This window comes from Bacillus sp. AC266 (assembly GCF_979253805.1).
The window spans coordinates 230687-288357 of the sequence record NZ_CEEDEC010000001.1 but is presented as its reverse complement, the minus strand read 5'-3'; the positions used below and the strand labels follow the sequence as shown (position 1 = coordinate 288357).

Annotated in this window: 45 protein-coding genes and 3 pseudogenes (2 of these 48 running past the window's edge); 10 read left to right on the top strand and 38 right to left on the bottom strand. The window is 34.3% G+C overall.

The genetic code is table 11. From position 1 onward, the window contains the following. The 4 genes from serC to AC0IXC_RS01425 all read right to left on the bottom strand — a co-directional run. Positions 1–82, bottom strand: the beginning of a protein-coding gene (gene serC / locus AC0IXC_RS01440) for a 3-phosphoserine/phosphohydroxythreonine transaminase (RefSeq protein ID WP_471652481.1). The gene continues 1001 nt to the left of window position 1, outside the view; the window shows 82 of its 1083 coding nt (coding positions 1–82); it begins with the start codon at positions 80–82; its stop codon lies beyond the left edge, outside the window. A 209-nt stretch (positions 83–291) separates the two neighbouring features. Continuing rightward, positions 292–483, bottom strand: coding sequence for a DUF378 domain-containing protein (locus AC0IXC_RS01435; protein ID WP_002084566.1), 192 nt, complete (start codon positions 481–483; stop codon positions 292–294). Between the two features lie 88 nt (positions 484–571). Continuing rightward, complete coding sequence (locus AC0IXC_RS01430; protein WP_016120498.1) at positions 572–1639, bottom strand: glycoside hydrolase family 113; 1068 nt, start codon at positions 1637–1639, stop codon at positions 572–574. A 214-nt stretch (positions 1640–1853) separates the two neighbouring features. Beyond that, positions 1854–2099, bottom strand: a complete 246-nt coding sequence (locus AC0IXC_RS01425) for a hypothetical protein (protein ID WP_215591329.1) — start codon at positions 2097–2099, stop codon at positions 1854–1856. 491 nt (positions 2100–2590) lie between these two features. Here AC0IXC_RS01425 and AC0IXC_RS01420 point away from each other — a divergent pair, with 491 nt between their 5' ends. After that, positions 2591–3904 (top strand): condensation protein, encoded by a 1314-nt coding sequence (locus tag AC0IXC_RS01420; protein ID WP_098057105.1) that lies wholly within the window; start codon positions 2591–2593, stop codon positions 3902–3904. A 448-nt stretch (positions 3905–4352) separates the two neighbouring features. Here AC0IXC_RS01420 and AC0IXC_RS01415 read toward each other — a convergent pair whose 3' ends face one another. The 17 genes and pseudogenes from AC0IXC_RS01415 to AC0IXC_RS01335 form a co-directional block, all read right to left on the bottom strand. Then, the gene (locus AC0IXC_RS01415) at positions 4353–5672 is read right to left on the bottom strand and encodes an aromatic amino acid transport family protein (RefSeq protein WP_088063991.1); all 1320 of its coding nucleotides are present in this window, start codon (positions 5670–5672) and stop codon (positions 4353–4355) included. Between the two features lie 305 nt (positions 5673–5977). Next, positions 5978–6856, bottom strand: coding sequence for an L-serine ammonia-lyase, iron-sulfur-dependent, subunit alpha (sdaAA, locus tag AC0IXC_RS01410; RefSeq protein ID WP_088063992.1), 879 nt, complete (start codon positions 6854–6856; stop codon positions 5978–5980). 22 nt (positions 6857–6878) lie between these two features. Further along, the gene (gene sdaAB, locus AC0IXC_RS01405; RefSeq protein ID WP_033716175.1) at positions 6879–7577 is read right to left on the bottom strand and encodes an L-serine ammonia-lyase, iron-sulfur-dependent subunit beta; all 699 of its coding nucleotides are present in this window, start codon (positions 7575–7577) and stop codon (positions 6879–6881) included. Between the two features lie 1116 nt (positions 7578–8693). After that, positions 8694–9191, bottom strand: a complete 498-nt coding sequence (locus tag AC0IXC_RS01400) for a DM13 domain-containing protein (RefSeq protein WP_002017161.1) — start codon at positions 9189–9191, stop codon at positions 8694–8696. Positions 9192–9289: 98 nt separating this feature from the next. After that, a complete protein-coding gene (locus AC0IXC_RS01395) occupies positions 9290–10348 on the bottom strand; it encodes a sensor histidine kinase (RefSeq protein ID WP_048546744.1) in 1059 nt (352 codons plus the stop codon). Next, positions 10345–11058: a response regulator transcription factor gene (locus AC0IXC_RS01390; protein ID WP_193653167.1), complete on the bottom strand. Its 714-nt coding sequence runs from the start codon at positions 11056–11058 to the stop codon at positions 10345–10347. The genes AC0IXC_RS01395 and AC0IXC_RS01390 overlap by 4 nt, the downstream gene beginning before the upstream one ends. 371 nt (positions 11059–11429) lie before the next feature. Further along, positions 11430–13643: a binary toxin-like calcium binding domain-containing protein gene (locus AC0IXC_RS01385; protein ID WP_471652480.1), complete on the bottom strand. Its 2214-nt coding sequence runs from the start codon at positions 13641–13643 to the stop codon at positions 11430–11432. 275 nt (positions 13644–13918) lie between these two features. Continuing rightward, the gene (locus AC0IXC_RS01380) at positions 13919–16324 is read right to left on the bottom strand and encodes a PAS domain S-box protein (RefSeq protein ID WP_471652479.1); all 2406 of its coding nucleotides are present in this window, start codon (positions 16322–16324) and stop codon (positions 13919–13921) included. 600 nt (positions 16325–16924) lie between these two features. After that, a pseudogene (locus tag AC0IXC_RS01375) lies at positions 16925–17134 on the bottom strand (IS4 family transposase); the annotation flags it as partial. A 191-nt stretch (positions 17135–17325) separates the two neighbouring features. Further along, positions 17326–18429: a Ger(x)C family spore germination protein gene (locus AC0IXC_RS01370; protein ID WP_044444146.1), complete on the bottom strand. Its 1104-nt coding sequence runs from the start codon at positions 18427–18429 to the stop codon at positions 17326–17328. After that, positions 18426–19529, bottom strand: a complete 1104-nt coding sequence (locus AC0IXC_RS01365) for a GerAB/ArcD/ProY family transporter (protein ID WP_471652478.1) — start codon at positions 19527–19529, stop codon at positions 18426–18428. Before AC0IXC_RS01365 ends, AC0IXC_RS01370 begins: the two co-directional genes overlap by 4 nt. Positions 19530–19533: 4 nt before the next feature. Next, entirely contained in the window at positions 19534–21081 is a 1548-nt protein-coding gene (locus AC0IXC_RS01360; RefSeq protein WP_044444144.1) for a spore germination protein, read from the bottom strand. Positions 21082–21492: 411 nt separating this feature from the next. Continuing rightward, a complete protein-coding gene (gene hblB / locus AC0IXC_RS01355; RefSeq protein WP_193654368.1) occupies positions 21493–22890 on the bottom strand; it encodes a hemolysin BL regulatory component HblB in 1398 nt (465 codons plus the stop codon). A 325-nt stretch (positions 22891–23215) separates the two neighbouring features. Then, positions 23216–24343, bottom strand: a complete 1128-nt coding sequence (gene hblA / locus AC0IXC_RS01350; protein ID WP_000591974.1) for a hemolysin BL binding component B — start codon at positions 24341–24343, stop codon at positions 23216–23218. 36 nt (positions 24344–24379) lie between these two features. Then, on the bottom strand, positions 24380–25600 hold the full coding sequence (hblD, locus tag AC0IXC_RS01345) for a hemolytic enterotoxin HBL lytic component L1 (RefSeq protein ID WP_002128070.1): 1221 nt from the start codon (positions 25598–25600) through the stop codon (positions 24380–24382). 62 nt (positions 25601–25662) lie between these two features. Next, positions 25663–26982: a hemolytic enterotoxin HBL lytic component L2 gene (hblC, locus tag AC0IXC_RS01340; RefSeq protein ID WP_088064481.1), complete on the bottom strand. Its 1320-nt coding sequence runs from the start codon at positions 26980–26982 to the stop codon at positions 25663–25665. Between the two features lie 1349 nt (positions 26983–28331). Further along, positions 28332–29561 carry a helix-turn-helix domain-containing protein gene (locus AC0IXC_RS01335; protein WP_088063998.1) on the bottom strand — a complete coding sequence of 410 codons (1230 nt, stop codon included), beginning with the start codon at positions 29559–29561 and terminating at the stop codon, positions 28332–28334. Positions 29562–30313: 752 nt separating this feature from the next. Here AC0IXC_RS01335 and AC0IXC_RS01330 point away from each other — a divergent pair. After that, positions 30314–30490: a SpaA isopeptide-forming pilin-related protein gene (locus tag AC0IXC_RS01330; protein WP_157835323.1), complete on the top strand. Its 177-nt coding sequence runs from the start codon at positions 30314–30316 to the stop codon at positions 30488–30490. Between the two features lie 744 nt (positions 30491–31234). On the opposite strand, the gene AC0IXC_RS01325 is transcribed toward AC0IXC_RS01330, so the two are convergent. Further along, complete coding sequence (locus tag AC0IXC_RS01325; protein WP_193653686.1) at positions 31235–32116, bottom strand: CPBP family intramembrane glutamic endopeptidase; 882 nt, start codon at positions 32114–32116, stop codon at positions 31235–31237. Positions 32117–32475: 359 nt separating this feature from the next. Here AC0IXC_RS01325 and AC0IXC_RS01320 point away from each other — a divergent pair, with 359 nt between their 5' ends. From AC0IXC_RS01320 to AC0IXC_RS01310, 3 genes are all read left to right on the top strand, one after another. Further along, positions 32476–33813, top strand: a complete 1338-nt coding sequence (locus AC0IXC_RS01320) for an erythromycin esterase family protein (RefSeq protein ID WP_471652477.1) — start codon at positions 32476–32478, stop codon at positions 33811–33813. 203 nt (positions 33814–34016) lie between these two features. Then, positions 34017–34595: a sensor domain-containing protein gene (locus AC0IXC_RS01315; protein ID WP_471652476.1), complete on the top strand. Its 579-nt coding sequence runs from the start codon at positions 34017–34019 to the stop codon at positions 34593–34595. 113 nt (positions 34596–34708) lie between these two features. Further along, positions 34709–36496 (top strand): response regulator, encoded by a 1788-nt coding sequence (locus tag AC0IXC_RS01310; protein ID WP_471652475.1) that lies wholly within the window; start codon positions 34709–34711, stop codon positions 36494–36496. A gap of 259 nt (positions 36497–36755) precedes the next feature. Here AC0IXC_RS01310 and AC0IXC_RS01305 read toward each other — a convergent pair whose 3' ends face one another. From AC0IXC_RS01305 to AC0IXC_RS01290, 4 genes are all read right to left on the bottom strand, one after another. Beyond that, positions 36756–39146, bottom strand: coding sequence for a penicillin acylase family protein (locus AC0IXC_RS01305; RefSeq protein ID WP_215589914.1), 2391 nt, complete (start codon positions 39144–39146; stop codon positions 36756–36758). A 79-nt stretch (positions 39147–39225) separates the two neighbouring features. Beyond that, entirely contained in the window at positions 39226–39987 is a 762-nt protein-coding gene (locus AC0IXC_RS01300) for a DnaD domain-containing protein (RefSeq protein WP_471652474.1), read from the bottom strand. Positions 39988–40326: 339 nt separating this feature from the next. After that, positions 40327–42108 carry an S-layer homology domain-containing protein gene (locus AC0IXC_RS01295; protein ID WP_326996230.1) on the bottom strand — a complete coding sequence of 594 codons (1782 nt, stop codon included), beginning with the start codon at positions 42106–42108 and terminating at the stop codon, positions 40327–40329. 456 nt (positions 42109–42564) lie between these two features. After that, positions 42565–43146, bottom strand: coding sequence for a TetR/AcrR family transcriptional regulator (locus AC0IXC_RS01290; protein ID WP_002142459.1), 582 nt, complete (start codon positions 43144–43146; stop codon positions 42565–42567). A 221-nt stretch (positions 43147–43367) separates the two neighbouring features. Here AC0IXC_RS01290 and AC0IXC_RS01285 point away from each other — a divergent pair, with 221 nt between their 5' ends. After that, positions 43368–44600, top strand: coding sequence for an MFS transporter (locus AC0IXC_RS01285; RefSeq protein WP_131245476.1), 1233 nt, complete (start codon positions 43368–43370; stop codon positions 44598–44600). A 185-nt stretch (positions 44601–44785) separates the two neighbouring features. Here the strand turns inward: AC0IXC_RS01285 and AC0IXC_RS01280 are convergent, their stop codons facing one another. From AC0IXC_RS01280 to phaZ, 10 genes and pseudogenes are all read right to left on the bottom strand, one after another. Beyond that, on the bottom strand, positions 44786–45244 hold the full coding sequence (locus AC0IXC_RS01280; protein WP_002190150.1) for a hypothetical protein: 459 nt from the start codon (positions 45242–45244) through the stop codon (positions 44786–44788). 380 nt (positions 45245–45624) lie between these two features. Further along, entirely contained in the window at positions 45625–45936 is a 312-nt protein-coding gene (locus tag AC0IXC_RS01275; RefSeq protein WP_002190151.1) for a DUF3895 domain-containing protein, read from the bottom strand. A 246-nt stretch (positions 45937–46182) separates the two neighbouring features. Further along, a pseudogene (locus AC0IXC_RS01270) lies at positions 46183–46344 on the bottom strand (alpha/beta fold hydrolase); the annotation flags it as partial. 442 nt (positions 46345–46786) lie between these two features. Beyond that, entirely contained in the window at positions 46787–47518 is a 732-nt protein-coding gene (locus tag AC0IXC_RS01265) for a M15 family metallopeptidase (RefSeq protein ID WP_033709263.1), read from the bottom strand. Between the two features lie 48 nt (positions 47519–47566). Further along, positions 47567–48802: a CapA family protein gene (locus AC0IXC_RS01260; RefSeq protein WP_063218236.1), complete on the bottom strand. Its 1236-nt coding sequence runs from the start codon at positions 48800–48802 to the stop codon at positions 47567–47569. A 323-nt stretch (positions 48803–49125) separates the two neighbouring features. After that, a pseudogene (locus tag AC0IXC_RS01255) lies at positions 49126–49408 on the bottom strand (DUF817 family protein); the annotation flags it as partial. A gap of 194 nt (positions 49409–49602) precedes the next feature. Then, entirely contained in the window at positions 49603–49803 is a 201-nt protein-coding gene (locus AC0IXC_RS01250; protein WP_000166305.1) for an NETI motif-containing protein, read from the bottom strand. Further along, on the bottom strand, positions 49787–50983 hold the full coding sequence (locus AC0IXC_RS01245; protein WP_002142467.1) for an MFS transporter: 1197 nt from the start codon (positions 50981–50983) through the stop codon (positions 49787–49789). The genes AC0IXC_RS01250 and AC0IXC_RS01245 overlap by 17 nt, the downstream gene beginning before the upstream one ends. A 113-nt stretch (positions 50984–51096) precedes the next feature. After that, positions 51097–51321, bottom strand: a complete 225-nt coding sequence (locus AC0IXC_RS01240; RefSeq protein WP_193653694.1) for a hypothetical protein — start codon at positions 51319–51321, stop codon at positions 51097–51099. Between the two features lie 60 nt (positions 51322–51381). After that, positions 51382–52299 carry an intracellular short-chain-length polyhydroxyalkanoate depolymerase gene (gene phaZ / locus AC0IXC_RS01235; RefSeq protein WP_002013809.1) on the bottom strand — a complete coding sequence of 306 codons (918 nt, stop codon included), beginning with the start codon at positions 52297–52299 and terminating at the stop codon, positions 51382–51384. A gap of 174 nt (positions 52300–52473) precedes the next feature. On the opposite strand from phaZ, the gene AC0IXC_RS01230 reads away from it, so the two are divergent. The 4 genes from AC0IXC_RS01230 to AC0IXC_RS01215 all read left to right on the top strand — a co-directional run bounded on the left by AC0IXC_RS01230 (position 52474) and on the right by AC0IXC_RS01215 (position 55998). After that, positions 52474–52893, top strand: a complete 420-nt coding sequence (locus tag AC0IXC_RS01230) for a MarR family winged helix-turn-helix transcriptional regulator (RefSeq protein WP_002013810.1) — start codon at positions 52474–52476, stop codon at positions 52891–52893. A 15-nt stretch (positions 52894–52908) separates the two neighbouring features. Continuing rightward, positions 52909–54108, top strand: coding sequence for an MFS transporter (locus AC0IXC_RS01225; RefSeq protein ID WP_002128166.1), 1200 nt, complete (start codon positions 52909–52911; stop codon positions 54106–54108). A 99-nt stretch (positions 54109–54207) separates the two neighbouring features. After that, positions 54208–55467: a serine hydrolase domain-containing protein gene (locus AC0IXC_RS01220; protein WP_215589916.1), complete on the top strand. Its 1260-nt coding sequence runs from the start codon at positions 54208–54210 to the stop codon at positions 55465–55467. Between the two features lie 159 nt (positions 55468–55626). Beyond that, positions 55627–55998, top strand: a complete 372-nt coding sequence (locus AC0IXC_RS01215; RefSeq protein ID WP_341085566.1) for a cupredoxin domain-containing protein — start codon at positions 55627–55629, stop codon at positions 55996–55998. Positions 55999–56526: 528 nt separating this feature from the next. Here the strand turns inward: AC0IXC_RS01215 and AC0IXC_RS01210 are convergent. After that, entirely contained in the window at positions 56527–57360 is an 834-nt protein-coding gene (locus AC0IXC_RS01210) for a MerR family transcriptional regulator (RefSeq protein ID WP_471652473.1), read from the bottom strand. A gap of 308 nt (positions 57361–57668) precedes the next feature. Next, on the bottom strand, positions 57669–57671 hold the final stretch of the coding sequence (locus AC0IXC_RS01205; protein WP_471652472.1) for a serine hydrolase domain-containing protein. 2082 nt of this gene lie beyond the right edge of the window; 3 of the gene's 2085 nt are visible here — the last part of the coding sequence; the start codon falls outside the window, past its right edge; it ends in the stop codon at positions 57669–57671.

The window sequence follows — 57671 nt, the reverse complement described above, 5'->3', positions numbered from 1 at the left end:
TTACAAGCTCCTTTTGCACTTTCTCTAAAACTGGCAAAGGGAGTATAGATGGTCCTGCTGAAAAATTATACACTCTCTCCATCACCCAGATAACCTCCCTATTTCTCATTTTTATTTTTTTTTAAACTTTCTGAATTATAACCTATATACAATACACGGTCAATTTGTTTTCCGTTATTACGGTGCAAGACGCAATGGAATCGCTTGCATATGCACCCTGCTTTTTATAAACATACAAAAAAGTGTTAAGTACATAATCGTACTTAACACTCTAGTAATTAAGTATAATAGCTACTTACTCGTAAAGAACCGATCGAAAATTTGATAAATAGCTGAAAGACCAAAGAGCCAATAAATAGTATCCACAAGCGCCGGCATAGAACCAAACCATTTCTCAACTACATTATAATCTAACGCCACAAACAACCAATTCAAACCGCCAAGAATCACCAAAATTACTGTAAGGTATGACAAAAATTTCATTATGATTGCCCCCTAGGTGATAAGATGGTGAAAGGCCTTTCACTAAAATATATGTAATAGATTCTAAAACTTACCTATTTTATAAAATTTATTTTCGATACCAGCCATTAATAACTGTCTCTGCTTCTTTACTATGTATTTGATATGAATGATTACTATCATTAGATCCGATAAACCAAATTGAAAAACCTTTAAAATATGGCTTCGCTTCTAATACATCTCGGTAAGCACGCCACCCGTTAAGTTGTACATCTTTCGAAAACACATTCGTAACATCTGGGTTCCACGGGCTTTGTAGTCCAAGTTCACGTGCTGGCACATTAAATCCACCAAAATAAACTGGCTTTCCAGTTGTTTTATGTAATGTCTCAAGTTGCTGAACGACATTTTGGCCACGATTGTATACTGTCGTCGCAAATAAGCTTTGTTTTACTTCTTCGTATGATGGATTTCTTTTTCCTGAAACTTCAAACCAACTATCAATACTTACAATGTCCACCTTTTTTAAATACGGGCGATTTATTTTCTCTTTAAATTTCGCCTCATAAGAAGGATCAAAGCTTGCAGTTAACCACCAATTCATTTGATACAAAACATTTCCTTTATACTGCTGGCGAACAAAATTAATCGTATCATTCCAATATCCTTCTGCATATTCCATATTCACGAAATTAGAAGCGATTTTCAGCCCATAAATATTGTACTTACTTGTAATGGAATTAAAAATATCTTGTAAAACAACCGTTTTCCAATTCCAGAAGAAATCGTTAATATTACTAGGGTTCCACTCTGTTTCTCCAATATTTCCTTGCTGAATAAACGGAAACGGCTCCAATATAACTTGTATATTACGCTTTAATAATTCTTGAATTAAAATAATAGCTTGTTTCTTTTGCGCCTGATTAATTACCATATTAGCCGAATTCACATCCGAAATATCTACTTGAATAGGTACATTCACCGTATTTAAATTCAAGCGCTCTACATCTGCTAACACTTTCGCTACATTGCCTACTTCCCATACCGTTACGTTTCCTGATTTTATTTTTCCAGATTGAACAGTATTTACATCCGCCTGTATATTTCCCTGGAAACAAAAAGAAAACAACATGATACACACTCCTAAAATACTTATTAAACTCTTATTTTTTTTCACAACTTCCCCCCATAATTTTTTACTTTCTTGATTTTTTTATACAACATTTCACATATATTCCAGAAAAAAATTAAATACATTTCCATTAATAAAAGTGTTATCCATATAATTCCCCTAAAAATAGTAAGGTAAATAAAAAAGGAGCGTATTTCCGCTCCTTTTTTATCTTTTCACAATTGAAGTTATTGAATTTTCTCTGATAATCTAATCACATCTATTTTTTTCGTATAAATAAATTTTTATCTATATTCGCTTTTGTTTGTATTACTTTTATATTTACTTCATTAGATTGTTTAATATCATCTTTAAATTCTTGTTTGACTTTTTCTATATCAGCTGCAGTACCACTAACTAGAATCCCATCGACTGGTTGTCCTGGACCTTGCACATAACGTTTTACTCCTAATCCTACTCCTATAAAAATAGCAATAACCACCACATAACTTATAATTTTTTTCACTAGAATACTCCTTTAATTAATGATTTATATCTGGATTATAGATGTGATTTTTTCATAAGTTAATGACTTCTATCTAACTTCTAATCTTACAATATTGTAAGATTAGAAGTTACAACGTGTATATTTTATGTCAGAAGACCCTCTCCTTAATTTGTTTGATGTTGGGATAGCGTTAGTAAATAGATGGGAGATACTGTCGAAAAAAGATAAAAATGACTCGATTATTTTTTGTAGATTATACACAAACATTTATGTAAAATGTTTATATATAATCAAACGAAAATGCAATTCATCTACTTTTTATACAAAAACCAAACAAAATTGATGAATATTATTAATACCAATAACAACATGAATCAGTACAGAAAACATACTTTCATAAGTGAAATACTAAAAAATTGAAAAGAAAACATTATGGATCCTTGAAAAAATTACAACCCTATGAAAAACAAGATTGTAACCAAAAATAGCCTGAAAAGAGGGAGAAAATTATGGAACAAAGGAAATATTCAGTAACACCTCAAGATCGAATGAATTATATACTTGGTCTTTATTCCGCAAATCAACAAATTAATGCCGTTCTTTATTTTCCTATAGGTATATCAAAAAAAGTACTTGAACAATCAGTAAGAATAACGTTACAATTACAGCCCGTTTTAAACAGCCGTTTTGTAGAAAGTGATATGCCTTACTGGGAGGAACATTCATCTAGTACTAACTCACCAATTTGTTTTTTTGCAGAAGGAGATGATCAAAATCTTGAAGTGATGGCAATAGATTTTATAAAGGAATCTGGAGATCCTATTCAAGGGCCTATGGTTCAGACAAAATTATTACGAGGCACTTCAACAAATATATTAGTTGTTAAATTATCTCATCTTTGTTCAGATGGTGCTGGAGTCAAGGAATATATTAATTTGCTGGGAGCAATTTATACTCACCTTTCTCTGGGACAGTCTAAGGATGAAATTATAAAGAGATTTAATGCAAAAAATGAGGGCTTTCGCGATCAATCACCTGTATTCAAATATACTGGAATAACAGACATAAAAAGTGCGTATCGTCCCAGCCAAGAACAACAAGCAGCATTATGGTCTTTTCCATCTCAACCTAACAAAAATGCTTATCCAAAAATGGCCGTGCGACGGTTAAGCCGTGAGCAAACTCTACGTTTAACCCTATGGACTAAGGCACAACAAGCTACCTTAAATGATGCAATTCTGACTGCATACTTCCGCTCTTTATCACATTTCGCTGTGTATGCAGAACCTCGTACCGCAGAAAAAATGGTTGGTTTAACAATTGATTTACGCCGATATCTCCCTAATCATACAACTGGTTCAATTTGCAACTTATCCGGGATGGAAATGCCAGTGATTAAAATGGAAAATGATGACTCATTTAATCAAACTCTAGTTCGAGTCAAAGAATCAATGGATACAATAAAATCTCAAAATCCAGGTCTTTCTTCAGCCGCAGGAATGGAGTTACTGGCAAGTAAAAAGCTATCTGAAGTTAAGGAAATGTATAAACAGCAATATGAACGGGCTTTACAAATGGGAATGGCTTTACCGTTACTTACTAATTTCGGATCGATAGCTGATGAACCTATTAAGTTTGGTGAAGTTCAAGCTCAGGACGGGTATATAACATCACCAATTATGTATGCACCATTCTTTACAATGGGGGCAAGCTCTTATAATGGGAGACTTACATTTACAATTGGTTATCATTCGCCAGATACTACAAAAGAAAAGGTAGAGCAATTTTTAGAAAGTGTGGTCAATGAACTATCAAAATTGTAACGGGAGTATCACCCTAAGCTCAATAAGTTAAGTTTATAAATCTAGCCAAGAAGATTCCTTCCTCAAGGAACGCGAAGTGAGTATGTGAGAGATGAACTGGCTTCGGACATAGGATATAAGGAAGCCAGTTTAGTTGTTCGCCATACATGGGGTACCGGCCCATTCCCATTAACCTAAGAAAACAGATGTGAAATACTTTAAAATATTAGCTTGATGCACATGGTTAGGCGCCCTCAAATGCTTGGATTAAAAACATTACAAACAGCTTAAAAAAAATGCTGCAATAGAAGTTATGCATATAATCAAAAAAGGACAAACTATCCAAGGTGAATAGTTTGTCCAAAACCATAAACTCTAGGGTTTAACAATATATAATTCAGTTCCGCTAAAAGTCTTTTATTCTCTTTTCATATCCTACTATTTTTGCATCCGAACGAACAATAGAGAATTAGAATAATGACTTAATACTTGCTAGAACAGTAAGTATTCCTATAACAATTACAAATACATTACTCATTTTCCCTTTGTATTTAGCCAGTACTGGTACTTTATTGATTGCATACATCGGTAATAGACATAAGATAGCAGCAACTAACGGACCGCTAAGGGCATCAATGATTCCAAGAATACTTGGATTTGTATAAGCAACATACCAGCATGTTAATACGACAAAAGTAAGAATCATTGTCTTAACTGTTTTCTCTCCTAAATCTTTCCCACGTTTTTTACCGGACTTAATAATCATGTCACGCATTACCTCATACGCTCCTATATAATGGCCAAGGAAAGACTTTGTAATAGCCACAAACGCAATGATAGGAGCCGCAATAGTAATTACTGGCGAATTAAGCTCATTAGCAAGATATGATAGGATTGACAAGTTCTGTTCTTTTGCCACCTTAAGATCATCTGGAGTCAAACTTAAAGTACTGCTCCAAACAAAGAACATAACAACAACGAATGTCATGATATAACAAACTTTTTGTATTTGAGCACACTTGGCATCAGTAGCATCTATTCCATACGTAGCTCTCTGTTTCATAACGAATGACGAAATCATAGGAGAATGATTAAACGAGAATACGATGATTGGTAGTATCATCCATATTGTTCCAAAATATCCTGTTCCAGTTGAAGCAGTAGAAACACTTGAAAAACTTAGCATTGACGTATTCCACTGTGGAATTAAAGATATTGCGATAAAAAGTAGAGAAACAATGAAAGGATATACTAGCATGCTCATTATCTTTACAGTAATATCTTGACCAAAATTTAGTATAGTGATAAGACCGAGTACTAATACAAGCGATAAAATGGCCCTTGGAGGCTCCGGCATGTGCAATTGATGCACAATAAAACTACTTGCAGTATTTGTAAGTGCAACCGAATACATCAGCACGATCGTATAAATTGAAACGAAATATACAATGTTAAAAATGATACTTGCCTTATTTCCGAAATACTCTCTTATTGTACCTGTAATCCCCTCATCGGCAGAATTAGAAGCGTATATCATTTTAGCAAGTGCCCTATGTGAATAATACATAACAGGATATGCAAGTATGGTAATTAACAGCAATGATAATAAACCACCTGAACCTGCATTAATAGGTAAGAAGAGTACTCCTGCTCCAATTGCTGTTCCAAATAGACTCAATGCCCAGGTAGTATCCTGTTTATGCCACTTTTTAGGGTCTAGATATTTCTCATTTTTTACTGCAGTATTATCAACTTGAAATTCTATGTTTTTTGCAGTATTCCCATTCATATAATAATTCCTCCTAGTTTTCTATTCTTACTTCTCTATTTAAGGCATCGGAATATAGACCGTTCTTGAAAAATGAATTGCTTATAAAGTGCGCCACATCGTATATCCTTCTTCTAAGTTAATCAAAATCAAAAAATTGGCGAAGCATCAACCTGACGGGGGTGTTACAAATTATAAAATATCCCAATTATATAGTGGTATATTTTATTAGTAATTCCCCCAATATACAGACATCCTTAGGCGAACAATAGAGAATAGATTGTTAACTTTTTCACAATATATCCGGTAATTGTTCATTGATTTGATTATTTCTCTCCAAAGATTTTATTTTTAATGGCAATCCCTGTAGGTGTAGCTGCAATTCCACCTAAACCTGTCTCTCTTAATTCGCGAGGCATCTGTCTTCCAACTCTATACATCGCTTCAATAACTTCGTCAGCATTGATGATATTGTTTACGCCGGCTAATGCGATGTCCGCTGCTGCTAAAGCATTTGCCGTTCCAATGGCGTTTCTCTTTACACAAGGAATTTCTACTAAACCAGCGACCGGATCACAAACTAAACCGAGTAAATTTTGTAATGCAATCGAAAAAGCTACAGAAGATTGCTGTGGCGTTCCACCTGCAGCTTCAACCGCAGCTGCAGCCGCCATCGCTGAGGCACTGCCTACTTCAGCTTGACATCCTCCGTACGCTCCTGAAATACAAGCGTTGTTTGCGACTATCGTTCCAAATAACGCTGAAGTAAATAGAAAATGAATCATATCTTCATGACTTAACTGCAACGTATCTTTAATACTAAATAGGACTCCCGGAATCGTCCCACTCGCACCTGCTGTTGGAGTTGCACAAATAGCTCCTAATGCAGCATTTACTTCATTAACACCGATAGCACTTTGGATCCCTAACACCATCAAATCTCCAGAAAGGGTTTTCCTATTTTCTCGATAGTTTTTAATTTTAACAGCATCACCTCCGGTTAAACCAGTTGGAGAAAATACACCGTCGCCCTCGATACTTTTATTTATAGCATTTTGCATAGTCGCTAAATTCCGTTCCATTTTACTCCAAACTTCTTCATAAGTAGATTTAGTTTGTTCAATTTCCTGTTCAATTGCTAATTCATAAATTGTCTTTTGGCTTTTATTAGCTGCATCCACAATTTCTTTTATGGCCATATACATATTTTTTCACTCCTTAATGTAACTAAAGAATAATGAGCTTAGCTATATTGCTTAAATTTCCTAATTCCTCCTGGACATTACCAGGCAATAGCGTATCCAAAGCGAATGCATATAAATATTTCCTGTTTTCTTCTAAACTATGAAAGTTGTTTATTTCCACATCATATTGTTTAAAGATCCTGCGTAAGACAAATTCAAAGTCAGCTCTTTCAGAAATCGCAATAATAACTGGCAATGGCCCCTGCAGGTCTAAGCTAAATCCGTCGATTTCAACATGTTTGATTTCAATTAATCCACCGCCAACCGAAATCCCCATCGTTCTAATACTTCGATTTTCATCCTCTAAATATACATCTGCCGTATTTGGATGGCCAGCAGGACTATCACCTGCTTCTTCAATAAAGGTAATTTCAATTCCTTTAGATTCTGCTATTTCAATAGCATCTGGCACTTTGCTGTCATCGGCAGCAAATCCTAATATCCCAGCAATAATTGCAAAATCAGTTCCGTGACCTTTATGGGTTTCAGCAAATGATTCATAATACCTTACCACGACTTTTTTTGGAAGACCTTGAAATAATTTATTGGCTACTGTTCCAATAGCTAAAGCACCTGCAGTATGTGAACTTGAAGGACCTATCATTATGGGCCCAATCACATCAAAACAACTTTTGTATTTAACAACCTTTTTTTCTTTAATAGATGCTACATTCATGTTCATATAAGCACCCCCATAATTTATTATTTTTAATTGCAGTTGAATCTAAATTACTAAAATGACTGATTCAAAACAAGATCTAATTGAATACGCTTTCATTCTCGTGTCAAATACACTTTTCCTTTTGATCACATACCTTTCTTAGAGTAATCATGTCAGTATGTCCAAATTTAAAAGGTTACTTACAATGTCATTAGGATTTTTGCAAAAAAACTAGGTTTGATAATTTCTCTAGAGGTAATAAATTCTTTCTCGACGCCCTCATTATAGCTTGTATATTTATGAGTACAATATTTTTTTATTTTTAGAAAGATTGAATAAACAGAATCTTGAATGGGTAATAGATTACACTTAGCATGTAGCAATTGTGTCCTTTGTTTGAAGCTGTATTAGTTAGTAGAAAAGCAAAAATAACACAGAGTTCCTTTCATTAACACATTGATTATATTGGAAAATCATTATAATGATACTTATATTATCCTTTGTTGAAACATTTAATTTTGGACATGAAAGCTGTTGTAATAAATGATTAATATAGATAGCAAGTAATAAATTAATGAACTATAAAATATTTTTTGAATATTAATCATTAATTTTGTATTAATATTCATTTTTCAGAAAAAAGGAACTTCTTTTTTTATAATCTTAACTTAAATGGTAATATCCAACAGTTTACACCATACCCTTTACAGTTATGGAAACCCTAATTAGATTTAAAAAGAGAGAAGAGCTCATCAATGCTGCTCTCTCTTTTTTATTTACTTAAGATTACTATTCAAATTGCTTATTGCATCTTTAAGCTGACTTTTAAATTATAAACTTTAATTTCCATACTTCTTTACAAGCCGATAAATAAAAAAAGTATATGTTCCTTCAAAATTAAGTTATAAAAGAGTAATGTTTTCCTGTAACATATTATTCATCCTTCTATTCACAGACAGTACGCTTCCACACTAAATAAAATCTCTCCGTAAACGTCCAATAGCTCTAAAATATACAAAAATTGAAGAATATGAAAAAAACACTCTTATGAGTGCCCTTCTTAGCAACTAAGTCCACTGCAACTATTATCATTACCCCGATGAATTTTGCCTGTAAGAGGAAATTTTAAGTTCATATTTAATTATTAAAATAAACCGCACCAAAGTTTTCATTAAATCTTTTACACCAAACAGAAACCGAACCATATTCACTTACATCTATCCCTTCAGGAATTTCATAGTTTTGGTCTCCTTTATTTCCCTTTAATTTTCCTAATTCAATATACTGATAGTTTTTCACGTCTTCATTATTTTTTAAGCGATTTGTAGGAACTAATACAACTCGTACATCTGGCCCATTAGATGTTGCAAAATCAGAAAGTCGTAAAACACGTTTTCCATCCGCTAATTGGTAAATTTTTGCCGTTCCAGTTGTTTCATGGACACCGTTTTGAAACTGACCTTCCCTTATTACTCGATCACTTTGTTGCCTTACTTCAGTTGATTGTATCTCTGCTTGTGGCAATGATTCATTTACGTGCTTATCAATAAATAATTTCTCTGGTCGGAACAATGACCATAAAATCCCCAATACAATTATCAAACCACCTATAAGCCATACATATTTTCTTTTCATAAAGTAAAAAACCTCCTGTAACATACTGTGTAGTAGTATGTTAACAAGAAGGTCTTTCATTTTTCTAACGTAAATGTTACAAAAGTCTTTCAGCCGTCTTATTTTTTTACTGATGTGATGGGAAGAGTGAACCAAAATTCACTTCCCTGCTTACCATCTGCGCGATTCCTTACACCAATTTCCCCTTTGTGCATTTCAATCAATGATTTTGCAATAGCTAATCCAAGTCCGGAACCTCCAGATTGTGAACTTCTTGATCGATCTGTTCTAAAAAAACGTTCAAATACGCGTAATTGATCATTTGGAGAAATTCCCATTCCTTCATCCCGCAAAGTGAATTGGACCTGTTGAGTTGGTTTATTTTCCACTACAGTCAATTCAATTGTTCCAGAGATAGGAGAATATCGAATTGCATTATGTAATAAATTACCTATGACCCTTTCTATTTTACAAGGCATAATCAAAAGTCGAGGTAATGTATCAGGGACATCCAATTGCAAATGGATTTGTTTGTTTCCTAATAAGACAGAATGTGACTCTAATACATCTAATAGAACTTTATCTAAATGTGTGAAACTTGGGTGAAAATCTACTTGCTCAAACTCTAACTTTGAAAGATCAAATAAGTCGTTAATTAATCCATTTAATCTTTCTATTTCTTTTAAAACCGTTGCTAAGTATTGCTTTTTCATTTCAGGATCTTCAATCAGGTTATCTTGTAATGCTTCTATCATCATTTGCATGCTAGTCATAGGTGTTCGTAAGTCGTGTGAGATATTGGTAATTAGCTCCTTACGAGAGTTTTCCTGTTCCTCTAACTTAGTAAACCCTTCTTCTAATTTTTTTGCCATCTGTTGAAAGGCTGTTGCCAATTCTTTAAACTCACGTGGTTCTTGCCCAATTATATACATCGTTTCAAAGTGTCTATCACTAAATTGTTTCGTCAATTTTATTAAATTTTGTATAGATCTCATGATAGGACGTGTCATTAACCAATAAATAAACGTTGAAATAATGAATGCCACAAATGCAATTACTGTTAATAACCGCGTTTGTTCCGGTTCAAGTAACATTTTCGTATCACTATACCATATAGCAATTACCATAATACTAGTACTTAATAGATTCATGAGTAACAATTGAATACGTAATCTCATGTTTCATTTCCTGCATTTGGCTCAAAGCGATATCCTATACCCCAAACCGTATGAATCCAACGATTCTTTATCGTATGCTTCTCGAGCTTTTCACGTAAACGACTCACTAACACGGTAACTGTGTTTGATGCCCCTTCATGTCCAAAATCCCAAATTAATTCAAGAAGCTGCGAGCGAGAAAATACTTGTTTTGGATGCTTTGCCATGAGATAAAGTACCTCAAACTCTTTCACCGTTAACTCCACTTCCTTATTACAAACAAGTACATATCTTGTCTTTGGATATATTTTTAAATCTGGAAACTCTATCACTTCCAATAAGGATTCTTTCGCTTGTATTTGTACATGGCTTCCTCTTCTTAGTATAATTTGAACCCTTAATACTAATTCACGAGGGGAAAATGGCTTTGTTAAATAATCATCTGCCCCTATTGTTAAGCCTAAAATTCGATCCCTTTCCTCTCCCTTAGCAGTTAACATAATAATAGGGACATTTGATTGTTGACGAATTTCCTCGCATAATTCCCATCCATCTTTTTTTGGCATCATCAAATCTAATATAATTAAATCTGGTTGATGTGTAAGAAATAAATCCCAACCTTCTTTACCATTTACAGCGGTATAAACTTCATATTCTTCTCTTTCTAAATACCGTTTGCATACTTCTCGAATATTTTCTTCATCTTCTACGATTAAAATTCTTTTCTTCATATACTATCCTCACTTCTTTTTCACCAATAACAAAAAATTTTTTTCTATTATCCAATAAAAATATCTTTATAGGTAAAGATATAAAAACTAATCACATAAATAAATCAGAATTCCACATTTCACCCTCGAAACGAATGAAAATTCGGAAAATAAATCATGTAATACAGATAGTAATCTTAACATTTGATTACTTATATGACTAGATAAGTATTTAAAATAGTAGTTTCTAAATCATATATAAATTAAAAGGAATGAGTCCGATTCAACATCGAACTCATTCCTTAATAGTAACCTAAATTTTTGTATCTAACTTTTCAGATACAATTCATTTCCGGTTCTCTTTTCAAACTTAGCAACAGAACTGTTACCTATTACTGAACTCTTGATAGATTCCATGCTATAGTATCAGTCCCATTCTCTCCATTACCATATTTCATATAATCGATTAAATATCCTACCTTTAACTTATTACCATTAGATAGTATGTTCCATTGCTTATGGTGTCCAGTGAAATTCTTTGGATATGCATGATTAAATTTAAAAGTACTTGCGTTCTGTTTTTGATCTAAATGGATATAACTATCTTGAAGTTTTAAATATGCATAATCTGAATAAATAGGATTTTGAAATTTAATTAATACCTCTTCATCCTTTTTAATTGGTTTTCCAGGTTTAGGTTGACCTACTCTTTCAATAATTACATTCACTTTTTCATCGCTAGATTTTTCAGCCCAAAGATACTCCCATTTATTCCCTGCATGATGACTTCCCAAATAAGCTGTATTTCCATATGAAGCCACGGTATAAGGAACTCCTTCTGTAACAAATTCACCTGAATTATCTACTACATAATCTTCAAATTCTTTATTAGCTTTAATTTCAGTATCAATCTTTTGTGTAGGCGTTAGATTGTGTGCGTCATTGATTTCAAATGTAACTTTTCTGTGCGCAGCAATTTCAGATTTAATAGGGTGTATATTTTCTCTAGACTCATATGTAAATCCATTTTCACGTTTAACCAGTGTTACTGTTTGTGACGGAGCATTCCATTTCTTACTATAAGTAGTAGGAATATCTTTACTCCCTCCAAATAAACCAGGTAAAATTGTTGCCCTAATCTTTTGCGTCACAGAATCATAACTACCTTCTACTAATGTTGGTTGCTGTAGTTTTGCAAAAGCTCCGTGTACAGAGTCTTTATGTAAATAACCGCGATCTCCCTGTCCCGCTTTTAAATCGTTCAATGCATCAGTTCCATTAGCTGAAACCACTGATACGTTATTAGTACTTTTAGCCTTGTTTACAATATGATTTACTTTTTTCGTATCTATATTTACCTGTTGAAAAACTTCGTTATAGGATAAAACTGGCTTATCAGCAAGAGATTTGTCTTTAGGAGTATATACCCTAAACTTTGGTATATTTCCTATATCTGTTTCTAATTGTTCAGTAGCTGCATTTACTCTAGACTCATATCTCCCTGAATCCCCCAAATGCATAATTTCTTCACCTTTTTCAATAGATAAATCCATTGTACTTGTAGGTAAAACTTCAATCGAAAGAAGTTCCCCTTGTTCAACAGCTTTCAATTCATCCAAAGATAAGACAATATTCGCATCTGCTTGTCCTTCTAAACTGTCAATTACTACTTCTGTTTTATTCCGTCCACCTTTTTCTGTACTTAAATAGTTTGCTTTATAACGATCTTGTGTTGCCTTTACAGTATTAATAATTTTGTTTCCTAAACGAATATTAAAATGAGGCGAAACATTTTCAGCGGATGCTGTTCCTACATTCTTATATTCCAAATGTACACGTAATTTTGCTGCGTTCGCTGTATCCACAGTTGTTGCAGTAGACCAATCAAAATTATTTGTATAACTCTCCGTTTCCGTAGTTGTTTTTGAATATCCGTATCCCACATTTGCTGAAACACTTCCGGAAGGAACAGGACCGGCTGCTGAGCCTTCTACACCACCTGAACCACTTAAACCTACATTAAATGAATGTTGTGTAGATACACTTTTTTCCCATCCTCTACTAACTGATCCACCATTATTATCCGTAATGGTTGCAATAGGAATTACTTCAATTCGTTTGACACCAATTTGCAAATTCGGCATGTTGGCAACTATCGGATTGAAATTAGTATCAGAATCGTTGTTATAATTCTCAACCTCATACATATCAGTAAAAGGATCACCATCCGTATTTGCATTCATAGGATTCGATATAAATTTTGGTTTCCCTTTATCCTTCTCGGGATCCCATGCTTTCGCTTCATTTTTTCCAGTTTGTGAATTGAATTCAATTTTATATCCATTAATCTCTAAGTCGTTGGAAATACCATCTTTATCCCAATCCTTGTTTGCCATTTCAATGTTTTGTGTAATGAGTGAACCTATTTCTCCATCAGATCCGAGCGTGAAATTCTTATCTTCTTTTTTTACATCTGCATTCTCTTTGAATATTTCAACTGTACCTCCTGGATTCGGTTGTTTTACATCTGCTAAAGCAGGAGATGCTAAAGTCAGTGCCATCGATACACTACCTAATACACTAATTGCTGGCTTCAATTGTTTCATTGTTATTTTTCCTCCTTTGTTTCTAGATCCATTAGAACACCTACTAGTAAGATTAATTTCATCATATATAACAAATCTTTCTTTTCTCTCTCATAACTGTTAAAAAAGTCTCTCGTAAATATTACAAAACACTTACAGAGTTTTTAAAAGCCATAAAATATATATATGAAACATCAAAAAGCCGTAATATGAAGAATCAATTACAATATATACAAAAAAGCAGCTAGCCAAAGCTAACTGCTCACTAACTTACAAAATTTCAGTAAAAGAATGTATTAATTTTGAAGTGTGCAAATTGGGAGAGTGACTTCAACTATAGTCCCCTTATTCACTTCACTCTCAATAAATACCTTCCCCTGGTGTGTTTCAATAATTTTATAACAGACCATTAATCCTAAGCCGATTCCCTCTTCCTTAATACTGTAAAAAGGTTCTCCTAAATATGGTATACGTTCTTTTGGAATCCCACATCCTTGATCGATAAAGCGAATCCTTATTTGATTATTATCAAGTTTATCAAATTGAATCAAAATTTCTCCTCCTGTTGGCATGGATTCAATTGCATTTTTTATAATATTAACAAATACTTGTTTTAATTGATTTCCTTCACATGGAATCAGTGGCATACCAGGTGTAAAATCAATTCTAATTTTTATATTATTCATCATTGCTTGAGGTTGCAGTAGCATTAAAACTTGATCCATTAGCACACTAATATCGTTAGGTTGTATCTTTACCACCTGTGGTTTGGCTACCGCCATAAATTCATTAGTAATACTTTCTATACGCTCAATCTCTGATGATACTATATTTATATAACCCCGATTATTCTCAGTTTCCGTTGATTTTAGTAATTGCATAAACCCTTTCATTGCGGTTAATGGATTATTAATTTCATGAGCCATTGCAGTCGCTAATTGTCCTACGACAGCAAGTTTTTCAGATTTCCGTAGTAATTCTTCTGTTTTTAGCCGTTCAGTGATATCACGAGAAATACTTAGGAAAACTTTTTTACCATTTAAGTTAAAAACACGGACACTAAACTCAGTTGTTATTATTTTTCCTGTTGGAAAAACATATTCATCTTGCAAAGTGAAGGAAGTTTGTCCCTCTCTAATTTTTTCTAACAACCTTACAATCATTTTAGAATCTTGTGGTACTACATTTGGAAATGGTAACGAGAGCAGCTCTTCTCTACTATATCCAAATCTTTTACAACCAACAGGGTTTACCTCAATGAATCGACTTGGAACATGATTTTCATTCAGCTCTACTACATATACTGCATCAGTTGCTTGTTCGATTAGTGCACGGTACTTCATTTCACTATCTTTTAATTGTTGGTGTAATCGCTGTCGTTCTCTTTCTGCTTGTTTTCTTTCAGAGATGTCTCTACATATTGCAGATAAAGCTATCACATTTCCTCTTACGTCTAGTATAGGAGAAACTGTCAGACTGACATCAAGAAGACTTCCATCGTTACGTCGTCTAACAGTTTCTAATCTGGTAACTACGGATTCTCCTGTTAGAATTTTCTGAATATTTTTAAGTGATTCTTCCATTAAGAAATCTGGTACACAGGGTAATCTCTTACCTATGATTTCTTGTAATGACCATCCAAATATCTTTTCATAAGCTTTATTTGCTTGTAAAATATGCCCTTCTCGATCAGAAATGGTAATAGCATCTACATTATGCTTTATAAATGATTCTAGTAATTCTTTGGTAGCTCTTAATTCTGATTCTACCTTTTTCCTTTCGGTTATATCGACTATAGAACCAACAACTTCCATAACTTGTCCATTTCGTTTAATCGGCCTAAGTGCAATAAGAATAATCGTTTTATCATCTGGCCAGGGTAATTCGAATATAATTTCTTTCCCTTCCCATGCCTGAAGATAATACTTCATCAATTGTGGAACTAAATGTGGTGGAACAATAGAAGCATCAATAGTCCGTAAGCTTTTCCCTACCACCTGTTCAGAATAAAATCCTTTTTGATAATAAAACTGTCCATCACATAAAGTGTGTATAAAGTGCTTACCCACTTTTTTAAATTTAAAAATCCCTCCTTGAAGCTCATGTACGGTATCTGTGAGTTCTTGCTTGGATTTTTTTAATTCCCGATTCATTTTAGATAAGTCCTGTGTTAAATAATATAATCTCTGGTAGGCTTCCATAAGAAATAGCCCAATTAAAAGCCCTAAAGCTATATATAATAAGCCTCCAGTGTAAAGTAACTTAGTATTAAAGAATACACCAACTAACCACTTTATTCCGACAAAAACAAAAAAATATAAAGATGCACTTTTAAAAGGATGAAGGTTTTTAAAATATGTTTTAAAAGTAACAAATAGGATACCCAAACCTAAATAAGCAATCACAGGAGGTTCCCAGTAACCTCCAATGTAAAAGATACGCATTATAATAATGCTAATTAATGTAATCCAACCAGCAATGCGACCAAAGTAAATAAAAGATAGAATAAGAGGAACAACTCGAAGATCGTAGGAAAATCCCATGTATGGAAAAGAAAAGAACATCAAAGTAACTGCAATAATCCCTCCATAGAATTTTTCGAAATATCGCCTGGAATGAATCAAAAACACTTGAATAAATATCGCTGCGCTAACTAATAAAGAAAAAATAGAAAGATTGATAAAATAGTCTTTAATAATCATGTAATGTCCCTCCTTGCATTAAAGATATATTCGACAAAAAAACTGAAAATCCTACAAATAGTACAAACAGTTCAGGTGTAAAAAATATAATTCCCTACATGACAGTACATGTAAATAGTATCATTTTGATTCAAATCGAAAACCAGGGAATCTTCCATTTGAACCTTCAAACACCCCAAAAATAAGGTGTTTATTCTCTCTTTTTATTTAAATGTTTTTTATAAATTAATCAATTCCTTCACTATTACAATTCTTCAAATTCCTCAATTTCGGCTTTTCGCTTTAAAAATATTGCAATATCTTTATTACAAGTTGCTCTTTTAATGTATTTGCAATCTTTTGGTTAAGCCATACACATAAAGCAACCAGCACCTTGATTTAATATTCACTTTTTTGCTGTACAAATTCTTTTGCTTTAGCTAGGTGTTCTAGGAAATAAGGAGCCTTATGCCGTTCAATTTTTCACTTAACTTGGTGTCTAGTTTCGTGTACCATCCCCATGCCCATCAACTTAAGAAAATAGATTCACCCCAAAACGAAAATTCTATCCATTGTTGTCTATTAATAACGAGAATTATGTAAATGAGCTGTCCATATGGGCAGCCTATTGTATTTTTTGCTTAGGGTGTTTTTATGTAGTGCTTGATGAAAAAGTAAGAAATAATCTTTAATTATGTACATCGCTTTATATTCACTTAGTTCTTTTTGTTTCTTACGTAACAGGAGTTCTCTCATTTTAAACATAGTAGAAGAACATAATAGGATACTAATGAGTTGTCCATAAAGGTGGCATTCTAATCGCTCTTGTTTTTGATGCATATTCATAAAAAGCACGTCACCCTTTCTCATTAACATAAGAGAATAGTAACGTGCTTTTAAGTTTAAGAATAGTCTAAATCCTTAAGTTGATGGGTACGGGGGGGGTACTCCTATTAAAGAAAATTCCCATTCTAAAATTGAAGATACTTGTAAATTTAGTACGAATCTCAGTTGAACTCCTGTTACTTAATTGTCCCCATCCCACCAATTTTCACATTTACCTTGACGTTTACATCGCCCTTTGCTAATTCATTATTCCATTTATTTTGGACTTTTTTCCATTCTGGATATGTGTAAGTTCTTGCATATCTCCCAAGCCCAATAGGATCAATATTGGCAGTTTGTATTTTCTTTATTAATTGCTTGAAATCAGCTTCCAGCTTAGTTTCAATCGCCTTTTGTAATTTTACTCCATCCTTTCTTGTATTGAACGAAAAAAGCTGTTCTGTAATGCCGACCTTCATCTTTATATCTGTATTAAATATAAATTTATTATCATATCTTGCCTTTGTCTTTACTTTAATGTTATAGGCAGCAAAGCTTATCCAATCTTTATCCTGGCTATCCGACTTTAGTTTAATTGGGATTGTAAATGAAAAATCACCTGTAGTTCCTTGTTGCAAAATGCGTAATAGTTTGTTTTCATCAGGTTTTAGCGTTAATTTATGCCTTCCTTTTTCATCTAACAAAGCTGTACCTGCCACAAATATTTTATTCGTTTTTTTCATTTCAGTAATATTCGCTGTTACCCCTTTGTCTGCCATTTGTTCATGTAGTTCTTGAAGATTTGTTTTTACTGTGATATTTCTTAAAGAGGCTGTATCAACTAGTTTTGTTAAATATAGAGGAAGACGCGGCTTATCTTTTGGGTTATAAAAGATGACGTCCGAAACAGGTCCATCAACAGCAACAACCCTTGTAGTAACTGTATTTTTGGGGTCTCGTTGAAATGGATCGAGATATTTCATCCAATTTTTTTGTTTCAATAGCCGTTTTCCAACTAAAATCACCTGTGTTTTACTTCCCGAGGTAAGTGCCATAACAGTAGCATCAAATTTGTCTCTAGAATTTCGAATCGTAGCAGATTTCACACCCGTAACTTCTTCTTTTACCTTGGCTTCTTTATTAAAAACAGGACTTGACATGTACACCAATAGATTATTATTACGATCTAAATCGATACCAAGTACAAGAGTAAGGGAAACATCTTCAATATTTGTTTGATCAAAGCATCCAGTCATCATGAACACCGATAACAAAATACAACATAGTACTTTTCTTTTCAATGTATCTTCCCCCAATGAGACTTCTCATATAGCCAGCCATACATCCATAAAATGATAGGTAATATATAGGTTAACCCAATCCCAGCATTCGATAACACCTGTAGTCCCGTTTCGGCTTGATTCCAACTAGGACTAATCCAGAATACGAAGCCGATAATGAGTAATAAGAGAATAACTACATGAGAGCTGTGATCTTGTTTCCCAAGTAATCGGCTTGAACAAAATACAGAACAGAATATTGCAGGAATCCAGCATGTAGAAACAACGGGCAAGTAAGTAGCCAATAAAATCATGTCAAAACGTTCTAAAAACCGAAATTCAATTACTTTAAGTAAATTTAGTACCGGTTGGTTAAATTGCGTAATGCTATCAGGGCTAAAATAGGCAAAGCAAACAATAGTAGCGAATAAATAAAATAACATCGTTAAAGTGTTTGCAATAACCATTCCATGGACTGCATACTGTTTTTTTCGTAAAAAGGGATATAAAAAGAACGCAATGTCAAATCCTAAATAAGCATAGATAGTGGTCGGCACAGCCGTTAATATAGGCTTCCACCCCTCTTTTAAGAGCGGAAAGAATGGCATCCAACTTCCGTTCTCTTTAAGAGGTACCAAAAAAAATAACGGAATCCAAAGCAACATATAAAAAGTAAGTTCGGAGTACCGCCCTATAATACGAGGGCCGTTACGTGCGACAAGAAAGGTAGGAATCGAAAACAAAAAGATAACTAGATAATCAGGCGTTTTTGGAAGAAGCCATCCCTTAAGATAAAGCATAGCGTTCACAAGAACAGCACAAGAATAAAAAGCGAAGTACATCATGTAAATAACAACAAGTGTTTTCCCTATTATTTTCCCGAAAAATCGTATAAGAATTTCGTAAAGTGTGTCCTCGGGATATTTTGCAGCTGTTTTCACAATAAAAACACCTGATATTGTGGAGAATATCCAGCCAATCAATATAGCTATCCATCCATCTGTTCCAGCTTTTTCTGCAAGCACACGTGGAAGAGATAGAACGCCAGTGCCGACCTGCATTCCATTGATTAAAACAATATACTGCATAAGAGTGATGTCATTATAGGCATATTTTTTCATAATTTCACCTTTTGTTATGATTCTTACCTTGTCGAATAGATTGAATAGCTCCTGTACCCTTAGGACGCCTTCTGATTGCCCATAAAGGAAAGCGTATAAAAGTATCTTTCATATCTGCAAAGCGAAACGGTGCTAACGGTGTTCCATAAGGAGTTCCTAGCGATTCAAGACTGATAAGATGTCCAATTAATGTCATCCACCCGATAACCAGTCCTACAATTCCAAATAATGCAGCTAAGATCATCATGGGGAATCGTAAAAGTCTAACTGCAGATCCCATATCATAGTTAGGGATAATAAAAGAAGAGATGGCTGTAACAGCAACAACAATAATCATAATGTTACTTACAATTCCGGCCTGAACAGCTGCTTGTCCAATGATAATACCTCCTACCATTCCAACTGTCTGACCAATCGGGGTAGGCAGGCGTAAGGCCCCTTCTCTCATCATTTCCAGCGTTATTTCCATAAGTAATGCTTCCATTACTGGAGCAAAAGGTACGCTTGTTCTTGACTCTGCAATAGATAAATAAAGCTCTACAGGAATAACTTCGAAATTAAAGGAAATAAACGCAACATAACTCGCTGGCAAAAATAGAGCAACCAAAAAGGCGATAAAACGAAGTATACGAATAAACGAAGCAACTAGCCATCTTGTACCGTAATCATCCACCCCTTGAAAAAAAGAGATGAAATTTGTTGGAGCAATTAATACATTTGGCGAATGATCCACTACAGTCACAAATCTGCCCTGTAGAATGTGCGATACGGCTAAATCAGGTCTTTCTGTTAACATAAATTGTGGAAATGGTGAGTACGGGTTATCTTCAATGAATTCAATAAGTTCACCTGTACTAGTAACAGCATCAACTGTTATACTTTGAATCCGTGTTTCTAATTCCTTTAGCACATCCTCAGAAGTTACATCTTTTAAATATAAAATAGAAATCTTTGTTTTGCTTCGTAAACCAATTGTTATCTCTTTTATCATTAATTGGCGATGTGGAATATACCTTCGAATCATTGTGATATTTTGAGCTCCGGTTTCTACAAATCCTTGATGCCCACCTTTTAGAGATATTTCGTTATGAGCATCTTCAATACTTCTTTGCGGCCATCCTTTTGTGTCCAATTGATACGCTGTAGTTCGACCGTGAATTAATAAAACACTATCCCCTTCTAAAATAGCATTTTCACTCTGACTCCACGTATTAATAATTTTAATTTGTCCTAATGTAATGGGAAGTTCTGTATTGGTATCAAAATCACTATTCATCAAAGGACTTAGAACATGATTTTGAATCAATTCTTTATCTGTTAATCCAGACAAATATACTAAAGCGGCTTCTAGTCCAGCTTCTGTCATTTGAAACCGTCGAATCACTAGATCAGGTGATTGATGAAATACATTCTGAAGCTCAGCTATATTCTTCGATAAACTAGCTTCTAAGAGAGAGTCTTCTATATTTTTTTGGGGAACAGGAGTATCGTCTCGTATTGAACATGATTTAGGATTTTCTCTATATTTTAACCATTTCAGAAATTTAGTCATGGCTTCCTCACCTTCTATGCACCTTCTATAGTATGTTTAGTATGCATATATGAAGAAAAAATATCCTAATAATTAGAGAGATAACGCCAGACTTATTACTATAAAGTTTTTGGTGCATATTTCATAAAGGCAGGTTGCAATTCTCATTAACATAAGAAAATAGTAACCTGCTTTTAACTTCAAGAATAGTGTAAATCCTTAAGTTGATGGATGTGGGGTACCGCCACATGCCCATCAAGCTAAGATTTTGAGATCCCCCCCATGCCCATCAACTTAAGAAAATAGATTCACCCCAAAACGAAAAAATGAGCTTTTCTGTTAAAAGTTAGCACAAAATTTCGTTCTGGGGGTATTTGTTTTTCTTAGCTTGATAGCGATGTGTACCATCCCCAATTAATGCATTTTTTGGGTTCAGTTCATTATATTTTCTACTTTGTCTTTATACACAACATATTCTTTCCCATCCACTACTGCTACCACCGCAAATTCATCATTTGGATTGAATGAAAGCCAGTCAGCCCACATGCTTGTATTAGCACCTCCACTCCACATATGATGAACAGTGTTTTTAGTTAAATTCATAACTTTATAAGACGCATTTGGTGCATTTGTTCCAGTCTTTATTTCAAAAGTGTATGCGTTATGGATTTTTTTATAAAAGTAAAAAACGTTTGATGGACGAAGTAGATTCATAAAATCCTGTTCTTTCTTCTCTGCAATTTTTATGCCTTCTAGTAATGTGACAACATCTGTTCTTAATGTTTTCCAACTATCTTTAGCTGAATTCAAGTTAGGCTTTAAAAATTTATATCTATTTTGATCAGCTTTTTCATCAGCTTTATCAATATGCCCCAGTACGCCCGAATATTGAGAGTCTAAATCATCCCATTGTGTGGACATATAAGTAAGAGCAGTAATAGCACTATCAATCGTACTATGCATATCACTAATATTATGAAATGCAACTCCGACTACACGATTTAATGTAATTTTATAATCAACAGTTTTACGTAATTCTGCTAAAGCAGGCTCTAATCGACCTAAATTATCTCTAGCAGTACCTATCATTATGCCACCAGAAATAAGCGTGGGGATAAAAGGTATTTTCACCATTATTAATCCATCAGATTCTAATTTCTTATAATAGTTTACTTGTCCTAAAACTTCATCTAAACGCTTTTGATCAGTCTCCACATCAGCTCCTTGGTTTTTTAAAATCGATTGCAAGGTCTCTTTATGGCTTCCAAATACTCTAACATCTTCTCCAATAGCGTTTTTAAATTTAATTAATTCTTCTATTAATGCTTTTGCAGACTTCTGGTTTCGTTGAATTCCCCCCCTTAAATCAGTAATCCCCTTTTTTAAAGTATCCCCATTTCCATTGTTGATCGCCTCTACTAATGTTTCATAATAATTTTCAAACTTTGTATCGTATTCAATAATGCCGGTCAATGTATCTAAAAGCTGTTTTTTTACTTTTGTATTCCATGTAACAGCATGTGCTCTTGCATTCTTTTGATCCTGTACAATTTTACTAGGTAAATCTGCATACCCATTAATAGAAATTCCTTCAAAACTCACATCCGGATTATTAATTAGCAAATAAGAATATTCATTCATAGCTTTTGCAAATAACCCAGCATCTTGTACAGTTTTTTTCATCTTTTCTTCATTTGCTGAAAGAGACATATCTCCAGTGTTCGTTTGTTCAGTTTCAATTGCAAAGGTTGCTACTGGTGTGACTGCATAGGTAGTTGTCATAATTAAAAATGCTGATACAGCCAGTATTTTATAAGGTTTTTTTTTCATCTTTTCTTATTCCTCCTGTATAGAGTATGATTTCAAGTCCTATTCTTATTAAAAGACGATGTAGTTGCATAGATTCGATATTATTAAGCGAATCTATATAAACTGTCCCCTATTAATCGATTCTGTTACAAATTTTTCAAAACAAGTAAACTACATGGCTATCTTTTTATTTGGATAAAACTTATATATAAGTGAAAGGCGAAGTCTTTAATGAGACTCCGCCTTTTTAATATATAAGGATTTATTAATTATCGCTTTACTGTTTAACAGTGTAATCATAGACTCTCTATGTTATGGTTCACTTTGCAACAGAATTAATATTTCCCTATTTTTGTGGAGTAACAGTTTCCACTTTTAATTCCTTTATCCCTTCTTTTAATGTAACAGCATCTGTTCTTAATGTTTTCCAACTGTCTTTCGCTGCATTTAAATTAGGTTTTAAGAATTTAAATTTATTTTGATCCGCTTTTTGAGCTGCATTCTCAATATGCCCTAGAACGCCCGAATATTGAGAATCTAAATCATGCCACTGCGTGGACATATAAGTAAGAGCGTTAATAGCATCATCAAGTGCCTTGTGCATTTCATTAATATTACTATAAGCAACTCCAACTACGCGATTTAATGTTACTTTATAATCCACGGTCTGACGTAATTCTGCTAATAAAGGCTCTAACTTACCTAAATTATCTCTTGCTACTCCCACTATAATACCGCCAATTATCGGTAGACCCAAAATAGCACCCTTCATTACATTAAACCCATCAGATTCTAATTGTTTATAATAGTTTACTGATCCTAATACTTCTTCTAGACGCTTTTGATCGGCTTCAACATCTGCACCTTGGTTTTTTAAAATCGACTGCAAGAGATCTTTATTGCTTCCAAATGCTCTAACATCTTGTCCAATAGAGTCTCTTAATTTAGTTAATTCTTCTATTAGTTGTTGTGCAACCTTTTGATTTTGTTGAATTTCACCTCGTAAATCTGTAATCCCTTCTTTTAAAGTTTCTCCATCCCCTGTATTAATCGCCTCTACCATTGTTTCATAATAATTATCAAATGTTGTATCATATTCAACAATACCAGTCAATGTATCTAAAAGCTGTTTTTTTACTTTTGTATCCCAAGTAACAGCATGTGCTCTTGCATTCTTTTGATCTTGTACAATTCTACCAGGTAAATCCACATATCCATTAATAGTAATTCCTTCAAAGTTCACATCTGGATTTTTAATTAACATATAAGAATAGGCATTCATAGATTTTGCAAATAAACCGGCCTTTTGCAAGGTCTCTTTCATTCTCGCTTCATTTGCAGAAAGAGCCGTATCTCCATTGTTCGTTTGTTCAATTTCACTTGCAAAAGTTGTTACTGGTGAAACTACATTAGCGGTTGTAATAGTTAATAACGTCGATACAGCGAGTAATTTGTAAGGGATTTTTTTTATCATTTCATTTTCCTCCAATTTAGGTTTTAATTTTCAGTTCTATTCCTGTTTAAAAGCAATATCTTTTGAAATGAATTCTGCATCTTTATGAATATCATTCCAACTTTCTTTAGCAGCTTTTAAATCATCCGGTATTAAAGAGAATTTGTGGTCTTGCATAGAATCGATATTATCCAGTAAATCTGTATAATTTGCGCCCATTGTATTCCATTGCTTTTGAATATTTGTTAGAGATAATATCGCTTGATCTACAGTCTGATATAGATATGCCAATGTTTCTTTCGCGTTAGTAAGCGAAAGAACTGCTTGATTAGCACGATCTGCTTTCATACTTAATTCTCCGATTTTGTTAGAAATTTCGTTATAGGAGTCCATATGCTTAGATGCCGTGACACCCGCCGCAGTTCCTAGACCGATACCAGCTGCTCCAAGAGCTGAAAGTCCACCAACAACAGCTGGTGTTGCTGTACCACCAGTTACAACAATTACAACTGCTCCTCCAATAGCTGCAATAACTAAAATAGCTGCTCCCAATCCACCACCAATTGACCATGCTAATACATCATCAAAATGTTTTTTCTGAGTAGAACGAAGTTGCTCAATTTCAGCTTGAAGTTGCGGAATCGTTGCCTGTTGACCTGCTAATATTGCAGTTAATCCACCTTTGCCATCTGGACCACCAACATTATTTTTAAAATCTGTAGAATTTTGATATAGTTTCCCTTTGAAGTCTTGTAGCATCTTAATTACATCTGTAACCTCTTTTGAATTTGTATTAATTGTAGTAATTAAATCACTTATGCCCTCTTTTAGACCTGCCTTATCTTTCTTTTGTACAGTATCTACTAAAGTGTCGTAATAATTTTGAAATTGTTCATCGTAATTTACAATATTACGAGCTGTTTTTTGAATCTGTGGCTTCGCTTTATCTAACCAATAATTCGCATTGATTCGTGACAGTTCTTGATTAAGGTGAATATTTTTGAGCAACTCCCCTCCTTCTGATCCTAAATCGATATTAGATAAATTTACATTCGGTTGCTTAATCATTGTTTTTGCGTACAAATCCATTACAAGAATATGAGACCCTGTTTCAGCCAATGCTTTCTTCAGTCCCTCGGGACCTAAAGCATAATTGCCTACTTTTTGTTCTTGAGCGGTCGTTTCTTGTGCAAATGCATGAATAGTGTTACCAGTAGTAGCAGTTATAACCGTTGCCAGAGTGGCTAAAGTTAGCACTTTGAATGGGAATTTTTTCATAACTATTCTCCTTCTTTCGCTAGATTCTTATAATCTTTATAGTTTTTTTGAAAAACGTAATATCAAAATTTATATACCTGTTCTTCAAGGTAACTTATTACATTTTTTAATTGTCTTAATGTATCTTTTTGGGACTGCTCGTTAGTTGCATCAACATTAGTAGATAATTTTGTAATGTTATTTTTTATTAGATCCAAATCTTCTTTATAGCGCTTTAGTAGGTCAAGTTCTACATCTACTTGGTTTGCAAACGTATGCAAATCATTTTGTGAAAGAAGAAGCATTGATTTTTGTAAATCTGCTATTGATAGTTTCGTTGTTAAATCATATATTTTTTGGTTTTGTTTCTCTAAGTCATCTAAATATGCTCGCTGCTCTGCTGTTAGTTTATTTACTTCTGCGAAGACACCAAATGTTTTCTTAATCTTTTCAGTATCAATGGCTTTCATCAGGTCATATTCTTGCGTTTTTGCGGCTGCAGCTGCAGCTATTTCACCTTGTTTGCTTTTCTCAATTGCTTCACGAGCTGCTTTTTTGGCCGATTCAATCTCTAGAGCAGTTTTACCTTGTTCTGTCGCTTCTTGCGCCGCTTTTTTCTCCGCTTCTAGAATAGAGTTGTTAATTTCTTTTCCTTTGTTATACGCTGCCATCCCTGCTTGAGCAGCCGGTTCAATAATTTCTTTTGAAAGACTATAAACTTCTTTGAATATAGCAAATCCCTGCTCATTTAAAGCTCCTGGTATTAATGCAATTTGTTGTAAATCATTTTGAATTGCTTTTTTGGTATTTAATATTTCATTTTTTAACTGATCTATTTTTCCTGTTCCATCTGTACCTAATATGCCTTGCGCAGTTGCCACATTAGTATCGAAATCTTTTAATTTTTTATCAAGCTGTAATTTAAGATCTGTTAATTCATTAATTTGTCGTTGCGCATTTTCTTGATTCGTCATAGCCATTTCTTGAAGAACTTCAAGTCTATCCGAAAACCCTTCTCTATCTTCTTTATTGTCTACATACGATTTTAATGTCGGGTAATAGCTATTAAATTTCGTTACAAATCCTTTACTTTTTGAATTTAATAGAATTAACTGTGGATAGAGTTCCGATGACCATTCCTTCATATCTTGTTTAATTAGGAATTGATTGGTATTTAAAGCTGGGACTTCCTCTAGCTGTACATTAGGACTCATTAAAGATTGATCAATATACGTTTGGATTAATTTAGATTGCGCACCTAATTTTCGTAATGATGAAGAAATATCCATGCTTTCCTGTTGAGTTTCTGCTTGAACGATTGGTGCTGCGAGAGTATTGATAGGAATAGTTGCTCCAGTTACAATGGATGTTATTAAAAATCCTGTCATTATTTTATTTTTCATTCCGTACACTCCTTTACCATTGTTTTTTATAACTTGATTCATATAACTTGTACGCCCTAGCGCTAGGCTCTCTCCTTGCACACGCATGGGGAATGGGAAGTCTTTCGGATAGGGTGTTATTGTTATTATTTACTTCTAAGAGGGTCTAAGAATTTTACTTCCCTCTCATTTAGATACTCTATTTTTCAAATAGTAAACGATAAAAATTCATCAGCTATATTTGAATTAGCTGCCCAATGAGTAGTAAAATATTATTTCCCCCTTAGAACTGCTGTTTAACTTACAGATCCGTGAAGATAGATAACCATTGCTTCTAGAGTTAATCCTGTCATGACCTTTTTTTAATATCAATTTCATAATATGGTTTTTAGTTTTGTCAGCAATAGCCTTACAAGACTACAAAAGATGAAATTATACTGTACATTGCTTATACTTTTATTGCGGAATAAATTCACTTTTGCTATGTAGAAACTTAAAACCCATTTTTACAAAAATACTACTTTTGAGATTCTAAATACCTTAAAAATAAACTGATTATTAAGAAAATTATCCACAACATAGTGTTACTTGCAAATTTAATAACCTCTATTAGCTTGCTCTTCCCCCTTCTGTGTGGTCATACCAGTTATGTTGTTCATTAAAACATTAAATTTCCAATGCGTAAATAGCAAAATTTTGTCGATTGAGCTCGATAATTTAACTATTAAGTAAAAATACGAGCCTGAAAAATTATACTGATATAATTAACTAGGGATTACAGCTCTGTAATTGTAATGATTACAAATTACAGTGTATACGGTTAATAAATAACCATTTTAGCTCAACCAAGCAATTTTATTTTTTAAAAAATACTTATAGAATAATTTAATAGGTTTTTTTATACTTTTTCCCCTTTATTTGGTTATGTATAATTGCATATACTATAGATATATCAAGTGATATATGTTATATTATTAAACTTTATGTAATAGTCCCTAATATCACCATTATTAAATACTTAACATGAAGATATTAATCTATAAACTTATTCCTCGTTATAACCATGGGTTTTAAAATATAAAAAAAGCCGCAAAGCTTTCTCGAAAAGAACCTTGGCGGCCTTCTGTTTTTTTGTCTCCTTAGAAAAATAACGGATAGTGTACTCTTTAAAATTAACAACATGTTATAAATCTTACCCTTGCCCTTTGGCTTCACTAAATGTTTCATGGACTCTTCAAGATCTATTTGAATACATATTCCTTTTCTAGATCAATCACATACCCTTTCTAGAGTAAAAGAAACAGTATGCTCAAGTTTTAGATTTACTTGCGCGTATATTAAAGTTTTTTCACAAGAAACTGATACTAAGCTTATATTACGGTATATTTTTCACGATACTGTCTAGGTGTCATGTTAGTTGATTTTTTGAAAACCCTTGTAAAATAACTTTGGTCGTTAAAATTAAGCCAGGCACAAATATCTGATAGTGGATATGTAGTGAGTGTTAATAATTTTTTTGCTTCTTCCACTCGTTCCCTTTGAATAAATTCACTTAAAGGAATCCCCACTTCTTTTTTAAATAATTTAGATAAATAAGTAGGGGTAATATCCAAATGATTAGCGAGTTCATTGAGAGATATTCCATCGTAAACATTTTTACTAATATGATTCATACATGTAGTAACCGCATTTGAAAATTTTTGCGCATTGAATTCTTTCACCCGATCTGCAAAAGTACGTAAAGCATCTCCTGACAATCGCCTTACAGAGTCCACGTTCTCTAGTTGTTCCATGGTTTGGATATACAAAATACTAAGAGCAAAAGCAATGTCTGGTGGGAGATTACCTTCTATCGCATATCGAGTTGCTAAAGTAATCGCAATAATCCCATGGTTTTTTTGGTTTCTGAGTGGATCCGCTGTTAAAATTAATTCCGTATCTTCCTGCGAAACTGCATACATATATTGCAACAACTTCTTTTTATTTCCCTCTTTGATTGCTGAAAAATAATTATGTACTAATGCCATGTTGTGAGTTTTTGGTTTATTTTGTTGACGTTTTAAAATATATAGATCAGGTTTCACAATTTTATAGGGAACTTCCTCTAACACTTTATTTTTTTCTACCACAATATCAACATCTAACTTTTCATTGAAAATCATGTAATGCAATAAAATTCCCATATCAATTAAAGAAGTTTTTTTAACCTCAGGTAGGGATTGAAAATAGGTTAGTCTTTCTTGAATATTATCATTTGAGTTAAATTCTTTTCGAAGTTTAAAGGTTACATCATCCGATCCCTTTGGATGTATAGTGGGGCCAATTATTATAGTCCCTTTTATATAATCATGATTTTCTATATGAATTAGGATGAAATTTTCAAGATAACTGTTACATCTGAAAAGGGGCAAATTATAGGGATCATTTTCTTGATAAATGTCACTAAGATATTCTTCTTTAGAAGAATAAAAAGGACTACAAATATCCTCAGAATTAGAATGATATAAGATTTTTTTGTCTGTGGATAAAATGTGAACAGGTACATTAAAGGCTTTATGTGCGAGATCACACAAGTGTTGTATATCGATTGAATTATTCATTACCTTCTCCTCTTAATTAGATTACTGATAAATTTTTACATCGTTCCTGTATAAATTCATAAATTATTTTCCGTCAGGTATAACTCACGACAAAATATTACTATAAAATATCAAATTAGTACAATTCACGACAAAATATTACTATATTTTTTTTATGAAAATCATATATTATTTATTTGTAAGTAGCATCTAAATATCAGAGTAGTTAGGAAAAGTGTGAAAGAAATAGATTCTTTTCTTATAATTTTCTAAACGACAATGAAATGAGCTGAGGTCGTTTCTTAATTCTCCAAGATCTAATCATAGAACTTGGGAAAACAGTGAAGAACCTACAAAATACAGAAACAAGGGATGATTGGAGTATACAACTCTAGTAAGTAATAGCTTCTTGCTAATCCTGCGAAAAATCTAGCCTTTGCGGATACATTGCCAGACGAACTAGAATATGCCCCAGGTACATTACAAATAGTAGGCTAAACAGTGACAGATACAATTCGATACAGACAAAAGTAAATTTAATGTAGGAAAAGAAAACGAAGAATTTTGGGATGTGACACATACAGAGTGGCATACAATGGTACTCCATGCGAGGGACAAGCTGGAAAAAAGATTAAAAATACAGTGAAAGTCCAAGGAGATACTGTATCACCGTAAGAACTAACAGCCAAAAATTCAATCACTTGGACAAACTGAGATTAAAAAAGTGGATGCTGCAAATTCGAATATAAAACTGATAAACTGCTGTATTCCAAATTTTTGACAAAGATAATAAAGAAGTCGAAAATTTAACAGCAGATGAAAATGATAAAGCTATTTCTGAACCACTGTGCTTCGGAAAATTCACGTTGGAAGAAATTCAAGCACCAAATAGGTCTACGTTATTTAAAGATCTAATTGAGGGAAAGGTCTTATCATCAGTACAAAAATAAAAATAGAAAACACAAAAAGCGAATGGAATATTAAAAATACTGACGATATAGTGCCAACTATTTTTATCTAATTGGCACTATATTACTGGTCGCAACATTAGTTTTAGTTTCCGCAAAAGCGGAAGAAATAAATAGATTCAAAAATTATTAGGGATAGCAGCGGTGACACAACATATAAATATTTTTTTATATGTTGTTAATCTTTGTAGTATCAATCTTTATGCTACCTAGCTTTATTACTCCATCACATAAACATATTATTTATTTTCTAAGTACAATGGCTATTACTTAACAAAAACAACACCTCTAATTAAGAGGTGCAGTCACATAGATCCAAATTAATAGTAGACATTAGACACTTATTTCACAGTAAATTGACCTCAAAATAATAGTTACTGCAATATCAGGATTTGTTTATTCTATAACAAAAGAAATGTCACTTAAGCATTCTTTGTATGCTACTTTTAATTAATATATATGACACCCTTAATTTTCCACTCTATTTTTAGTTAAGAATCAAAATACTGAAGCCAATGAAATTGTATTACATTGGCTTCAGTATTTCAGATTTAAAATTACGAATAAAAACAAAATAACGTTTAAACACCCTATTTTCAATCGTGTGAAATTTAATCCTTATCGATACATATGACATTCACACGACCGCTAAAAACCCTTAAAAAGCAATCTGAGAGTCCGTTTTTTTCTGATTAACAATCATTTTTTAAAAATTTATGTGAAAAATCAATATTTAGTAAATCTTATTATCCGAGACACAATTATTGCCGTAATCAAGATAATAAGGGCGGTTATCAAGCCAGATTCTCCAATCCAAATCTCAGTTTGATACCCTGTACTTGCACGTGCGAAAGGTCCTTGAATAATGGCATTCCAAGTAGTATGGATAATAACCGAAGGCCAAATGCTACCTGTGATAAGTCGTAAATAAGCTGTAATATAACCAAATGGTACAATACAAAGATAGATACCAAGTACTGAAAGAACGACAGATGTTCCCTCTACATATAGACCAGCAATAACAATTGGAACATGCCACGTTGCCCAAATCAATCCACTAATAAGGATGGGCCGTGAAAACTCTGCATCGACTAGCCTTGTGAGCATATAACCTCGCCAACCCATTTCTTCTCCCAAAACTGGGATTAAGTTAAGCAAACTCCCTAAAATGCCGCTCAATACTACTAGATAAATGAAACTGAATGGTGCCGTTAGATACTGAAGCCCAAGTATATTGTAGATTGGTTCTAACATACCACCTTCGGGATGCTGAAACCCCGCAATCCCGCTCAACCAGGCGATAGAATAAGTAATTCCACAAATAATCATAGGTATTAGCAGAGCAAAACCAATCCCCTTCCATATCTTTAAGTTACCGAGACTAAAAGATACATCTTTAAACCCTTCTTTCAGTATTATGCGAGTCAAAATAGAAGAAAATGCTGGGATAAACATATATACCACAATAAGCGGCATACTTTTAGTAATTATTACTACTACATTTAGGATAATAGAAGTAATGATTAAGATACTCAGAAAGAGTTGCAGTCCTATTTTAGCACGTTGGATTTTATCTTTATTGTGGAACGATTTTGCGTGTAATATCATTGTAATCCGCCCTTCCCCTTTAATTCACTTGTTTATCGAATTTACTTCTTGTCATTTCCACAGACACAACTTAGAATAAAAATATTTTGGCATACAGATTAATTCATCTTTAAAATCCCTCCCAAATTTATAATCTAGTCTTACTTGCGACTCATCAATGTAATTATTATTTATAAGTTGTCATAGCCGATAGTACAAAAGTGTAATGATTAGTCTATGACCTGTGTCAATTAACCTTATGACAATATGTAACTAGAAAATATGATATGGGATAGATAACAATTGAATTAAGGCAATTGATTCGTGCAAGTACATGAATCAATCTCGCTTTTAAAACAATTCAATTGAGGTGGAAAAAAATGAATAAGAAAAGAATAATTGCAATGGTTAGTACAGCTTTATTAGTCACAGGATGTGGAGAAGTAGGAAACGCTCAAACAGTAGCAGTCGAAAATTCAGGTCAATCAATCCAAAAAAATATAGTTAAATCAATACAATCACAGGCTTACCCATTAAAAACGATAGAACCGTCAAAATCATTTGAGGATTTAAAACCACTTAAGAAAATGATTGGGAGTGCACAATATGTAGGATTAGGAGAGAATACTCATGGAAGCTCTGAAATTTTCACTATGAAGTTTCGACTTGTGAAATATTTGGTTACTGAGATGGGTTTTACGAATTTCGCAATGGAAGAAGATTGGGGAAACGGCTTAAAGTTAAATGAATATATCCAAACAGGAAAAGGAAACCCTAGGGAATTTTTAAAATTGTTATATCCTACTGATGAAATTATAGCCATGATTGAGTGGATGAAAGATTATAATGCTGATCCATCCAATAAAAAAAAGATCCAATTTATTGGGCTCGACTTAAAGGAGTTGGACCAAGGTAGCTTTAATAAAGTAATTGATTATGTAAGGCTGCATCGACCAGATTTGCTGGCAGAAGTAGAAGAAAATTATAAAGAATTGCCGTCTTTTACTGGAAGTATACAGGAATATATGAAACTTGCTCCTGAAATGAAAGAGAAGTTCAAAGCAAACGCTGAGAGAGTAGCCCGATTACTGAAAGATGAGAATGAGCAAGCCAACACAGAAATAGTTTCACCCGAGTACATCTGGGCGAAAGCAACGGCAAGTGCAATAGAGAAATTTACCACAATGCTGCTTTCTAATGACTACCCAAATGTAATAAAGCTACACGAGCAATACATGGCCGATCATGCAATGTGGGCACAAGAGGCATTTGGTGGTAAAACTATGGTATGGGGACACAATATTCATATAGCTAAAGAAATTATCGATGAGGAATTATACCCTTATGCTGCGGGGCAGTTTTTGAAGGAACGTTTAGACAATAATTATGTCACAATTGGTAGTACAACTACGGAGGGGAATTTTACCTTATACAGCGAATATGATCCTTCCACCGGAGGTAAGATTACAACGGGTACGATTCCACAAGATGTAAATAGTTTCAATTATACCCTCGGAAAAGTACCATATAAAATGTTTTTATTGGATAACCGTCACCTTAAAGGACAAGCAGAGAAATGGGTTAAAGCAAAAAGGCCATTACTAAGTATAGGGGGACAACTCCTCCCGGGCAGTTCTTTATACTTTGATACTTCATTGCTTGAGCAATTTGATATTATTTTTCACATTCGAAAAACAAGTCCATCTCATATTAAATAAAAGTACAAAACAATCCCGTTCTTGCATCTGCAAGAACGGGATTGTTTTATGGAGATTAATATAAGCATCTTTTTTAACCAGAAGTAGGTTACTCTCCCCTTTTTAGCATCATTTAGAGATGTCATATGACACTTTTACACTAGTGAGAATGACAAAAAAAGCAATATAATTCGTTTATTACATAGATAGGAGCGATGAGCTTTATGAAATCAAGATTCATCCAGAATGGTTATTTTTTATTACTAACTTTCATTACAGGTTTGTTTTATTTTTGTTTTTATCTAATAGCTCTGCTATTCAGTTTCACCCTTTCATTTACGGTAGTTGGGATTCCATTAGTTATACGCGTACTACAAACTACCACACCCTTTATCCAATTTGAGCGCATACAAACGAAAATTTATACTGATATTTCGACAGAATCTTACGATAGAAGTGTAACAACGGATACATCGGACTGGGCGCAAGTAAAATTAGGACTTACGGATCGCCACACCTGGTCTGCTGTCTTTTGGTTAATGCAGAAATTTGTGATTGGCATTTTCAGTCTCATTAGTGCAATCATTTTTTATGTAATGCCACTTATGTTCCTGTTAGCACCACTATTGTATCGATACATCCATATGAATATTATTTTCATACAGATAGATACTTTTCCCAAGTCACTTCTTGTAATGTCTATCGGTATAGTGTTTACCGCCATAAGTATTAAAATAGTAGATGGTTTAACGAAAAAATTTGGAGGTTATACACGCAGTATGATTCAGCAACTAAATCGATAGAAGTTTGTAGTCTACGAATAGTAGGCATTTTAAACTTAAAAATATAACAATATAAGAAGGATTATTCTATAATATAGGAAATGAGAAAGAAGGCTACTTAGGGGGTAAATAAATTGTTTGATATGGTTAAATATTGGTTTTGGTATGATTGGATTATGTTAGGAATCCGTCTACTTGTTAGTGTGTCTACCCTCCTAGCAACATTAAATTTCCAGGATGGTTTAACATTACCACTTTGGATTATTATTATTTGGGAAATTATTGCCTTCTCTATTCCATGGGTAGCCTTACTATTCAATTATAAATATTACTTATTCACAGAAATATTGCTATATGGTGGACTATGTATATTCTTAACCTCTTTATTTCCAGAAGCTTACAATATCTTTCTTATATCGGTATTTCTTATCGCAGCAAATAGTAAGCATTTGTCCTATTATTGGACAGCTCCAACAACAGTTTTTATAACAACTGGAATTTTCTATGCGGTTGCGCCAAGTAATAGCTATTGGGTTATGGTCACCTATTATGGATTCGCTTATGTAATGGGATTCGCCTTTCATTTATTAATCGTCAATCATAAGCAAAATGAAGCAATTCGTAAACAAAACGCAGTACTTGAGCAATATATGTCTCAGATTGAACGCATAACACTGGCAGAGGAACGAAACAGACTGTCGGGTGAGCTTCATGATACAGTTGGTCACGCTTATACTTCTATTATTATGGGGATGGAAACGTTGCGCACCGAACTTGCTACTGAAATGGGTATACAGAGGCTAGATTCTCTGCTTGAAATGGGACGTAAAAGCATCAAGGACGTGAGAGGTTACCTACATCAAATTGAGTCTCCGTGTCAATCGCCCTCCTTAATTCAATCTCTACAAAATCTTGGAGCCGAATTTCAGGAGCACGCTCAGGTTACTGTAAGTTTTCGGGCATACGGAGAGGAATATCAATTGTCTCGGCAAGCGAAGATAGCGTTCATTCGTTGCTTACAAGAATCTCTTACAAATGCAGTACGTCATGGTCAGGGGACTGAAATTATAGTTTCATTGCAGTTTGAACAACAATATACGAGGTTAGAAGTTCAAGATAACGGAAAAGGAAATGTAGAATGGCAGGAAGGCTTCGGTATGAATGCGATGAAAGAACGGGCAATGAATTTGCAAGGTCAATTGTCTGTATATACAAAGCCAGAGGAAGGAATGCTTGTTACATGTACCATACCGCGACAAACTGAAATAAAAGATGGACTTATTCGTTTGTTAATTGTAGACGACCAGCCATTTGTTCGGGAAAGTTTGAGGACACTACTCGATAGATATGAAGATTTAAATGTAGTCGGTTTGGCTGAGGATGGCAATCAAGCCATCGATTTGTGTGGGCGCCTTCAACCCCACGTTATACTTATGGATTTAGATATGCAGCACATGGATGGAGTCGAAGCAACCAAAAAGATTAAGCAACAATGGCCACATATCCGCGTATTGATTTTTACAACTTTTCAGGATACCGAACAGGCGTTGGAATCACTTCGCAACGGTGCGGATGGTTTTTTACTCAAATCTATTGAAACATTGGAGCTAGCTAATACGATCCGACTTATTCACAAAGGTGGGACACTGATTGATCAGGGAATGTCTCACAAAATATTTGAGAAGTTTGATGAGCAAATCGAGACACCACAATCAAAAGCAACTGCTTATGAGCTAACAGCTAGAGAGATAGAAATATTGCAGCTAGTAGCAAAAGGACTTCGATACACTACCATAGCATCAAGGTTATATTTATCGAATGGTACGGTCAGAAATTATGCTTCCACAGCTTATACAAAGCTAGGAGTCCGTAACAAAGAAGAAGCTGTTCAAAAGGCTCTAGAAATTGGAATTATTGAATAACAAAATGTTTTGCGGTATATACCAATGAGTAACAAAAAAACAGAACGCTTTGTGTGGTTTCTTTTGTAACAGAGTAAATAAGGTCCGTTATCGTATAAGTAAATGTTAAAACACTTACTGTTTTGTCATAATAAAATCATTGAATCTTATTCTCTAAAATACAATAGCCTACTATCAATTTAACTGATAGTAGGCTTTTAAAATTATTTAAGAACTTGGTTATGTTCTAATTTAACAGTTTTCATCAGTGGAAATATTATCACTTCGGCTCTAAAGTTAACACCTTCCCTTCTATCCCATCTGTATTAAGTGTAGTCGTATGATACTCACCGTTCACCCAATCATCTATTTGATCATGGTACCAATCGCTTCTAAAATGTCCCGATTGTCCCGGCCCCACTATATGATAACCGTTTGACATATCTTTCGTATCAATAACGAATCGCCAAGAAGCTCCGTGATTGACAATACCGTTATCTCCGTAACTCGCTGCTTGAACGGTAACTTGGCTTCCGCCGATTGGAATTGGTTTTTCACGATTAAATGCAAATAATGCTAGCATACTAGATGATTTTGAAATTGGATGTGTGAACGCCAGTTGATGGTAATCGCCCCACTTCCACTCCGTAACATTCGGTCCATATTCCTTCTGTAATTTCTTCATTACTTTCTCGTACGATGTATGCACAACTTTCGTGAAGCCTCCGTACTTCGTAAACCAAGCGCTATTTTCTCCTGCTACTTCTTTTCGAATCAATTCATCAACTACTTGTGACTTCCCTTCAAATAACTCCATCACATCTTTCGGTATTTCTTTTGAAAATAGCGTATTCGAAATCTCTTTCATTAACAAGTGGAATATTAATGGTGCCGCTTCATCTTTACTATCGTAAAAATTCCACTTTGTTAATTGTTTTACGCCTTCTTTCTCTACTTCATTTAAAGATGCTTTATTTAACTCTTTTAACAATATAGGAGTAAACTCTTTCCCATATAAATTTTTTTGATCCATCTGTAAATCTTCTAAATCTTTCACCGTATACTTTTCCTTCTCTTGTAAAAACTCTTGAATACGCATTTGCCTATATGGCTGCGCCCACGTATTACTAATATGGTACGGATAATTATCATCAACGATTTTATTATTTGCAGTTGAAATAAACCCTTGTTTTGGATTTATTACTTTTGGAAGTTGATCAAACGGAATATACCCTTCCCATTCATATTCATCTGTCCATCCTGGCACAGGCAAACTACCATCGCCTTTTTTACGCACTGGTATATTTCCATTCGCTTTATAAGCAATTGTGCCATCGTTTGATGCAAACACAAAATTTTGAGTCGGTGTATGAAAATCTTGAAGAGCTGTTTCAAACTCATTCCAATCTTTCGCCTTATTCATATTTAATACAGCCTTTAATTCAGCAGAAGGCTCCAAAGCAGTCCATTTCAAAGCGAATACTGTTTTCGTTTTCTCTTTCCCCTTATCCGCAAACTCTGAAATAACTGGACCATGCCTCGTAACCGTAACGTTATACGGAATTGTTTTCCCGCCTTTTACTTTAATAGATTCATTAACAACCGTAGCCTTTTCCCATTTATCGTTATACAAAAATTCATTTTCATTATTAGGATTTCTCTTTTCAATATACAAATCTTGCACATCGGGACCTGTATTCGTAACGCCCCATGCTATTTTGTCATTGTGTCCTAATATAACGCCTGGTACTCCTGCGAAAATAACGCCACTCACATGTAAATCTTTCATTTCAAGTTGCGATTGATACCAAATAGAAGGTGTCGCAAGAGATAAATGAGGATCATCCGCTAAAATTGGCTTACCAGATACACTCTTTTCACCACTCACAACCCAGTTATTACTACCGTTAAACTCTGGTGGAATAACTGTCTTTGAAAAACTTTGTGCTACGTCCACATTTGTATTTTTCAATTCAGCTAGCAATCTAGGCGCATCTTTCGGATATGTAGGAAATAGCTCATTTGCTTGCTCTTTCGGTAAATTTTTCAGCGCCCAATATCGAAATGCCTGTCCGTGCCAATGTCCTCCTAAATCAAACGCCATATACTTTCCAATCGTTAAAGAATCCACGATTGACCATTCAGCAGGTTCATAGCCTAATAAAGTAAACTCAACCGGCAATTTCTTTTCCTCTTTTGCCTCACGTATAAAAGTATTCACCCCATCAGCAAATGACTGCAGGGCATATTTCGCTTCCCCATCATATTGACTAACAGATGCTTCTGCCGCTCGCCGTAAACCGAGCGTTCGAAACAATTTATCTCGATCAACAGCTGCTTCCCCTACAACTTCACTTAACATACCAGAAGCTTGTCTTCTACTTAAATCCATTTGAAACAAACGATCTTGCGCTTGTACATACCCTTGCGAGAAATATAAATCATGCGCATTTTCCGCTTTAATATGTGGTACACCTTTACTATCTCGTTTCACCGCAACAGCATGTTGTAAATCCTCAAGTTTTATCGTTCCATCTATCTTTGGCACAGAACTAAGCGTATATATGTTCAAAAAAATCATAGCGCAAATAAACAAAAAAAGAACGATACTACTAGACCAAATAAAAATTCTTTTTCCCCTATTTCGTTTCTTTTTTATGACGACTTCCATACAATCCCTCCTCTCTCAATCTATTCGCTTCTATTGTGAAAGAACCTTTTAGAAAAGAAGAAATCATTACTTGCTCATGCTATGGATCATACAAACTGAATACTTCTCTCTTACGCACTATTTCCTTTCCTTTATTGAAGCTTACTCGTCCTTTCTTACACCAATCCCTCAAAATCCCCTTCACATAAGCGAGCGTTCGCTTATTATGTTCAAACGCAATTTTAAGTGCCTCTAGTACTTTATCTCCTGAAACTCTTTGCATCCATTCCTTTAATTCCTTCGCGATATATGGAGATAGACTACTAATGTTTTGTTCGTAAAATTTATAAACTTCACTATGCGGAGTGGCATCCTCTACTCTTTCTACCTCTTCCTTCTCTTGAATAATTACTTGTTGTGAATTACTATCAATCTCTTCCTCTGGCATACCAAAATACTGAAGTAATAATGGAATCTTGCATTCTTCTTCAAGACATTTACGTAAAAATATATGTATGAACTCTTTATTTTTTACAGTCTTTAACTCACGTAACACACACTTCTCTACATTTGTATTTAAAATAGGGTTATAGTGTAGCCAATTTAGTATGTATAACTCTTTCGTTTCCGCATCGTATAAAATCTTTCCGTATTCAACAAATCTATTTAACAGCTTCTCAACAGTTTCCATACTGTAGCCTGTTTCCAGTTCTGCCACATGCTTCGGTAATACGTAAATTCCACATTGCTTCGTTTTCGTACCAGTTAACAAATATATGTAAAAATAACGCTCCTCTGGCGTTAAATCTAATATGAATTCATCTTGCCAAAAGTTCACCTGCACATTACGGTACACCGCCATATATTTACCTCCTCCTTTTATTCATAAAAAGGCAGAATTCAATCCTTCAATATACATATAGGAATGAGGGCTTTGTTTTTTGCATTTGAATTCCAAATTTTTTTAACTACTACAACGCCGGTTTTATTTTTTCGCGCTTTTTTGTTCTTGTAGTTGTTTTTGTTTTGTTTTTTCTTTTCTTAGTGATTTATTACTTGGTAGGGGCTTATGAAGGGCTTGGAAGGGGCTTCATAGGGGCTAAAATAAAAAGGAGCTGTTCCAAATCCTCATTTTGGATAGCTCCTTTAAAATCCTTATCACTATTTTTTGCATTAGTACAAACTTCTACATACCATTCATTTATTTATGCATAGAGTCCAGCATCTTCACTAAAAAGGCAGCTGCCTCACCACGAGTTGTTGTACCTTTAGGATTAAACTCATTATTTCCAACGCCAGTAACTACCTGTAAGCTGTATAATCGTTGAACAGGCTGTTTGTATGTGATCAAATGTTTATCCCTAAATGGTAATGCGACTAATTCACCTGTAACACCTTTATACTGTAATGCGTTGTCAATCATGATCGATGCTTCTTCACGAGTGATTGGTGCATTCGGGTCAAAAATCCCCCCGCCACGACCGCTAATAATTCCTGCACTTGCACTACGTTTAATACCGCTATGAAGTGATGAATGCGCTTTGTTAATATCTACAAATGACTTATTTCCTTCTGGTAGTTGAAGAGCATTTGCGATTAATGTCGCAAACTCCGCTCTCGTTACATTACGGTAAGGCGCAAATACACCATTTCCTTCCCCGTGCATAATACCTAGACTGTGTAGTTTACGAATATGGCCCTCAAACCATCCACCTGTAATATCATCTTTTGGCTTTTGTACTTCTTCTTTTGGTACATTATAGTTAATTTTAATCCAACTTGGATTATAGAAAATCCACTCTCCACTTCCTACTTTGTACCAACCGTTTTTAACTGCTAACACTTTGTAACGGTCTCCGTTTGAAGCTTTACGAACAATATGATGCTCAAGGTCCGCACCACTACGTACGTTTATACCGTCACCATTCACTACAAGCTCCATGTTAGGTTCAGCTGGATTATATTCATTTGAATCAAATAGCTCGTTTCTTTCTTGTAAAGGCGAGTCAATCTGTGCATTAACATTTGCATACCATTGAATACCTTGTACGAAGCCAGTCCAATTCCCACGAGAAATTAAAATATCAGGACAGTTTTTTCCGCTCCATTGTTGATGCCTATAAATGTGATCCGCGCTAATTCCTTCTTTATTCATTAAGTATCCTGCAAGTCGTTTTGCATTCTCTAACGCTTTATTATAATCTCCATCTTGGTTAACTGAAATTTCGATACCGATAGACTCTCTGTTTCCTGAACCATCACCATCTCCTGCATGCCAACCATTTTCATTTGTTGGTAAGTGCTGATAGATTTGTTTATCGTCTACTGTAAAATGCCATGAAGCAGTTCGGAACGTACCTTCCGTTGCTTGTTTATACAAATATTTCGCATGATTTTCAGCATTCGCACCGCGGGCTGTGTTTGCAGTCTCATGAATTGTAATATAACGTGCTTTCATCGGATTGGCAGGGCGAATATCAGGGTTTCCGGCTGGAACAATCCACTCTACAAACGGGACACCTGCAAGTGTTCCATATTTCTTTGTAGTCATCGACGCATTATATTGAATAGCTCTTGGCTTTTCAACCGGCTTCATTTCGCGAGTAGAACCATCATTTCGACCGTCTACATGTTCAAATGCCTTTTCAATGTTTGAAATAGCTTCATCTTCCGCTACTTGACCTGTTTTAGCTTCTTTCATTTTATGTAACTCTTCTGTTTCATCATGCTTATGCTTATATTCTTCTAGAAGAATTTTCTCATTCTCTGATACTTCCGCTTCATTAATTTGCATGTGATCTGGAGTTTCTAGATTGAAGTCCGAATAACTTAAACCATTTATTCCATATTCTCCTTGAGCGATACTAAGTTGGTCAGTTTGAGATTTATTTATCTCTTCGGCTGATGCGGAAAAAGGTAGTCCTCCTAGAATTACTAAACTTGTTGATAGTGCGATTATTCGTTTTTTGATTATCTTATTCATTGCTGTAATCGATACCTACACAGTCTCTTCGTGTAAGTATCTCAACCTCCCTTTATCTTCTCATTCGTTTTAAATTACTATGAATCTACTATGTATTTAAATAGGATGTCTAATAAATACTTTCATTCTATCCCCCACAAACGAATCGTAGTTCCAAAAATATTTTCTACAAAATCCCTTAACAAACATTATTTTACAACCAATTACAAAGACCGTCAAAAACATTTACAACAATCAAAAGTTTATCTCATGATCCGATAGTTGCCGCCTACTTCTTTTCTCACTATTACTTTCACAGTATATTCGACTCTGAAGCTATTATAAAAAGTCGATTTCTTACCTCAATAAGGAATCGACTTTTTTAAAATCAAATTTAATTATTTTCCACTATAGTTTCCATCTTCTGATGAGCATCTCATTCAAAAAACGTATAATTGAAAGACATTTTTGCAAAAGTTATTTTAATAACGATACTATTATACATACCGAATTATCTACAACTGAACGTTCTGGGCGAGATTTCATTAACACCGTTAATCCAATTAATGAAGTGACTAGCGTTTGTGCCAATGCTTTAGCATTCACATCACTTTGCAGTTCTCCAGACTGAATTCCTTTAGTAATTAATTCTTGAAATATAACTGAAAGATACATTTGATGTTCTCTAGTCAGCACTTCAAATTTTTCATTATGAGGGGCAATCTCAACCATTGTGTTAATACAAAAACAGCCTTTATTTGATTCTTTTTTATATTCCTCTTCCACCATATTTTCAAAAAATATACGAATGGCCTCTTTTACAGATTGTTCTTTTTGAAGTTTTGTTCGAATGCTAGCTGCGTGTAAATTCGTGTATCTCCGTAATGCAGCTTCAAACAGCCCTTCTTTATCACCAAATGCTGCATATAAACTCGGTCTTTGTATTTCCATTTTAGCAGTTAGATCACTTAATGAAGTAGCAGCGTATCCTTTCTCCCAAAAAAGTTGCATAGCAGCATCCAAAGCTTTTTCTTTATCAAATTCACGTAGTCGAGCCATTTAATCCCTCCTCTTTTTTCACCTGTTTTCTAAATTATAAATCACGTTTTTATGTACTAATCAGTATATTATATATCGTATTAAATTATAAATGATATGTCAAAAGAAACTGAATTTAATTTACAATTCACTTGACATAGTAACTTATCCCTGATTATATTTGACTTACGAAATAACATACCGTTAGGTACATTATTTTAATAACAAAAGGAGATGATATTATGGATACTAAAGAAAAAATGACAGCTGCTCTTACACAGAATAATGATCAGTTCCAATCACCTATCAATACAATCATGCCCCGCTATATAACTCTATTATTTTCAATAGCTTGCGGGATGGCTGTGGCGAATATATACTTCGCTCATCCTCTACTTGATTCTTTATCAAATGCATTTAAGATCAACCATTCAACTATTGGTGTCGTTATTACGATTACTCAAGTTTGTTATGCACTCGGATTACTTTTATTAGTTCCACTTGGTGATTTGTTAAACCAAAAAAGACTTATCATTGTTCAAATGCTTTTATCCGTTTTCGCTTTAATTGTGGTCGGAGTCGCTCCTTCCAGTACCGTACTTTTTATAGGTATGGCCTTAGTCGGAATTCTTGCGACTGTTACGCAGACACTCGTCGCATACGCATCCATTTTAGCTAACCCAAAAGACCGTGGGCGAATAGTAGGTTTCGTCACGAGTGGTGTCGTAATAGGAATTCTACTTGCACGTACATTTGCCGGAACATTAACAGATCTAGCGGGATGGCGTTCCGTTTATCTCACCTCTGCTGTACTTATGCTCTTCGTAATTGGTTTGTTATATCGTAATTTACCTAGTCTTGAACATAAAAAAACAGCTATGACCTATCGTAAATTATTACGTTCTGTTCTCTTATTATTTGTAGAAGAAAGGATTTTACGTATTCGCGGAATATTAGCATTGCTTATTTTTACTTCATTCAGTATTTTATGGACTTCATTAGTTTTACCTCTAAGTGTTGCACCATATAATCTATCACATACAGCTATCGGAGCATTTGGTCTTGCTGGAGTTGCTGGTGCATTAGCTGCCACTAAAGCCGGACAACTTGCTGATCGCGGATTCGGAGAGAGAACTACTGGCATAGCCTTATCCTTATTATTACTTTCATGGCTCCTAATTAAATTAATGAACCATTCTCTATTCCTACTAGTTATCGGTGTTATCCTTTTAGATTTAGCTGTGCAAGCTGTACATGTCACCAATCAAAGTATGCTTTTCACAGTGCGTCCAGAAGCGAGAAGTCGCCTCACTGCCAGTTACATGATTTTTTATTCTATCGGCAGTGCAACAGGTGCAATTCTTTCCACAAACATTTATGCAAGCTACGGATGGAACGGAGTTTGTATATTAGGTGCATCCGTTAGTGCTTGTGCTCTTTTATTTTGGGCAATGACCTTACGGCGATCGTCATAAATAAAAGGGGAATAATTTATTAGTGCATTTTTTAATACGTATTTTTCTACAAGATTATAGAATACCATTTACTTTTTAAAATAAATCAACGGCATTTTCATATTAAAAATGCCGTTGATTTCAAATTTTATGTATGCGATTCGCCATGTCATGATAATAGATCATATACTAGCAAAATACATCTATTACAAATTACCTTTAACTTTTCCAACAATCTCGTTTATCGTATTTCGATCAAACTTGTCACTAATTTCGTATGGCTCACGATCTCCTACTAATTGTACGCCTACGATGTCGTTGCGGTCCTTACCGTATTGCACTTCAATAATAGATCCGCGCTCTATTTGTTTCCAAATGTAACCTGCTTCATCTTTATTATCTAAAATAATACAGTCCTCAATATTTTCATCGATCCCAATTAACTTGTTATCATCCATATACCCAATCTCGTATTGTTGACGTTCTTTCGCTTTGCCGCTTACTAATATACCTTTGCTACCATATGAGTAATCCGTATAATCCTTTTTCTCCGCTTGTACCGCTTTCGGCTCTTGTACTTCAGTTTTTTCAGTAGCCCCACAACCGGTAATAAGACCGATTGGCATAACTGCAGTTAATACTACTCTAGTAAATTTCTTTATCATTTAAAACTAACCTCACGTGATTAAGTTTTAGTTTCATTTATCGCTTTATTAAAGGATAACATGGCAACGCGAAGAAAAAGCCAAACAAAAAATATTATTTACATTTCCCACTTATATAAGGGACTAGGCCGTTTAAACCTAGTCCCTACATAACTTTAACTTTTCTTTACATGCTTAATGATGCTTCATCCTTATTTCTTTACTATCCCCTGTACAACTTATGTGTTAGAAACTTCTTCTTTCATTTTATCCCGCTATTTGTGGGCAGTAAGACTCCCACCTCAAAATTCGGCTGGAGCAAAGAAGTTAGGTGGGAGAATAGCTGCCCGTAAACGCCCGATTGGTGTAGGCTAATAATCAGTGGGGATGCCCCCCACTGATTAAAGTTTCACTTTATATACCCTATCTCTTTTCTCATCACTTTTGACAAAAACCAGCTTTCCTTCTTTAACAAAACCTTCTAATAGTAAGCATACTTGTCCATATGCTTTCGGCTTATTCGTAGTGAATCTTTCATCGGGTATTTTACCAGCTCGTACTAATTGTTCACATAGCTCAAGTGCACTTATTTCTTCAGAATTAAATAATCCCAATATATCTTGTTGCAATGGCGATAAAGGTACTGGTATCTCAGCAACCTCCACCGTTTCTTTTTCCTCTTCAAATAAATCTTCAAATGAAATTTGATTCATTACATCTTTTCCTTTCTGATAATGAATTTGCTTAACATGAACTGAATCTTATATGTACTAGAACTTTTAAATTTAGTTATTGTTATGTAGTCCTTACCTCTTTACATAAATTTTATAACTCATGTGCATCATTTTAAGTAGTATGTTTCAATTATACCAAATATACGTTCTATCATCTATTGAATTCGTTATTGCAGAAATGAAAGCAATAGTGAACATCATCTGATTTGTTAGTTGCACAAAACATGTAACAAATCTATACTCATCTTTTAGTTTGTCAGCCACTTCTATAAAAGTAAGACTAGAGCCACCTAACCCATGTAAACAAAAGATAACCGAATTTTTCTTATTACCCCATTCTGTGATGTGTACTTTCTTATGTCGATTATTAACAAAATATCTCTTCACCCTATTCAGCTCCTAAAATATTTTCCCTACACCAACTATTTCATCTTAACAAAATTTGTAAGATGCTAACAAATAAAAAACACTACCAATCGCAGTGTTTGGGCTACCTCCACATGTCTATCAAGCTAAGAAAAGCTAACATCCAAAACAAAAAAGATGGCGAGGTTAATATTGTAGCATCTGGAAAGTAGGCAGTCTCTAAAGCCTAGTTAAGCAGATACAGTAAGCAAGTATTCTATGTTACGAATGAAAAAGAATCTGATATGAATATCAGATCCTTTTTCACTGCTTCTTTTATAAATTTAATTTCTTGATACATATATCTTTTCATACGATAACTGGTTCATACGTGCTCAAATTATCATACACCGTTTTCGCAATACTAGGAGGAAGGTTAATACTTCCACCAGATATGGCTTTTTAATAGAAGCAAATTGTATTTTTACTTGCTAGGATTAATTTTTTCGCAATACTCTTCTAAAGTTAATCCTTTTTCTTTTAGATAAACAGCAACTTCTTTTCCTACATAACGATAATGCCATGGCTCATACTTAATGCCAGTAATATTCTCTTTATCTTTTGGATAGCGGAGAATAAACCCATACTCTGCAGCATTCTTATCTAACCATTTGAATGCATCAGTCGTTTCAAATTTTGCATTTAAATCTTCTACAGTATTCTGCCATTCAACTGAAATAATATCTAATGCTAATCCAGTGTGATGTTCACTTGCACCAGGATACTGAAGATATTCCAATGCCTTAGCACTAGCCTCTTTATCCGACAAACCTTGAGATTTATAGCTTTTAACTGAAGCATCATAATAAGTTTGTTGTAATTTTATAGCTCGATAACCTGATCTTAAATAAAGATTGATTCCCTCTTTTTTTGCAGCTGTTACCATATCCTGATAGGAAGTTGCAATTCTGCTATCGATTTTCATATTTGGCTTAGCATTTTGAGTGATACTTGTTAATTCAATCCCTAGTTCCTTTGATAACATATGTTCTCTATTTACAAGAATAATTCTCCAATCATTAAGATCAGAGATAGGTAAAACATCTTTTTTATTCGCATTTATCTCATTTTTATTTTTATCGTTATTATTAGTAGTTTCCTGAGATGTTTGTTTTCCACTACAAGCAGCAAGGCTCCATCCCAATGTCAATACCAATGCTAAAATTATAAATTTTTTAATTGTATCTCATTCCCTTTTTGTTTATTAGTCTTTATACCAATTTCCCAACACATCTCTAGGAATATCCTTGAAATCCTTCAAAGAAACGGGACCTACAAATTTTTTAATCCCATGATTTTTAGAATTTTCATCCGAATAATCTTTTAAAAATTGAATTTTAAATTGTTTCTTACCATCAGCATAGTCGGTTACTGTCGGTACGAGTGCCGCTTGTCGTATACCAAAAGTTTTATCTTCATACTTAACAAATTGTATATAAGATAATCCTCCAACCAATGTTTCTAATTTTTCTTGAGCAGAAATAAGATTTCCAAGAGAATAATAGATTAGCGTTTGATGTCCATCTTTATTTTGTTTCCACTCAATTGGTTGAATTACATGTGGATGATTTCCAATTACTACATCTACACCTAAATCTGTTAAATATTGAGCAACTTCTTTTTGTTGTTTTGAAGGTGTAGAGGTATATTCAACTCCCCAATGCACCATAACAATCACCATATCAGAACTACTCTTTGCCTTTTCCACATCATTTTGTATCGCTTTTTTATCAATTAAATTTAATGCCCAAGACTTATCAGCTGGAATTTTAATTCCATTCGTACCATATGTATAATTAAGTAATGCAAAACGAATCCCATTTTTTGTAATCGTTTTTATTTCATTGCGCTCGTTTTGACTCTCATTAATGCCTACCGGGATAACATCCGGATATTTCTTCCAGTATTCTCTTGTATTCGCAACACCTTTAATACCCATATCCATAGCGTGATTTGTCGCTTGAGTCACTATATTGAATCCAGTATCCACTAAAGATTGACCTACTTCTTCAGGTGTATTGAAAGTAGGATATCCCTGTACTTTTAAATTATTTCCTGCAATCGGGGTCTCCTGGTTCACTATAGCAAGATCACTTGATTTAACAGCTTTTTTGATATTTTCATAAATATAGTTATAATCATATGAACCGTCTTTTTGTTTGCCATCTTTAATTACTGCGTCATGGTATAAATTATCACCCGTTGCTATTAAATTCACAACCGATTTTACTTTTTTATCTTCCGTAAAATTAGGAGATTGTTGAATAGGACTTTTATCTACCCAATTTGGTGCTTTTAAGGATTTATCTATATTTGATTGAGCCGGTGGTAATGAAGCTTTAGATGTCTTAACATCCGTATTACCACACGCGGTTAAAAGCACTAAAAAAATAAGACATAATAAAAAAATTCTTTTACTTCTCTGTAAATTATGTAACATGTAATCCTCTTTTCTGTTTTACTACTTATAACCAGTTCTAACAAATAACTTTTTAAAACAACGTATTTTGGTTTTACACTTAATTATGGAAGGACACTCTGTTACATCTGCTTCGGAATATACGGATATTTTTTTCCACTTTCTAACAATCTATCGATTCCATCAGAATTGATAGATTGCTAGAAAAACATTATCCACCAGGATGTCGACTAGGTTCCAATCAACATCCTCCAGATATTGAACTTGATATACCTGTTCCAATTGTAGTAGCTGGTTAATCTAAACAAGAGAGGAGAATAGTTCATATAGCCTCCTCTCTTGCTTTACGTTTGTGAGTGGCTCCAAAAAGAGGGAATCGCTGCCGTCCCCTCTTTAGATAGTGCGAAATCTGTGTAACTAATTTCTTTAAGTTGAGCGACAATCATTATACTGATAACAACGAGTAAGACCCAAGAACTTATTTTATCAATATACGAAAAAAGTAGCAATATTTTCTGCGATCCATATAAAGAAGCCCATTAGGAGAAATGAAAAAGGAAGTGGCATTTTATATGTGTTGTTTCGCACTGTGAATTGTACATAAGTTTTAGCAAAAACAATAAATAAAGGCTCTGTTGCAAAGTTTTCTACATGAAGCTACAGTCTAGAAAACAGGATTTAGAAGAATTGGGCATGTCTTTTCGTTCTTCCCAGAAAATATATTTTCCTTCACTGATCAAGTGTAAAAAAACAAGCCATCCAATTCATAGAGGATGAATTGGATGGCTTGTTCTGTATCAAAAAGAAAATCTGTTATTTGATTACTTCAATTTCCCCTCAAAAACAATTTTTCTACCGCATGGTTCAACTTCTGTTTTGCCGTTTTTCTTCACTTCATGAAAGATTGGTTCTTCCATGCGACGAGACGGTGCATAGCCTTCTTGTTCCATACGTGCTAAGCAGTCTGTAATTGTTTCGTTTTCGAGTACTTCAAATTTCTTTTTATTAGGTTGTTTTGTCATGCCCTAACCTACTTTCTATTTTTCTTGATGCGAATTGATTCTTCATGTAGACCATATATACCATTGCGAGAATTCCCATTATAATCATAACCGCAATAAAAAAGCTTGTATACTGTATTTTTTCTATAAATACGCCTCCTAATACAGGTCCCATAATACTTCCTATACTAAAGGCGATTCCGGATAATATATTACCCGCTGGTAGTAAGTGTCTCGGTAATAAATCTGTCATAAATCCAAGCCCTAGTGAGAAGCACGAGCCAATGACCATACCTGCTATAAGCATACATGCAAAGACGATCCAGTAATATTGATCAAATACTGCTGCAAGTAGGAAAATGCCCGTACTTACACTGAACGTCCACGTTAAAATACGGTCTCTCCCGTATTTATCACTTAATATACCGAGCGGGATTTGTGTAATAATGCCCCCAACTGCGAATGCTGGTAATAAGAAGGAAACTTCCGATACAGACCATCCTTTGCGAAGTGCGTATACTGGTAAGTTACTATTTAACATCGCTTCAAGTACGCCGTATGCGAGCGGACCAATTAGCGCAATCCAAGCTAATCCAACGACTTGTTTATAACGGGAAAAGGATGATTTACTTTCAGTTTTTGCCTCATCTTGTGCTGGAAATGCATTTTTCGTTGGTAGTAGTAAAAGCCATCCTATTAAGCAAAGTATAGTAGATACGATAAATGGTGTTGCAAGACCGTACTGAACAGTGCTTGCTAAATACGGGCCAACTGCGAAACCAATTCCGAAGAATACACCGTATATCGATACTTGTCTACCTATTTTACTCGGGTCTGATGTTGTCGTAATCCATGTTTGTGTTCCGACATGAAGCATATGATCTCCGACTCCAACTAGAAATCTAAGAACGAACCATACCCAAAATGAAAAAGTTTGTGTAAAAAAGAATAATGAAATAATAACGAGAAACCCACCAATAACGATAATTGGCTTCATTCCAAACTTTTGCATCGGTTTTTCAAGAAACGGTGAAATAACTAATATCCCAATATATAATGCCGTCGCATGAATACCGTTAATACTTGAACTAACCCCTTCTTGTTCAAAAATCATTGCAATGGTCGGTAAAAGCATCCCTTGTGACAAACCTGAGATTGCTACAATTCCAACCATAATCCAAAAAGTAAAACGCATCGACATCCCTTTCCCTCTCCTTCTCACGCTTTCCACTTTTCATTATAAACTGTTTCTTCAAATGCGTGTACGAATATTCATAATAAAAAAGAAGCTAAAAGAATGAACCTTTTAGCTTCTTATCCTTCCCATACTTGCGCTTTCACATTGTAATGAAAATGCTTAAAATATGGATTTTCATAAAATGAAGGCCCAAATAAAATCGGATGTGTATGGACCATTGATTGCTGCACTTGCAAAGGAACTACAGCTGGTGAAACTTGCATATACATCGGATTTATAATTATTTTTATATATTGATGATCATTATATGGAGAATGATATATTAAAAATGGATTATGCATTGACTCTCTCCCCTTATACATACAAATGCTATAGTATATGCAAGTTTTATATTTCGGGAATTATTTATTGTCTAACCAATCCTCAACATGTTTTATAAATACATCTAAACAATCTATAAACGGTGAGTGTCCGCAATCTTCTAATATCTTCAACTCTGCATTTGGCAAATGTTTTGCTAATTCCTCACCGACTACTTGCGGTACGACGTAATCTCTGTCACCTTGTATGACGAGTGTTGGAGCTTTAATATGATGAATTTGCTTATTTCCCTCTACAACCCCGTTATGTTCATCCGAAATATTAAATGTAATGAGCGCGTAATTCACATCTACGAAATTACGTTGCGTTAACATATCATCTAAATACTTTTCATAACGATCCGGTTCAGGTTGATTATGTGTATATATTAATAGATTCCATACTGTACGGTAATATAATTTATTCATATTTTTTATCGCATCTAGCACTGGAGCAATTTGTACTGGATCTTGCGCGATTTCTTCTTTCGTCTTTACTAAACTTGATACGATCGGTTGCCCGTTAATATCTTTTTTAAAAATTGGATATCCCTTCATTCCCACTGATTCTACTAAAATCAACTTTTCGACAAATGTTGGATGATTCGCTGTAAATTGCATCGCAACACCACCGCCCATTGACCAGCCCATTAATGAAAATTTTTCTAGTTTTAATTGATCGATAAATAGTTTTACATCTCTTGCAAAGTCTTGTAATGAATCTATCGATTGATTATATGTTGATTGGCCAAATCCTCTTAAATCAAGAGCGTAAATATGGTATTGATCTTGCAACTTTTCAATAACTAAATCCCAGTGTTGTGACGATGTCATGTTCCCGTGAATGAGTACAAGAATTTCTGTATTTTGCCTTCCAACTTCCTGATACGCAATCGTTTCTCCGTTCGATAGTGAAACAAACTCCATTGTTGCAGGCTTAATCATCACAAGTTCCCCCATTCTATTTAATAGAAAGAAAATTCTTTACTTAATTAAAGAATACCATGTAGAATGTACGTTCTCAATACAAAATCTATACGAAATTTCCACATAAAACAACATGTCTATTACTAGACAAGTAAAATAAAAAGGTATATAGTTAGCTAGGTAACTAATTTGAAAGGATCAAAATACATGGACGAAAAACAACATTTTTTCCACATTGTCAGTCAAACTTCTCGTAAGTTTACGAAGAAATTTAATGAACGTGTATCTCCAACAGGATTATTTAGTGCGCAATGGGCTGTTATTTTCCGCATTAATCAAACTGGATCTTGTACCCAAACAGAATTATGTCAATATTTAAATGTTGAATCACCAACGATGACTCGTACGTTAACACGTATGGAAACGATGGGCTGGATTATTCGTACGGAAGGAAAAGATCGCCGTGAGAAGCTCATTTCCTTATCGGAAACAGCAATAGAAATGATTCCAGTATGGCAAGAAGAAGTTGATTCTTTTGAAGAAAAGACGCTAGAAGGTATTAAAGAAGAAGACTTACATGAAGCTTTTCAATTGTTACAACAAATCATCAAAAATTTAGATCATTAATATGGAGGGATGACGATGCAAAGTGAAAAACTTTGGACGAAGGATTTCCTCGGAACTTGTTTTAGTAGTCTGTTTCTCTTTTTAACATTTTACATGCTTATGACTACTCTGCCTGTCTATGTTATAGACAGCCTAAAAGGAAAACCTGAGGAAATTGGTTTAGTTGCAACTGTTTTTCTTATTTCATCTGTTTTATGTAGACCATTCACAGGAAAATGGCTCGATGATTTAGGAAGAAAGAAAATATTATTTATTTCACTTTCACTATTTTTAGCCGCTACCGTTATGTATTTCGGTACGCAAAGTTTATTTTTATTACTTGCCCTTCGCTTCTTACATGGTATTGGATTCGGAATGGCAACAACAGCAACTGGAACAATTGTAACTGATGTAGCACCAGCTCATAGACGCGGCGAAGCACTTGCTTATTACGGCGTATTTATGAGTCTACCGATGGTAATTGGTCCTTTTTTAGGTTTAACAATTATTTCTCATTTTTCATTTACTGTACTATTTATCGTTTGTTCAGTATTTTCATTACTCGCATTTTTATTAGGATTACTAGTCAATATTCCGCATGAAGCACCAGTAAACAAACAAAAACGAGAAAAAATGAAATGGAAAGACTTAATTGAACCATCTTCTATTCCAATCGCTCTAACAGGATTTGTTTTAGCCTTTTCTTATAGTGGCATTTTATCCTTTATTCCTATTTATGCGAAAGAGCTCGGTTTAAGCGAAATTGCAAGTTACTTCTTTATTTTATACGCACTTGTTGTGGTCATTTCTCGTCCATTTACAGGGAAAATATTTGATCGTTTCGGTGAAAATGTACTTATCTATCCCGCTATTATTATTTTCACAATTGGGATGTTCATTTTAAGCCAAGCGCAAACTTCATTTTGGTTCCTTGGCGCAGGTATGTTAATCGGTTTAGGATACGGAACATTAATTCCAAGTTTCCAAACGATTGCAATTTCTGCCGCTCCAAACCATCGACGTGGTTCTGCGACAGCTACTTACTACTCGTTCTTTGATAGTGGCATTGGCTTCGGTTCTTTCATTTTAGGTATAGTCGCTGCCAAATCAAGTTATCATAATATGTATTTTATCGCAGCTATTATCGTTGCGTTCACTTTACTTCTATATTATGGATTACACGGACGAAAACAAAAATTCAAGAAACAAAGTACAGACGGACAAATATCTGCTTAACGTTCATAAGGAAAGTAAACTTACCCGTTTACTTTCCTTATTTTGTATTTATTTTAAGACGAGCGTATACTTATAATAGAAACTAAAGGAGGTACCTATATGAATGTAAAGAAATCTCCCCTGCTATTACTGTTACTAGTATTACTATTCGTAGTTACAGGGCTTGGGTTTACTTTTTTTAAAAATAATAAAACGACCCCCACTAAAGCAAATGTCACAAAAGAAAACTGGTTGGACGATCCTTACTTACGCTGGTCGTATACACATATGAAAGAATTCACTTTAATAAATGAAGTAAAAAACATCCCTGACCAAGTTGCTCCCTTCCCTACCGCGTTACAAAACTTAGACGATTTTGCTGTGGAGCGTAGATTTGGAAATAAGACTCCTCTAAAAAAACTTTTAGACGAAAACAAAACAGATGCTTTTGTCGTTGTACATAATGGTCAACTTGTTTATGAACGATATTTCAATGGATATAACGAGAGTGAACCTCATGGAATGGCATCATTAGCAAAGGTGTTTACTGGTGCAATCATACAATCTCTCGCTGAAGAAAATCTTATTGATGTAGAGAAAACAGCTGACACTTACATAAAAGAATTAAAAAATACACCGTTTGGAAAAGCAACACTTCAGCAATTACTGGACATGCAAGTTTCCGCTGAATACCCTACTCACGGATATATGCAGCTAGGACTAGAAAATCAAGATGCACAACTATATTTAGCTAGTAATATTTTACCCCGAGGTAAAAATTACGAGGGGCCTATGAAAATTTATGATATGTTACTAGAAGCAGAAGAAACTGCACCACCTGGTTCAGCTTTTTCTTACAATAACGGATCAACTGAAACACTCGCTTGGATTATCCGAACGATTACAGGGAAATCGTTAGCTGAAAATGTAAGCGAACGAATTTGGTCTCAAATTGGTATGGAAGAAAACGCGTATTACGTTACAGATGAAACAAAAGTAGAACAAGCAAGCGCTGGCTTAAATGCAACTGCTAGAGATATGGCGAGGTTCGGACAATTACTATTAAATAATGGTCAATATAGCGGAAAACAAATCGTCCCTTCTTCTATTACAGAAAGTGTGAAAAATGTACAAGTAGGTGAGCTCGCAATTGGTCATGGTGCTTCCATTTCTTATCATAATCAATGGTGGATTCCGCACAATGAACAAGGTGCTTTCGAAGTGTTAGGCAGTTACGGACAAACCCTTTACATCGATCCGAAAGCAAGTATGGTAATCGTCCACTTCTCTTCTAACGCTGCGCCTAGTAATGAAATCCATTCGGTTTATTCCGATATGTATATTGATATTGCACATCATTTGGAGAAGCTTCCACAGTAGTGGAGGCTTTTTTTATTTACCCAAATCCTATTCCAATTAGTACTTGGTTAGTAGGAGTTGCCGAAAGAATTACTATTTAAGCCACGCCTAAACCCCATTTATATTGATAATATTTTAGTAATTTGAAAACACTAGTGCTTAGGAAAGGAGGGATTACGAATGTCTGTGAAAAAGCTATTAACTGGATTAATCATTTCACTTGCGATGATTGTAGTTATGACTACTTTAGGTTCGCTCCGTGTATTTGCCGAATCCGACGTTGTGAGACAGCCTATTGAGGTTGAATTGAATGATGATTACTTTAATCCGAGTATCATCACTGTTCCGGCTGGGAAAACGACGACGTTACTATTGAAAAACAAAGGAAATAGAGATCACACCTTTACTGTGAAAAAGCTCGGAATTGACGCCGAAGTCCCGTCAGGAAAAGAGATAACAATTACCGTAAAACCTGAAACTCCCGGTACATATGAACTAATATGTCGGTTCCACTACTTGAAAGGAATGGATGGGAAAGTAATAGTCCAATAACGAGCGGTACCGGTCCTTACTTTTTTATAAAGTGAAACTTAAATTCGCGGGGGTTTCCCTCCCCCGCACATTATGAGCTCTCACTAATCAGTTTTTTACTGGTAGCATAAAATCGTTACGCTGTCGTAGCGTACGAAATTTGTGTTTTGTTGGTGCTACCCCATCGCTATCAAAGTTAAGAAACACATTCTTCCCCAAAATGATAAAAATGAACTTCGGTGCTATAAAAAACACAAAATTTCCATTTAAAGAGTACTTTAAAGTCTTAGCTTGATGGCAATGGAGTATTAAAATAGATTAATTTGATGGGCATGTACACAGACCCCAATTATAGTAGGGGCCCGCCAACCAATTGACATAAAACCCACGTTAAGCAAATTGGCTTTAGTTTGTATTAATTTAAAGAGATTCTATGATTTTATAGTAAGTGGACTACCAGCACTTTTTAAAAAAATCATACTAAACACATTTTGATAAAAGAGCCGATTTTTCCAATTTTCTTGTAAATTGTGTTGCATAAATAAATGCTCATTTCTCTTGGTGTTTCGATTTTTCTTCAACAGGAATTTGCATATTCAAAATTATCTGTCCTTCTGGGTAAAACAGATTCAATCCGTGTAAATCTGATTCAATTACATCACATGATCTAAACTGTAAACCATTTCTCTTTATATAGTCTTTAATGTTTGTATATATTTGACGTCGTGCTTCATCCATATGCCCTTCTGTACATACGTAATCAACACAAAGATAATTACCTGCAGGTATACTAAGAATATCAACGTGCTCGATCTCTTTATCATTCAAAACAGGATAATAAACTGAAAGTCCCAAATCATCATTGAAGAAATTCTTAATTGGACACATTGTTATAAATTGTTCTTGAAAAAGTTCACCTTGCTTAAAAATAGAACGGAATTTATCAAAAAAGGATTTTACACTATTAAAATTTTCTCCTTTGATGTGATAATATTTTCTTTCTTCAAAATAGACACTCTGAATTTTATTGAAATTTCTGCTTCTATTTTGAAGGAGATCTAGGAGCCTAGTAATTTTCTTTTGCACTTCCATAAATCGATGAATTTCAGTTTCAATTTCATTTTTTTTGTTCTGTAAGATATTCATATTGTTTATTATATTTCTCTTATTTATTACTAAATCAATTTCTCCAATTGAAAAACCCATATCTTTACAAAAGAAGATTTGGCTAATTCTTTGTAGGTCTTCATTTCCATACAATCTATAGTTATTTTTACCTACCTTTGGCTGAACTAATCCTTTTTCTTCATAGAATCGAAGTGTTTCTTTCGTAGTATTAAAAATCTTAATTACATCACTTTTAGTTAACTTATAGCTATCCATCTAATTATATTGCCTCCTATAAGGAATAATATTCATACTATAAACTATGTGGTTACTTCATAGTCAATAAATAAAAAAATTCAAAATCAAAACTGGCTGTTTTTAGTGATGAAGGAGTACATGTCTGGTTCTGTTGCAAAGTTTCTTAACAGCTAAAAAGTTGGTATGATAGCTGTTCTTGCAGAGTTTGAGCGTGATATTATTCGTGGAAAGCCTCTTCGTAAAGATAATGCGTAAATACAAACAAAACCAGCAAAACACCTTTTCTGTGTCGTACTGGTTTTGTTGAAGTCCATCTTGAATTGTAGCTA

Coding starts and splice junctions, on each gene's coding strand:
- AC0IXC_RS01360 (WP_044444144.1), bottom strand. CDS start 21,081: ATGACTAAATTTCTGAAATGGTTAAAATATAGAGAAAATCCTAAATCA.
- sdaAB (WP_033716175.1), bottom strand. CDS start 7,577: ATGAACATGAATGTAGCATCTATTAAAGAAAAAAAGGTTGTTAAATAC.
- hblB (WP_193654368.1), bottom strand. CDS start 22,890: ATGAAAAAAAAACCTTATAAAATACTGGCTGTATCAGCATTTTTAATT.
- AC0IXC_RS01225 (WP_002128166.1), top strand. CDS start 52,909: ATGCAAAGTGAAAAACTTTGGACGAAGGATTTCCTCGGAACTTGTTTT.
- AC0IXC_RS01315 (WP_471652476.1), top strand. CDS start 34,017: ATGAAATCAAGATTCATCCAGAATGGTTATTTTTTATTACTAACTTTC.
- AC0IXC_RS01280 (WP_002190150.1), bottom strand. CDS start 45,244: ATGATAAAGAAATTTACTAGAGTAGTATTAACTGCAGTTATGCCAATC.
- AC0IXC_RS01285 (WP_131245476.1), top strand. CDS start 43,368: ATGGATACTAAAGAAAAAATGACAGCTGCTCTTACACAGAATAATGAT.
- AC0IXC_RS01245 (WP_002142467.1), bottom strand. CDS start 50,983: ATGTCGATGCGTTTTACTTTTTGGATTATGGTTGGAATTGTAGCAATC.
- AC0IXC_RS01240 (WP_193653694.1), bottom strand. CDS start 51,321: ATGCATAATCCATTTTTAATATATCATTCTCCATATAATGATCATCAA.
- AC0IXC_RS01215 (WP_341085566.1), top strand. CDS start 55,627: ATGTCTGTGAAAAAGCTATTAACTGGATTAATCATTTCACTTGCGATG.
- AC0IXC_RS01380 (WP_471652479.1), bottom strand. CDS start 16,324: ATGATTATTAAAGACTATTTTATCAATCTTTCTATTTTTTCTTTATTA.
- AC0IXC_RS01395 (WP_048546744.1), bottom strand. CDS start 10,348: ATGAGATTACGTATTCAATTGTTACTCATGAATCTATTAAGTACTAGT.
- hblD (WP_002128070.1), bottom strand. CDS start 25,600: ATGAAAAAATTCCCATTCAAAGTGCTAACTTTAGCCACTCTGGCAACG.
- AC0IXC_RS01320 (WP_471652477.1), top strand. CDS start 32,476: ATGAATAAGAAAAGAATAATTGCAATGGTTAGTACAGCTTTATTAGTC.
- AC0IXC_RS01305 (WP_215589914.1), bottom strand. CDS start 39,146: ATGGAAGTCGTCATAAAAAAGAAACGAAATAGGGGAAAAAGAATTTTT.
- AC0IXC_RS01275 (WP_002190151.1), bottom strand. CDS start 45,936: ATGAATCAAATTTCATTTGAAGATTTATTTGAAGAGGAAAAAGAAACG.
- sdaAA (WP_088063992.1), bottom strand. CDS start 6,856: ATGTATATGGCCATAAAAGAAATTGTGGATGCAGCTAATAAAAGCCAA.
- AC0IXC_RS01400 (WP_002017161.1), bottom strand. CDS start 9,191: ATGAAAAGAAAATATGTATGGCTTATAGGTGGTTTGATAATTGTATTG.
- AC0IXC_RS01365 (WP_471652478.1), bottom strand. CDS start 19,529: ATGAAAAAATATGCCTATAATGACATCACTCTTATGCAGTATATTGTT.
- AC0IXC_RS01295 (WP_326996230.1), bottom strand. CDS start 42,108: ATGAATAAGATAATCAAAAAACGAATAATCGCACTATCAACAAGTTTA.
- AC0IXC_RS01230 (WP_002013810.1), top strand. CDS start 52,474: ATGGACGAAAAACAACATTTTTTCCACATTGTCAGTCAAACTTCTCGT.
- AC0IXC_RS01325 (WP_193653686.1), bottom strand. CDS start 32,116: ATGATATTACACGCAAAATCGTTCCACAATAAAGATAAAATCCAACGT.
- AC0IXC_RS01250 (WP_000166305.1), bottom strand. CDS start 49,803: ATGACAAAACAACCTAATAAAAAGAAATTTGAAGTACTCGAAAACGAA.
- phaZ (WP_002013809.1), bottom strand. CDS start 52,299: ATGGGGGAACTTGTGATGATTAAGCCTGCAACAATGGAGTTTGTTTCA.
- AC0IXC_RS01335 (WP_088063998.1), bottom strand. CDS start 29,561: ATGAATAATTCAATCGATATACAACACTTGTGTGATCTCGCACATAAA.
- AC0IXC_RS01300 (WP_471652474.1), bottom strand. CDS start 39,987: ATGGCGGTGTACCGTAATGTGCAGGTGAACTTTTGGCAAGATGAATTC.
- AC0IXC_RS01290 (WP_002142459.1), bottom strand. CDS start 43,146: ATGGCTCGACTACGTGAATTTGATAAAGAAAAAGCTTTGGATGCTGCT.
- hblA (WP_000591974.1), bottom strand. CDS start 24,343: ATGATAAAAAAAATCCCTTACAAATTACTCGCTGTATCGACGTTATTA.
- hblC (WP_088064481.1), bottom strand. CDS start 26,982: ATGAAAAATAAAATAATGACAGGATTTTTAATAACATCCATTGTAACT.
- AC0IXC_RS01415 (WP_088063991.1), bottom strand. CDS start 5,672: ATGAATGGGAATACTGCAAAAAACATAGAATTTCAAGTTGATAATACT.
- AC0IXC_RS01420 (WP_098057105.1), top strand. CDS start 2,591: ATGGAACAAAGGAAATATTCAGTAACACCTCAAGATCGAATGAATTAT.
- AC0IXC_RS01220 (WP_215589916.1), top strand. CDS start 54,208: ATGAATGTAAAGAAATCTCCCCTGCTATTACTGTTACTAGTATTACTA.
- AC0IXC_RS01385 (WP_471652480.1), bottom strand. CDS start 13,643: ATGAAACAATTGAAGCCAGCAATTAGTGTATTAGGTAGTGTATCGATG.
- AC0IXC_RS01435 (WP_002084566.1), bottom strand. CDS start 483: ATGAAATTTTTGTCATACCTTACAGTAATTTTGGTGATTCTTGGCGGT.
- AC0IXC_RS01390 (WP_193653167.1), bottom strand. CDS start 11,058: ATGAAGAAAAGAATTTTAATCGTAGAAGATGAAGAAAATATTCGAGAA.
- AC0IXC_RS01210 (WP_471652473.1), bottom strand. CDS start 57,360: ATGGATAGCTATAAGTTAACTAAAAGTGATGTAATTAAGATTTTTAAT.
- AC0IXC_RS01260 (WP_063218236.1), bottom strand. CDS start 48,802: ATGTTACATAATTTACAGAGAAGTAAAAGAATTTTTTTATTATGTCTT.